The sequence below is a fragment of the Streptomyces sp. Act143 genome (assembly GCF_003143935.1).
Taxonomy (GTDB): domain Bacteria; phylum Actinomycetota; class Actinomycetes; order Streptomycetales; family Streptomycetaceae; genus Streptomyces.
On record NZ_QFRX01000001.1, the window covers coordinates 8,875,417 to 8,933,087 of the forward strand.

The 57,671-nt window shown below is 70.9% G+C and carries 51 protein-coding genes and 1 pseudogene (2 of these 52 only partly in view); 41 read left to right on the plus strand and 11 right to left on the minus strand.

All coding sequences use genetic code 11. The features are described from left to right. The 11 genes from alaS to nusB form a co-directional block, all read left to right on the plus strand. Nucleotides 1–1,822, plus strand: the 3' portion of a protein-coding gene (gene alaS / locus DI272_RS40575) for an alanine--tRNA ligase (protein WP_109500153.1). 851 nt of this gene lie to the left of the window's left edge; the window shows 1,822 of its 2,673 coding nt (coding positions 852–2,673); its start codon lies beyond the left edge, outside the window; its stop codon occupies nt 1,820–1,822. 2 nt (nt 1,823–1,824) lie between these two features. Next, entirely contained in the window at nt 1,825–2,289 is a 465-nt protein-coding gene (ruvX, locus tag DI272_RS40580; RefSeq protein ID WP_109500154.1) for a Holliday junction resolvase RuvX, read from the plus strand. 122 nt (nt 2,290–2,411) lie between these two features. Further along, nucleotides 2,412–4,121, plus strand: coding sequence for an endolytic transglycosylase MltG (gene mltG, locus DI272_RS40590; protein WP_109500155.1), 1,710 nt, complete (start codon nt 2,412–2,414; stop codon nt 4,119–4,121). Further along, the gene (locus DI272_RS40595; protein ID WP_109500156.1) at nt 4,102–4,941 is read left to right on the plus strand and encodes a shikimate dehydrogenase; all 840 of its coding nucleotides are present in this window, start codon (nt 4,102–4,104) and stop codon (nt 4,939–4,941) included. The genes mltG and DI272_RS40595 overlap by 20 nt, the downstream gene beginning before the upstream one ends. Nucleotides 4,942–5,243: 302 nt before the next feature. Further along, complete coding sequence (aroC, locus tag DI272_RS40600; protein ID WP_109500157.1) at nt 5,244–6,428, plus strand: chorismate synthase; 1,185 nt, start codon at nt 5,244–5,246, stop codon at nt 6,426–6,428. A gap of 26 nt (nt 6,429–6,454) precedes the next feature. Continuing rightward, nucleotides 6,455–6,937: a shikimate kinase gene (locus tag DI272_RS40605; protein WP_109501298.1), complete on the plus strand. Its 483-nt coding sequence runs from the start codon at nt 6,455–6,457 to the stop codon at nt 6,935–6,937. Continuing rightward, the gene (gene aroB / locus DI272_RS40610) at nt 6,934–8,025 is read left to right on the plus strand and encodes a 3-dehydroquinate synthase (protein ID WP_109500158.1); all 1,092 of its coding nucleotides are present in this window, start codon (nt 6,934–6,936) and stop codon (nt 8,023–8,025) included. Before DI272_RS40605 ends, aroB begins: the two co-directional genes overlap by 4 nt. Nucleotides 8,026–8,191: 166 nt before the next feature. Further along, complete coding sequence (locus DI272_RS40615; RefSeq protein WP_109501299.1) at nt 8,192–9,094, plus strand: Pro-rich N-terminal domain-containing protein; 903 nt, start codon at nt 8,192–8,194, stop codon at nt 9,092–9,094. Between the two features lie 69 nt (nt 9,095–9,163). Next, a complete protein-coding gene (locus DI272_RS40620) occupies nt 9,164–10,270 on the plus strand; it encodes an aminopeptidase P family protein (RefSeq protein ID WP_109500159.1) in 1,107 nt (368 codons plus the stop codon). A 58-nt stretch (nt 10,271–10,328) separates the two neighbouring features. Beyond that, on the plus strand, nt 10,329–10,895 hold the full coding sequence (gene efp / locus DI272_RS40625; protein WP_015661807.1) for an elongation factor P: 567 nt from the start codon (nt 10,329–10,331) through the stop codon (nt 10,893–10,895). Nucleotides 10,896–10,897: 2 nt separating this feature from the next. Continuing rightward, nucleotides 10,898–11,332: a transcription antitermination factor NusB gene (nusB, locus tag DI272_RS40630; RefSeq protein ID WP_109500160.1), complete on the plus strand. Its 435-nt coding sequence runs from the start codon at nt 10,898–10,900 to the stop codon at nt 11,330–11,332. A gap of 199 nt (nt 11,333–11,531) precedes the next feature. Here the strand turns inward: nusB and bldD are convergent, their stop codons facing one another. Beyond that, the gene (gene bldD / locus DI272_RS40635) at nt 11,532–12,032 is read right to left on the minus strand and encodes a transcriptional regulator BldD (RefSeq protein WP_019059743.1); all 501 of its coding nucleotides are present in this window, start codon (nt 12,030–12,032) and stop codon (nt 11,532–11,534) included. Nucleotides 12,033–12,285: 253 nt separating this feature from the next. Between bldD and pyrR the strand changes: the two genes are divergently transcribed. The 13 genes from pyrR (at nt 12,286) to metK (ending at nt 26,608) form a co-directional block, all read left to right on the plus strand. Then, the gene (gene pyrR, locus DI272_RS40640) at nt 12,286–12,867 is read left to right on the plus strand and encodes a bifunctional pyr operon transcriptional regulator/uracil phosphoribosyltransferase PyrR (RefSeq protein ID WP_109500161.1); all 582 of its coding nucleotides are present in this window, start codon (nt 12,286–12,288) and stop codon (nt 12,865–12,867) included. Between the two features lie 78 nt (nt 12,868–12,945). After that, nucleotides 12,946–13,923 carry an aspartate carbamoyltransferase catalytic subunit gene (locus DI272_RS40645; protein ID WP_109500162.1) on the plus strand — a complete coding sequence of 326 codons (978 nt, stop codon included), beginning with the start codon at nt 12,946–12,948 and terminating at the stop codon, nt 13,921–13,923. Nucleotides 13,924–13,928: 5 nt separating this feature from the next. Continuing rightward, on the plus strand, nt 13,929–15,215 hold the full coding sequence (locus DI272_RS40650) for a dihydroorotase (RefSeq protein ID WP_109500163.1): 1,287 nt from the start codon (nt 13,929–13,931) through the stop codon (nt 15,213–15,215). Then, on the plus strand, nt 15,212–15,799 hold the full coding sequence (locus DI272_RS40655) for a hypothetical protein (RefSeq protein WP_109500164.1): 588 nt from the start codon (nt 15,212–15,214) through the stop codon (nt 15,797–15,799). Before DI272_RS40650 ends, DI272_RS40655 begins: the two co-directional genes overlap by 4 nt. Beyond that, entirely contained in the window at nt 15,796–16,938 is a 1,143-nt protein-coding gene (gene carA, locus DI272_RS40660; protein WP_109500165.1) for a glutamine-hydrolyzing carbamoyl-phosphate synthase small subunit, read from the plus strand. The genes DI272_RS40655 and carA overlap by 4 nt, the downstream gene beginning before the upstream one ends. Next, a complete protein-coding gene (gene carB / locus DI272_RS40665) occupies nt 16,931–20,239 on the plus strand; it encodes a carbamoyl-phosphate synthase large subunit (protein ID WP_109500166.1) in 3,309 nt (1,102 codons plus the stop codon). The genes carA and carB overlap by 8 nt, the downstream gene beginning before the upstream one ends. Nucleotides 20,240–20,290: 51 nt before the next feature. Beyond that, a complete protein-coding gene (locus DI272_RS40670) occupies nt 20,291–21,397 on the plus strand; it encodes a quinone-dependent dihydroorotate dehydrogenase (RefSeq protein WP_109500167.1) in 1,107 nt (368 codons plus the stop codon). Next, nucleotides 21,394–22,233, plus strand: coding sequence for an orotidine-5'-phosphate decarboxylase (gene pyrF / locus DI272_RS40675; protein ID WP_109500168.1), 840 nt, complete (start codon nt 21,394–21,396; stop codon nt 22,231–22,233). The genes DI272_RS40670 and pyrF overlap by 4 nt, the downstream gene beginning before the upstream one ends. Before the next feature lie 288 nt (nt 22,234–22,521). Next, on the plus strand, nt 22,522–22,845 hold the full coding sequence (locus DI272_RS40680) for an integration host factor (RefSeq protein ID WP_003977346.1): 324 nt from the start codon (nt 22,522–22,524) through the stop codon (nt 22,843–22,845). 60 nt (nt 22,846–22,905) lie between these two features. Next, the gene (gene gmk / locus DI272_RS40685; protein ID WP_109500169.1) at nt 22,906–23,499 is read left to right on the plus strand and encodes a guanylate kinase; all 594 of its coding nucleotides are present in this window, start codon (nt 22,906–22,908) and stop codon (nt 23,497–23,499) included. 65 nt (nt 23,500–23,564) lie between these two features. Beyond that, nucleotides 23,565–23,837 carry a DNA-directed RNA polymerase subunit omega gene (rpoZ, locus tag DI272_RS40690; protein ID WP_003982715.1) on the plus strand — a complete coding sequence of 91 codons (273 nt, stop codon included), beginning with the start codon at nt 23,565–23,567 and terminating at the stop codon, nt 23,835–23,837. A 120-nt stretch (nt 23,838–23,957) separates the two neighbouring features. Then, a complete protein-coding gene (gene coaBC / locus DI272_RS40695) occupies nt 23,958–25,160 on the plus strand; it encodes a bifunctional phosphopantothenoylcysteine decarboxylase/phosphopantothenate--cysteine ligase CoaBC (RefSeq protein WP_109501300.1) in 1,203 nt (400 codons plus the stop codon). A 239-nt stretch (nt 25,161–25,399) separates the two neighbouring features. Next, complete coding sequence (metK, locus tag DI272_RS40700) at nt 25,400–26,608, plus strand: methionine adenosyltransferase (RefSeq protein WP_109500170.1); 1,209 nt, start codon at nt 25,400–25,402, stop codon at nt 26,606–26,608. Between the two features lie 64 nt (nt 26,609–26,672). Here the strand turns inward: metK and DI272_RS40705 are convergent, their stop codons facing one another. Genes DI272_RS40705 through DI272_RS40720 form a run of 4 tightly spaced genes read right to left on the minus strand, consistent with a single transcriptional unit; the run spans nt 26,673 to nt 31,782 of the window. After that, nucleotides 26,673–27,791, minus strand: coding sequence for a hypothetical protein (locus DI272_RS40705; protein ID WP_109500171.1), 1,119 nt, complete (start codon nt 27,789–27,791; stop codon nt 26,673–26,675). A 29-nt stretch (nt 27,792–27,820) separates the two neighbouring features. Next, entirely contained in the window at nt 27,821–29,689 is a 1,869-nt protein-coding gene (locus DI272_RS40710; protein WP_146238424.1) for a hypothetical protein, read from the minus strand. 35 nt (nt 29,690–29,724) lie between these two features. Next, nucleotides 29,725–30,399 (minus strand): toll/interleukin-1 receptor domain-containing protein, encoded by a 675-nt coding sequence (locus tag DI272_RS40715; protein ID WP_109500173.1) that lies wholly within the window; start codon nt 30,397–30,399, stop codon nt 29,725–29,727. A gap of 51 nt (nt 30,400–30,450) precedes the next feature. Continuing rightward, nucleotides 30,451–31,782, minus strand: a complete 1,332-nt coding sequence (locus tag DI272_RS40720) for a helix-turn-helix domain-containing protein (protein WP_109500174.1) — start codon at nt 31,780–31,782, stop codon at nt 30,451–30,453. 328 nt (nt 31,783–32,110) lie between these two features. Here DI272_RS40720 and DI272_RS40725 point away from each other — a divergent pair, with 328 nt between their 5' ends. Then, nucleotides 32,111–34,270, plus strand: coding sequence for a primosomal protein N' (locus DI272_RS40725; RefSeq protein WP_109500175.1), 2,160 nt, complete (start codon nt 32,111–32,113; stop codon nt 34,268–34,270). Nucleotides 34,271–34,613: 343 nt separating this feature from the next. Here the strand turns inward: DI272_RS40725 and DI272_RS40730 are convergent, their stop codons facing one another. Further along, a complete protein-coding gene (locus DI272_RS40730; RefSeq protein WP_109500176.1) occupies nt 34,614–35,156 on the minus strand; it encodes a hypothetical protein in 543 nt (180 codons plus the stop codon). A 268-nt stretch (nt 35,157–35,424) separates the two neighbouring features. On the opposite strand from DI272_RS40730, the gene fmt reads away from it, so the two are divergent. Beyond that, nucleotides 35,425–36,357 (plus strand): methionyl-tRNA formyltransferase, encoded by a 933-nt coding sequence (fmt, locus tag DI272_RS40735; protein WP_109500177.1) that lies wholly within the window; start codon nt 35,425–35,427, stop codon nt 36,355–36,357. A 166-nt stretch (nt 36,358–36,523) separates the two neighbouring features. Beyond that, complete coding sequence (locus tag DI272_RS40740) at nt 36,524–37,951, plus strand: RsmB/NOP family class I SAM-dependent RNA methyltransferase (protein WP_109500178.1); 1,428 nt, start codon at nt 36,524–36,526, stop codon at nt 37,949–37,951. Between the two features lie 94 nt (nt 37,952–38,045). Here DI272_RS40740 and DI272_RS40745 read toward each other — a convergent pair whose 3' ends face one another. Further along, on the minus strand, nt 38,046–40,187 hold the full coding sequence (locus tag DI272_RS40745) for an MMPL family transporter (RefSeq protein ID WP_109500179.1): 2,142 nt from the start codon (nt 40,185–40,187) through the stop codon (nt 38,046–38,048). Between the two features lie 134 nt (nt 40,188–40,321). Here DI272_RS40745 and rpe point away from each other — a divergent pair, with 134 nt between their 5' ends. The 7 genes from rpe to DI272_RS40780 all read left to right on the plus strand — a co-directional run bounded on the left by rpe (nt 40,322) and on the right by DI272_RS40780 (nt 46,671). Further along, nucleotides 40,322–41,008 carry a ribulose-phosphate 3-epimerase gene (gene rpe / locus DI272_RS40750; RefSeq protein ID WP_079308753.1) on the plus strand — a complete coding sequence of 229 codons (687 nt, stop codon included), beginning with the start codon at nt 40,322–40,324 and terminating at the stop codon, nt 41,006–41,008. Nucleotides 41,009–41,086: 78 nt separating this feature from the next. After that, nucleotides 41,087–42,130: a sugar-binding transcriptional regulator gene (locus DI272_RS40755; RefSeq protein ID WP_181387473.1), complete on the plus strand. Its 1,044-nt coding sequence runs from the start codon at nt 41,087–41,089 to the stop codon at nt 42,128–42,130. 40 nt (nt 42,131–42,170) lie between these two features. After that, nucleotides 42,171–42,542, plus strand: a complete 372-nt coding sequence (locus DI272_RS40760) for a ribonuclease domain-containing protein (protein WP_109500181.1) — start codon at nt 42,171–42,173, stop codon at nt 42,540–42,542. Then, on the plus strand, nt 42,539–42,841 hold the full coding sequence (locus DI272_RS40765) for a barstar family protein (RefSeq protein WP_109500182.1): 303 nt from the start codon (nt 42,539–42,541) through the stop codon (nt 42,839–42,841). Before DI272_RS40760 ends, DI272_RS40765 begins: the two co-directional genes overlap by 4 nt. A gap of 130 nt (nt 42,842–42,971) precedes the next feature. Further along, nucleotides 42,972–44,414 (plus strand): GuaB1 family IMP dehydrogenase-related protein, encoded by a 1,443-nt coding sequence (locus DI272_RS40770; RefSeq protein ID WP_181387577.1) that lies wholly within the window; start codon nt 42,972–42,974, stop codon nt 44,412–44,414. Between the two features lie 311 nt (nt 44,415–44,725). After that, nucleotides 44,726–46,201 (plus strand): amino acid permease, encoded by a 1,476-nt coding sequence (locus DI272_RS40775; protein WP_109500184.1) that lies wholly within the window; start codon nt 44,726–44,728, stop codon nt 46,199–46,201. 17 nt (nt 46,202–46,218) lie between these two features. Further along, nucleotides 46,219–46,671: an Lrp/AsnC family transcriptional regulator gene (locus tag DI272_RS40780; protein WP_109500185.1), complete on the plus strand. Its 453-nt coding sequence runs from the start codon at nt 46,219–46,221 to the stop codon at nt 46,669–46,671. Here the strand turns inward: DI272_RS40780 and DI272_RS40785 are convergent. Beyond that, nucleotides 46,640–47,110: a hypothetical protein gene (locus DI272_RS40785; protein WP_109500186.1), complete on the minus strand. Its 471-nt coding sequence runs from the start codon at nt 47,108–47,110 to the stop codon at nt 46,640–46,642. The two genes, DI272_RS40780 and DI272_RS40785, sit on opposite strands and share 32 nt — an antisense overlap. Nucleotides 47,111–47,412: 302 nt before the next feature. On the opposite strand from DI272_RS40785, the pseudogene DI272_RS40790 reads away from it, so the two are divergent. From DI272_RS40790 to DI272_RS40805, 4 genes and pseudogenes are all read left to right on the plus strand, one after another. Beyond that, nucleotides 47,413–47,986 (plus strand): annotated as a pseudogene (locus DI272_RS40790) (endonuclease/exonuclease/phosphatase family protein); the annotation flags it as partial. A gap of 105 nt (nt 47,987–48,091) precedes the next feature. After that, nucleotides 48,092–49,306, plus strand: coding sequence for an MFS transporter (locus DI272_RS40795; RefSeq protein WP_109500187.1), 1,215 nt, complete (start codon nt 48,092–48,094; stop codon nt 49,304–49,306). Nucleotides 49,307–49,409: 103 nt separating this feature from the next. Further along, complete coding sequence (locus tag DI272_RS40800; protein WP_109500188.1) at nt 49,410–50,189, plus strand: carbon-nitrogen hydrolase family protein; 780 nt, start codon at nt 49,410–49,412, stop codon at nt 50,187–50,189. A 44-nt stretch (nt 50,190–50,233) separates the two neighbouring features. Continuing rightward, on the plus strand, nt 50,234–51,949 hold the full coding sequence (locus DI272_RS40805; RefSeq protein WP_109500189.1) for an NAD(P)/FAD-dependent oxidoreductase: 1,716 nt from the start codon (nt 50,234–50,236) through the stop codon (nt 51,947–51,949). Between the two features lie 122 nt (nt 51,950–52,071). On the opposite strand, the gene DI272_RS40810 is transcribed toward DI272_RS40805, so the two are convergent. Continuing rightward, nucleotides 52,072–52,758, minus strand: coding sequence for a DUF5995 family protein (locus DI272_RS40810; protein WP_109500190.1), 687 nt, complete (start codon nt 52,756–52,758; stop codon nt 52,072–52,074). A 171-nt stretch (nt 52,759–52,929) separates the two neighbouring features. Between DI272_RS40810 and DI272_RS40815 the strand changes: the two genes are divergently transcribed. Then, nucleotides 52,930–54,060 carry a glycoside hydrolase family 6 protein gene (locus tag DI272_RS40815; RefSeq protein WP_109500191.1) on the plus strand — a complete coding sequence of 377 codons (1,131 nt, stop codon included), beginning with the start codon at nt 52,930–52,932 and terminating at the stop codon, nt 54,058–54,060. Here the strand turns inward: DI272_RS40815 and DI272_RS40820 are convergent. Continuing rightward, the gene (locus tag DI272_RS40820) at nt 54,039–55,418 is read right to left on the minus strand and encodes a uracil-xanthine permease family protein (RefSeq protein ID WP_109500192.1); all 1,380 of its coding nucleotides are present in this window, start codon (nt 55,416–55,418) and stop codon (nt 54,039–54,041) included. The two genes, DI272_RS40815 and DI272_RS40820, sit on opposite strands and share 22 nt — an antisense overlap. 145 nt (nt 55,419–55,563) lie before the next feature. Here DI272_RS40820 and DI272_RS40825 point away from each other — a divergent pair, with 145 nt between their 5' ends. Continuing rightward, nucleotides 55,564–56,022, plus strand: coding sequence for a thioesterase family protein (locus DI272_RS40825; protein WP_109500193.1), 459 nt, complete (start codon nt 55,564–55,566; stop codon nt 56,020–56,022). A gap of 205 nt (nt 56,023–56,227) precedes the next feature. Here DI272_RS40825 and DI272_RS40830 read toward each other — a convergent pair whose 3' ends face one another. Then, complete coding sequence (locus tag DI272_RS40830; protein ID WP_109500194.1) at nt 56,228–57,439, minus strand: MFS transporter; 1,212 nt, start codon at nt 57,437–57,439, stop codon at nt 56,228–56,230. A gap of 124 nt (nt 57,440–57,563) precedes the next feature. Between DI272_RS40830 and DI272_RS40835 the strand changes: the two genes are divergently transcribed. Next, nucleotides 57,564–57,671 carry the 5' portion of an ROK family transcriptional regulator gene (locus DI272_RS40835; RefSeq protein WP_109500195.1) on the plus strand. It continues 1,080 nt past the right edge of the window, so 108 of the gene's 1,188 nt are visible here — the first part of the coding sequence; its start codon is at nt 57,564–57,566; its stop codon lies beyond the right edge, outside the window.

Sequence of the window (57,671 nt, forward strand, 5' to 3'; positions counted from 1 at the left end):
CATGCGCACGTCGGTCATGCTCATCGGCGACGGCGTCACCCCCGGCAACGAGGGCCGCGGTTACGTGCTGCGCCGCATCATGCGCCGCGCCATCCGCAACATGCGCCTGCTGGGCGCCACCGGCCCGGTCGTCCTGGACCTCATCGACACCGTCATCGGCATGATGGGCCAGCAGTACCCCGAGCTGGTCACCGACCGCGAGCGCATCGAGAAGGTCGCCGTCGCCGAGGAGAACGCCTTCCTCAAGACGCTCAAGGCCGGCACCAACATCCTCGACACCGCCGTTACCGAGACCAAGGCCGCCGGCGGCAAGGTCCTCGCCGGCGACAAGGCGTTCCTGCTCCACGACACCTGGGGCTTCCCGATCGACCTCACCCTGGAGATGGCCGCCGAGCAGGGCCTGTCCGTGGACGAGGACGGCTTCCGCCGCCTGATGAAGGAGCAGCGGGAGCGCGCCAAGGCCGACGCCCAGGCCAAGAAGACCGGCCACGCCGGTGCCGGCGCCTACCGCGAGATCGCGGACAAGGTCGGCGAGACCGACTTCATCGGGTACTCCGACACCGAGGGCGAGTCCACGATCGTCGGCATCCTCGTCGACGGCGTCTCCTCCCCGGCCGCCACCGAGGGCGACGAGGTCGAGATCGTCCTCGACCGCACCCCGTTCTACGCCGAGGGCGGCGGCCAGATCGGCGACACCGGCAAGATCAAGGTCGACTCCGGTGCCGTCATCGAGATCCGCGACTGCCAGAAGCCGGTCCCGGGCGTCTACGTCCACAAGGGCGTCGTGCAGTTCGGCGAGGTCACCGTCGGTGCCAAGGCGCACGCCTCGATCGACGCCCGCCGCCGCACGGCCATCGCCCGTGCCCATTCGGCGACCCACCTGACCCACCAGGCCCTGCGGGACGCGCTCGGCCCGACGGCCGCCCAGGCCGGTTCCGAGAACCAGCCCGGCCGCTTCCGCTTCGACTTCGGTTCCCCGTCCGCCGTTCCGACGGCCGTGATGACCGACGTCGAGCAGAAGATCAACGAGGTGCTCGCCCGCGACCTCGACGTCCGCGCCGACGTCATGGGCATCGACGAGGCCAAGAAGCAGGGCGCCATCGCCGAGTTCGGCGAGAAGTACGGCGAGCGGGTCCGTGTCGTCACCATCGGCGACTTCTCCAAGGAGCTGTGCGGCGGCACGCACGTCCACAACACCTCGCAGCTCGGCCTGGTCAAGCTGCTCGGCGAGTCGTCCATCGGCTCCGGTGTCCGCCGCATCGAGGCCCTCGTCGGCGTCGACGCCTACAACTTCCTCGCCCGGGAGCACACGGTCGTCGCCCAGCTCCAGGAGCTGATCAAGGGCCGCCCGGAGGAGCTCCCGGAGAAGGTCTCCGCGATGCTCGGCAAGCTGAAGGATGCCGAGAAGGAAATCGAGAAGTTCCGCGCCGAGAAGGTCCTCCAGGCCGCGGCCGGTCTCGCCGAGTCCGCCAAGGACATCCGCGGCATCGCCGTCGTCACCGGCCAGGTCCCGGACGGCACGACCGCCGACGACCTGCGCAAGCTGGTCCTCGACGTGCGCGGCCGTATCCAGGGCGGACGCGCCGCCGTGGTCGCGCTGTTCACGGTCGCGGGCGGCAAGCCGCTGACGGTCATCGCCACCAACGAGGCCGCCCGCGAGCGCGGCCTCAAGGCCGGCGACCTGGTCCGCGCGGCCGCCAAGACCCTCGGCGGCGGCGGTGGCGGCAAGCCGGACGTCGCCCAGGGCGGCGGTCAGAACCCGGCCGCGATCGGCGAGGCCGTGGCGGCCGTCGAGCGTCTGGTCACGGACACCGCGAAGTGACGATGCGCAGAGGGCGTCGACTCGCGATCGACGTCGGGGACGCCCGGATCGGGGTCGCCTCGTGCGACCCCGACGGGATCCTCGCCACTCCGGTCGAGACGGTCCCGGGCCGGGACATCCCGGCCGCCCACCGCCGGCTGAGGCAGTTGGTGGAGGAGTACGAACCGATCGAGGTCGTCGTCGGACTCCCTCGCTCCCTCAAGGGGGGCGAGGGCCCGGCCGCGGTGAAGGTCAGAGGCTTCGCGCAGGAGCTGGCCAAGGGCATCGCACCGATCCCGGTCCGCCTGGTGGACGAGCGGATGACCACGGTCACGGCCAGCCAGGGACTGCGCGCCTCGGGCGTGAAGTCCAAGAAGGGCCGCTCCGTCATCGATCAAGCAGCCGCTGTGATCATCCTTCAGCAGGCGCTCGAATCCGAACGGGTGTCAGGTAAAGCACCCGGAGAGAGCGTCGAAGTGGTCATCTGATCGCGATACGGTAACGTTCCGCGCGATCGCGGCGCTGTTCGAACAGGTGCCGCACAGAGAGAGGCGGAACGGATGCCGAGCCACCAGCCGCGCGACCGCCGCCTCGCGGCTCTAGGGGATCGATGACTGAGTATGGCCGGGGCCAGGAAGGCTCCGAACCGTGGCATCCGCAGGACCCGTATTACGGGGACGGCGGATGGGAAGGGCAGCAGGGCCACGTCGGCCAGCAAGCTGCCTACGGCGGCCAGCCGCAGCACTATCCGCAAGCGCCGCAGCAGCCGGCGTACGGCGACTGGGGCACCGGCCAGCAGGCCGATTACGGTCAGGCCCAGCAGCAGTACCAGCAGCAGCACTACGGCCAGCAGCACCAGCAGCAGTACGACCCGAACCAGCAGTACGCGCACCAGCAGCACCCCCAGCAGCAGTACGACAACAACGGCTGGGGCACGGGCACCCACACGCATGTCCAGTACACGGACCCCTCGGACCCGTACGGTCAGCAGGCCGCCGCGTACGGCGCCGGTGACCAGCCCGACTACTACGGCACCCCCGACGCGTACCCGCCGCCGGAGCCGCCGAGCCGCCGCCGCGCCGAGCCGGAACCGCAGCGGGCGGACTGGGACCCCGGCCCCGACCAGGGCGAACACGCCTTCTTCGCGGGTGGTGGGGACGATGACGGCGAGGACGGCCTCGACGACGAGGGCGAGGGCGGACGCGGCGACCGCAGGGGCCGCGGCGGCAAGAAGCCGAAGAAGCGGCGCAGTGGCTGTGCCTGCCTGGTGGTCGTGCTGGTCTTCGGCGGCGGTATCGGCGGCATCGGGTATTTCGGCTACCAGTTCTACCAGGATCGTTTCGCCTCGGCGCCGGACTTCGCGGGCGACGGTACCGAACCGACGGTGTCGATCGTGGTGGAGAAGGGGGCGGGCGGCGCCGACATCGGGCGGCTGCTGAAGGCGAAAGGTGTCGTCAAGAGCGTCGACGCGTTCGTCTCGGCGTTCACGCGTAACGAGGGCGAGAAGAAGATCCAGGCCGGCGCCTATCTGCTGAAGACGCAGATGTCCGCCGAGAGCGCTGTGGAGATGATGCTCGACCCGAAGAGCCAGAACGCCGTGATGGTCAGGCCGGGTCAGCGCAACGTCGCCGTCTACAAGAGCATCGACGACAAACTCGGCCTGAAGTCCGGGTCCACCCTGAAGACCGCCAAGGCGGAGTACAAGAGCCTCGGACTTCCGGACTGGATGGAAGTCAACAGCGAGATGAAGGATCCGCTGGAGGGCTTCCTTTACCCGGGCACCTATCCCGCCGCGAAGGGCATGAAGCCCGAGGCCGTTCTGAAGGGCATGGTCACCGCGGCCACGAAGAAGTACGACGCGCTCGACCTGGAGGCCAAGGCCAAGGCGCTCAAGGTGGACAGCCCCCTGGACCTCGTCACCATCGCGAGCCTCGTCGAGGCCGAGGGCAAGACCGCCGACGACTATCGCAAGATCGCGGAGGTGGTCTACAACCGCCTCGACTACGCCAACCCGCAGACGTACGGATCGCTCCAGTTCGACTCGACGTACAACTACGCGAAGAACGAGAGCAACATCGACATCAGCGAGGCGGAGATCAGCAAGGACCAGGACCCGTACAACACGTACACCCACAAGGGTCTGCCGCCCGGTCCGATCGGGAACCCGGGCGACGACGCGCTCAAGTCGACGCTGAACCCCACCGACGACGGCTGGTACTACTTCGTGGCGACCGACGGCGTGAGCAAGACCGAATTCGCCAAGACGCACGAAGAATTCCTGCGACTCAAGGAAAAGTTCGATGAAAGCAGGGGCAACTGACGCCCGCCGGGCCGCCGTGCTCGGTTCGCCCATCGCCCACTCCCTGTCGCCGGTGCTGCACCGCACCGCGTACCAGGAGCTGGGACTGACGGGCTGGTCGTACGACCGGTTCGAGATCGACGAGGCCGCGCTGCCCGGGTTCTTCGCGGAGCTCGGGCCGGAGTGGGCCGGGCTGTCGCTGACCATGCCGCTCAAGCGGGCGGTCATCCCGCTGCTCGACGAGATCAGCGAGACGGCCGCCTCGGTCGAGGCGGTCAACACGGTCGTGTTCACCGAGGACGGCCGCAAGGTCGGCGACAACACCGACATCCCCGGCATGGTCGCCGCCCTGCGGGAGCACGGCATCGAGACGGTGGACTCCGCCGCGATCCTCGGCGCCGGTGCCACGGCGTCCTCGGCGCTGGCCGCACTGGCCCGGGTCTGCACCGGCGAGGTGGTCGTCTACGTCCGCAGCGCCGCCCGCGCCGCCGAGATGCGGCAGTGGGGCGAACGGCTCGACGTCGAGGTCCGTACGGAGGACTGGTCGGCGGCGGCGGACGCGCTGCACCGGCCCCTGGTGATCGCCACCACCCCGGCCGGTACCACGGACGCCCTGGCCGCGGCCGTGCCCGAGCGGCCCACCACCCTCTTCGACGTGCTCTACGACCCCTGGCCCACCCAGCTCGCGGCCCGCTGGTCGATGTTCGGCGGCGCCGTCGTCAGCGGCCTCGACCTGCTGGTGCACCAGGCGGTGCTCCAGGTCGAGCAGATGACGGGGTGCACTCCGGCGCCGCTGGCGGAGATGCGGGCGGTGGGCGAACGGAGCCTCGCGCGCGCGTGAGACGCCGCCGGGGCGGTGCCGCATTTCCTCATCCGGAATTCTCAAGTCGCATTCCTCCCGTGGCGCCAACTGCGTGGTCACCCTGCACATCAGCGGCTGTGCCGGACACGGGGCAGCCCGGCCCCGCTTGAGCCGTGCTGGTGGATGGCCGTCCGCCTGGTGGACCGGCGGCCGGACATGTCGGTGGGACGTGGGAGGATCGAAGGTGGCGGGCCGGGGCCGCGCACCTGGTCGCGCCATTGCCGTACGCGAGGACGCGCGTGCGCAGGGCAGTACGAGGGCGCGAGCACTGAGGAGCACCGTTGAGCAGGTTGCGCTGGCTGACCGCGGGGGAGTCCCACGGTCCCGCACTTGTGGCGACGCTGGAGGGCCTTCCCGCCGGCGTGCCGATCACCACGGAGATGGTGGCGGACCACCTGGCCCGGCGCCGGCTCGGTTATGGACGCGGCGCCCGGATGAAGTTCGAGCGCGACGAGGTCACCTTCCTCGGCGGCGTCCGGCACGGTCTCACCCTCGGTTCCCCGGTGGCTGTCATGGTGGGCAACACCGAGTGGCCGAAGTGGGAGCAGGTCATGGCGGCGGACCCCGTCGACCCGGAGATCCTGGCCGGGCTCGCTCGCAACGCGCCTCTGACCCGCCCGCGTCCCGGTCATGCCGACCTCGCGGGAATGCAGAAGTACGGCTTTGACGAGGCTCGGCCGATCCTGGAGCGTGCCTCGGCGCGTGAGACGGCGGCCCGGGTTGCGCTGGGCGCGGTGGCCCGGTCGTACCTGAAGGAGACGGCCGGCATCGAGATCGTCTCCCATGTCATCGAGCTGTGCTCGGTGAAGGCGCCGCAGGGTGTGTACCCGACCCCGGCCGATGTGGAGAGGCTGGATGCCGATCCGCTGCGCTGCCTGGACGCGGACACCTCCAAGGCGATGGTCGCGGAGGTCGATCAGGCCCACAAGGACGGCGACACCCTCGGTGGTGTGGTCGAGGTCCTGGCCTACGGCGTCCCGGTCGGCCTGGGCTCGCATGTGCACTGGGACCGCAAGCTCGATGCCCGGCTCGCGGGTGCGCTGATGGGTATCCAGGCCATCAAGGGCGTCGAGATCGGTGACGGTTTCGAGCTTGCGCGGGTGCCGGGTTCCAAGGCGCACGACGAGATCGTCAACACGCCCGAGGGCATCCGCCGGGTCTCCGGCCGCTCGGGCGGTACCGAGGGCGGTCTGACCACGGGTGAGCTGCTGCGGGTGCGGGCGGCGATGAAGCCGATCGCGACCGTGCCGCGCGCTCTGCAGACCGTGGACGTGACCACGGGTGAGGCGGCGCCCGCCAACCACCAGCGTTCGGATGTCTCCGCGGTTCCGGCCGCCGGGATCGTCGCCGAGGCGATGGTGGCGCTCGTCCTGGCGGACGCGGTCGCGGAGAAGTTCGGCGGCGACAACGTCGTGGAGACCCGCCGCAACGTCCAGTCCTACCTCGACCACCTGGCCATCCGGTGAGCCCTCGCGTGGTGCTCGTCGGCCCGATGGGCGTGGGCAAGTCCACCGTCGGCCAGCTGCTCGCCGAGCGGCTCGGCGTGGGCTACCGGGACACGGACGACGACATCGTCGCCGAGCAGGACCGGACCATCGCCGAGATCTTCGTCGACGAGGGCGAGCCCGCCTTCCGCGCGATCGAGAAGGCGGCGGTGGCGCGAGCCCTCGTCGAGCACGACGGCGTCCTCGCCCTGGGCGGCGGCGCGATCCTCGACGAGGACACACGCGCATCCCTCGTCGGCCTGCCGGTCGTCTACCTCTCGATGGACGTCGAGGAGGCCGTCAAGCGCACCGGCCTCAACGCGGCCCGCCCGCTGCTCGCCGTCAACCCGCGCAAGCAGTGGCGCGAGCTGATGGAGGCACGGCGGCACCTGTACGAGGGGATCGCCACAGCGGTCGTCGCGACGGACGGCCGTACGCCCGAAGAAGTCACCGAAGTCGCCCTGGACGCACTGGAGTTGAAGCAGGCATGAGTGAGGCAGTGACGCGGATCCAGGTCGGCGGCACCGCGGGCAGCGAGCCGTACGAGGTCCTGGTGGGCCGTCAACTCCTGGGCGAGCTCGGTGGGTTGATCGGCGACAAGGCCAAGCGGGTCGCGATCGTGCATCCCGAGGCGCTCGCCGAGACCGGTGAGGCCCTGCGGGCCGACCTCGCCGAGCAGGGCTACGAGGCGGTCGCCATCCAGGTGCCCAACGCGGAGGAGGCCAAGACCGCCGAGGTCGCCGCCTACTGCTGGAAGGCGCTCGGCCAGTCCGGGTTCACCCGTACCGACGTCGTCGTCGGCGTCGGTGGCGGCGCGACCACGGACCTCGCCGGTTTCGTGGCCGCGACCTGGCTGCGCGGGGTGCGCTGGATCGCGATCCCCACCACCGTGCTGGCGATGGTGGACGCGGCCGTCGGCGGCAAGACCGGCATCAACACCGCCGAGGGCAAGAACCTCGTCGGCGCCTTCCACCCGCCGGCCGGCGTCCTGTGCGACCTGGCCGCGCTGGACTCCCTCCCGGTCAACGACTACGTCTCCGGCCTCGCCGAGATCATCAAGGCCGGTTTCATCGCCGACCCGGTGATCCTGGACCTCATCGAGTCCGACCCGCAGGCCGCCCGCACCCCGGCCGGCCCGCACACGGCCGAGCTGATCGAGCGCTCCATCCGGGTCAAGGCCGAGGTCGTCTCGTCCGACCTCAAGGAGTCGGGCCTGCGCGAGATCCTCAACTACGGCCACACGCTCGCCCACGCCATCGAGAAGAACGAGCGCTACAAGTGGCGGCACGGCGCCGCGGTCTCCGTCGGCATGCACTTCGCCGCCGAACTCGGCCGCCTGGCAGGCCGGTTGGACGACGCGACGGCGGACCGTCACCGCACGGTCCTGGAGTCCGTCGGGCTGCCGCTGCACTACCGCTACGACCAGTGGCCCAAGCTGCTGGAGACCATGAAGGTCGACAAGAAGTCCCGCGGCGACCTGCTGCGCTTCATCGTCCTGGACGGACTGGGCAAGCCCACCGTCCTGGAGGGCCCCGACCCGGCCGTCCTGCTGGCCGCGTACGGAGAAGTGGGCGAGTAGCCCGCCGAGGAATCGTCCGTGCCCATGTGGCTTGCGGACGCGGGCACTTAGGGCCGTCCCCGGCCGTTCACCAAACGGCGGCCGGGGACGGTACCGTTCGGTAGGGAGCGGGTCCGCGCCCGTTCCGCCAGCGCCCATTGCCTTGTACGAGACGGAGTGGCACCGGATGCAGCACGCAGTGGGTTCTCCGCTGCCGCCGCCCCACCAGCCGGGGCACGGACCGGCCGTCGGCTGGTCGCCGGCCGCACACCACCCGGGTCCCCAGCACCCGGGCGCGCATCAGGGCTCTGCCCCGGTGCCCCCACCGCCCCCGGCCCCGGGTTTCGTCCCACCGTCGCACCAGCCGCCGCCCCAGCACCCCTCGGCGCCTCCGGCCCCGCCGCATCCGTCGGCGCCCCGGCATCCCTCGGCACCGCCCGCGCCGGACACCACCGGCCATGTGCCGCTGCCGCCCGGCGGCCCCGTCGGAGTGCCCAGCACCACACCCGCCGCGGCCACGCCAGACCCGACGAACACGACGCTCGCGGTCCTGCTCATCGGCCCGGCCGGCGCGGGCAAGACCAGCGTCGCCAAGTACTGGGCCGACCACCGCCGGGTGCCCACCGCCCACATCAGCCTCGACGACGTCCGCGAATGGGTCCGCTCCGGCTTCGCCGACCCCCAGTCCGGCTGGAACGACCACTCCGAGGCCCAGTACCGCCTGGCCCGCCGCACCTGCGGGTTCGCCGCCCGCAACTTCCTGGCCAACGGCATCTCCTGCATCCTCGACGACGCCGTCTTCCCGGACCGCCCGGTCGTCGGCCTCGGTGGCTGGAAGCGCCATGTGGGCCCGGGGCTCCTCCCCGTGGTCCTGCTGCCGGGTCTGGAGATCGTCCTGGAGCGCAACGCCGAGCGCTCGGGTAATCGCCGGCTCACCGATGAAGAGGTGGCGCGGATTCACGGCCGTATGGCGGGGTGGTACGGGTCGGGATTGCCGATCATCGACAATTCGCAGCTGGACGTGCCGCAGACGGCGCAGGTGCTGGACGACGTACTGGCACGTTCCATCGCCAGCCCGCCCACCTGGTAAAGGCCTCCCTTCGTCCCCCGAACGCCCTCCCAACCGGCATAAAACGGGCACCGCTCCTACGCTCGTGTCATGTCAGAGGTGTACGCGGCCCGCCGCTCCGAACTGAGAGCCCAGTGCAACGCGGCCGGTAGCGCGGCAGCACTGGTCACCCGTCCCGCCAACGTGCGCTACCTCGCCGGCGCCGCCCCCCAGGGCGCCGTCCTGCTGCTCGGCAGGACCGAGGACCTGCTCGTCTGCGCCGGACCGCCGGAGGACCGTCCCGCCGACGGACGCCCGGACGAGGCCCTGCGCCTGCACACCCTTCCCCGGGCCGGCGGGGACCCCGCCGTCGCGGCGGCGGACTTCGCCGCGGCGCAGGGCGCGGACTCACTCGCCGTGGAGGAACACCACCTCACGGTGGCGCGGCACAGGGAGATCCGCTCCGTCGTCCCGCGCCTGCGCCTCGCCGAGCTCGGCGGCGCCGTCGAGCAGCTCCGCGTCGTCAAGGACGAGGAGGAGATCTCCTGCCTCCGCATCGGCGCGGAGATCGCCGACCAGGCCCTCGGCGAGCTGCTGGAGTCCATCCTCGTAGGCCGCACCGAACGGCACCTCGCCCTCGAACTGGAGCGCCGCCTCGTCGACCACGGCGCCGACGGCCCCGCCTTCCCGACCTCCGTGGCCACCGGCCCGAACTCCGGCCGCCGCGCCCACCGGCCCACCGACCGGCGCGTGGAGGAGGGCGACTTCCTCTCCGTCTGCCTCGGCGCGACGTACCGCGGCTACCGCTGTGAGATCGGTCGGACGTTCGTCATCGGCACCTCGCCCGCCGACTGGCAGATCGAGCTGTACGACCTCGTCTTCGCCGCCCAGCGCGCCGGACGGGAGAGCCTGGCACCGGGCGCCGCCTACCGTGACGTGGACCGCGCCGCACGCCAGGTGCTGGACTCCGCGGGGTACGGCGAGGGCCTGTCACCCCTGACCGGACACGGCGTCGGACTCGAAATCGACGAGGACCCGCAGTTGGCCCCCGCGGCCATGGGTAAACTGGACGCTTGCGTGCCGGTCACCGTCGAACCGGGGGTCCACCTCCCGGGCCGGGGCGGCGTCCGGATCGATGACACGCTCGTCGTACGCCCCGAGGCGGACGGCGGACCCGAGCTACTCACCATCACGACCAAGGAGCTGCTCGCGCTGTAGCTTTCCGCTACGCGTGTGCGCCGGGGTCGTCCACGTCAGTCCAGGAGATTCCGCAACCGTGGCTTCCACGAACGACCTCAAGAACGGCATGGTGCTCAAGCTCGAAGGCGGCCAGCTCTGGTCCGTCGTCGAGTTCCAGCACGTCAAGCCCGGCAAGGGCCCGGCCTTCGTGCGCACCAAGCTCAAGAACGTGCTGTCCGGGAAGGTCGTCGACAAGACCTTCAACGCCGGCGTGAAGGTCGAGACGGCCACCGTCGACAAGCGCGACATGCAGTTCTCCTACATGGACGGCGAGTACTTCGTCTTCATGGACATGGAGACCTACGACCAGCTCATGGTCGACCGCAAGGCCGTCGGCGACGCCGCCAACTTCCTGATCGAGGGCTTCACCGCCACCGTCGCGCAGCACGAGGGCGAGGTGCTCTTCGTCGAGCTGCCGGCCGCCGTCGAGCTCGTCATCCAGGAGACCGAGCCGGGCGTGCAGGGCGACCGCTCCACCGGTGGCACCAAGCCCGCCACCCTGGAGACCGGCCACCAGATCCAGGTCCCGCTCTTCATCACCACCGGTGAGAAGATCAAGGTCGACACCCGCACGAGCGACTACCTCGGCCGGGTGAACAGCTAACCGTGGCTGCCCGTAACACGGCCCGCAAGCGCGCCTTCCAGATCCTCTTCGAGGGCGACCAGCGCGGGGCCGACGTCCTGACGGTCCTCGCGGACTGGATCCGGCTCTCCCGGACCGACACCCGGCAGCCGCCGGTGAGCGAGTACACGATGCAGCTGGTCGAGGGCTACGCGGAGCACGCGAAGCGCATCGACGAGCTGATCGCGCAGTACTCCGTCGGCTGGACGCTCGACCGGATGCCGGTCGTCGACCGCAACATCCTGCGGCTCGGCGCCTACGAGCTGATCTGGGTCGACGGGACGCCGGACGCGGTCGTCCTGGACGAGATGGTGGAGATCGCCAAGGAGTTCTCCACGGACGAGTCTCCGGCGTTCGTGAACGGCCTGCTCGGCCGTCTCAAGGACCTGAAGCCCACGCTGCGCCGCGAAGAGGCGTAAGCGCAGAGGTACGGCATCGCCAGGGGGCCCGCAGCGTGAGTGCTGCGGGCCCCCTGGCGTGTCCGTGCCCGGGAGACCTCCTCAGGAGGCGCATACGTGCCCTGGAGGCACCTCAGGGGCGCAGAAAGCCGCCGGGGTGGCCGGAACCGTGAAGTTCCGGCCACCCCGGCGGCACGTTTCTGCTGAGGCGGGAAGCGGCTCAGTTCTCCTCGTGGGACACCGCGCGACGCGCGTCCGCGTCCAGCACGCCCCAGCTGATCAGCTGCTCGGTCAGGACCGAGGGCGACTGGTCGTAGATGACGGCGAGTGTGCGCAGGTCGTCCTGGCGGATCGAGAGCACCTTGCCGTTGTAGTCACCGCGCTGCGACTGGATCGTCGCGGCGTAGCGCTGGAGGGGGCCCGCCTTCTCGGCCGGCACGTGGGCCAGCCGCTCCAGGTCGAGGACCAGCTTCGGCGGCGGCTCGGCGGCGCCGCCCGGAGTGGTGCCCGGCAGCAGTTCCTGGACGGGTACCCCGTAGAAATCCGCCAACTCGGCGAGGCGCTGCACGGTCACGGCACGGTCGCCGCGCTCGTACGATCCGACCACGACCGCCTTCCAGCGTCCCTGGGACTTCTCCTCGACACCGTGGAGGGAAAGGCCCTGCTGGGTGCGGATGGCCCGGAGCTTCGCCCCGAGCTGTTTGGCGTATTCGCTGGACATATAGCTCCCCGGCACTGTGTCGACGCGGCAGGCACGGGCGCCGTACCGCGCGGCTGGTAACTCACTGTGAGGTTACGCAGCGTTACTCTTCTGCGTCAAGCCGAATGAGCCGCACCGACTCTTCCGAGGTGGCGGTGGCCGATTAGGCCATGGGGGTGATCAGGCGTGTCCTCGGGGCCTGCTACCGTGGATGGCGCAATTCCGACGTCCTTTAAGGTCCGTCCCGTGAGGCGGAGAAGGAGGTCCGTTTCGTATGGACAAGCAGCAGGACACCCAGCAGGACGCTCAGCCGTCCGATGCGCGGCCCGTTCTCGAGGGCCCCGACATCGCACGCGTGCTGACCCGCATCGCCCACGAGATCGTCGAACGCGCCAAGGGCGCCGACGACGTGGTGCTCCTCGGCATCCCGACCCGAGGCGTCTTCCTCGCCCAGCGGCTCGCCGCCAAGCTGGAAGCCATCACCGACCGCAAGATTCCGGTCGGTTCGCTCGACATCACCATGTACCGCGACGATCTGCGTATGCACCCGCCGCGCGCGCTGGCCCGCACCGAGATTCCCGGTGACGGCATCGACGGCCGCCTCGTCGTCCTCGTCGACGACGTCCTGTTCTCCGGTCGCACCATCCGCGCCGCCCTCGACGCCCTGAACGACATCGGGCGCCCGCGCGCGGTGCAGCTCGCGGTCCTGGTCGACCGCGGCCACCGCGAACTGCCCATCCGCGCCGACTACGTCGGCAAGAACCTCCCCACGTCGCTGCGGGAGACGGTCAAGGTCCAGCTCGCCGAGGAGGACGGTCGCGACACCGTGCTGCTCGGTGCCAAGCCGACCCAGTAGCAAGCCGTACGGCACGCCTCGCCTCGGCATGCCCGCACTTGCCCGTAATCTCCCGAACTTCCTTACGGAGCCTGACAGATGCAGCGTCATCTCATCTCGGCCGCCGACCTCACCCGTGACGACGCCGTCCTGATCCTCGACACCGCCGAGGAGATGGCCCGGGTCGCCGACCGGCCGATCAAGAAGCTGCCGACCCTGCGCGGCCGCACCGTCGTCAACCTCTTCTTCGAGGACTCCACGCGCACGCGTATCTCCTTCGAAGCCGCGGAGAAGCGCCTCTCCGCCGACGTCATCAACTTCACCGCCAAGGGATCGAGCGTCTCCAAGGGCGAGTCCCTGAAGGACACCGCGCAGACGCTGGAGGCCATGGGCGTCGACGCCGTGGTCATCCGGCACGGTGCCTCCGGGGCGCCGTACCGCCTCGCCAACTCCGGCTGGATCGACGCGGCCGTCATCAACGCCGGTGACGGGACCCACCAGCACCCCACGCAGGCCCTGTTGGACGCCTTCACCATGCGCCGCCGGCTCGTCGGCCGGGACGCCGGACTCGGGCAGGACCTGTCCGGCCGGCGCATCACGATCGTCGGCGACGTCCTGCACAGCCGGGTCGCCCGCTCCAACGTCGACCTGCTGCACACCCTCGGCGCCGAGGTCACCCTCGTCGCCCCGCCGACCCTGGTGCCGGTCGGCGTCGAGACCTGGCCCTGCGAGGTGTCGTACGACCTCGACAGCACGCTCGCCAAGTCCGACGCGGTGATGATGCTGCGCGTGCAGCGCGAGCGCATGAACGCCGCGTTCTTCCCGACCGAGCGCGAGTACTCGCGGCGCTACGGCCTCGACGGCGAGCGCATGGCGAAGATGCCCGAGCACGCCATCGTGATGCACCCCGGGCCGATGGTCCGCGGCATGGAGATCACCGCCGAGGTCGCCGACTCCGACCGCTGCACCGTCGTCGAGCAGGTCGCAAACGGAGTCTCCATCCGGATGGCCGTCCTGTACCTGCTGCTGGGCGGCAACGAGCCCGCCGTCAGCCACACCCGTATCGAGGAGAAGTAAGAGACATGAGCAAGATCCTGATCCGTGGTGCGAAGGTGCTCGGCGGCGAGCCGCAGGACGTCCTGATCGACGGCGCGGTCATCGAGGCCGTCGGTACAGGGCTCTCCGCCGAGGGCGCCGAGGTCGTGGAGGCCGCCGGCAAGGTGCTGCTGCCGGGCCTGGTCGACCTGCACACCCATCTGCGCGAGCCCGGCCGTGAGGACTCCGAGACCGTCCTGACCGGCACGCGCGCCGCCGCCTCCGGCGGCTACACGGCCGTGTTCGCCATGGCCAACACCTTCCCCGTCGCCGACACCGCCGGTGTCGTCGAGCAGGTCTACCGGCTCGGCCAGGAGCACGGCTACTGCGATGTGCAGCCCATCGGCGCCGTCACCGTCGGCCTGGAGGGCAAGAAGCTCGCCGAGCTCGGTGCCATGCACGAGTCGGCCGCGGGCGTCACCGTCTTCTCCGACGACGGCAAGTGCGTCGACGACGCCGTCATCATGCGGCGGGCGCTGGAGTACGTGAAGGCCTTCGGCGGGGTCGTCGCCCAGCACGCGCAGGAGCCGCGGCTGACCGAGGGCGCCCAGATGAACGAGGGCATCGTCTCCGCCGAGCTGGGACTCGGCGGGTGGCCGGCGGTGGCCGAGGAGTCGATCATCGCCCGGGACGTGCTGCTCGCCGAGCACGTGGGTTCCCGGGTCCACATCTGCCACCTGTCGACCGCCGGTTCGGTGGAGATCGTCCGCTGGGCCAAGTCCCGCGGCATCGACGTGACCGCCGAGGTCACCCCGCACCACCTGCTCCTCACCGACGAGCTGGTGCGCACCTACAACCCGGTCTACAAGGTCAACCCGCCGCTGCGCACCGAGCGCGACGTGCTGGCCCTGCGCGAGGCCCTGGCCGACGGCACGATCGACATCGTCGCCACCGACCACGCCCCGCACCCGCACGAGGACAAGGACTGCGAGTGGGCCGCGGCCGCCATGGGGATGGTGGGCTTGGAGACCGCGTTGTCAGTGGTGCAGGAGACCATGGTGGACACCGGGCTCCTCACCTGGGCCGGGGTCGCCGAGCGCATGTCCTTCAAGCCCGCCCAGATCGGCCGGGCCACGGGGCACGGGCGTCCCGTCTCGGCTGGTGAGCCCGCCAACCTCACGCTCGTCGACACGGCATACCGTGGGGACGTGGACCCCGCGGGCTTCGCCTCGCGCAGCCGGAACACCCCGTACGAGGGGCGGGAGCTGCCGGGCCGTGTGACGCACACGTGGCTCCGGGGCAAGGCCACGCTCGTCGACGGGAAGCTCACGTGACACCTGTAATCCTGCTGGCCGGCGGACTCGCAGCCGAGAAGGAATCGGCCGAGGTCACCGACTGGGCCGCACGCATCGGCTGGCTCGTCGGGCTGGCGCTGTTCGTCGCCCTCATCTACTGGCTGATGCGCGAGGGCTGGAAGTGGCGCGGCACGCTCCAGGGCGACCTGCCCGAGCTGCCCGACGCGCCGGACGACCTCGGTGCGGCGAGACTGACGATGAGCGGCCGCTACCACGGCTCCACCACCGCCGGGCAGTGGCTCGACCGCATCGTGGCGCACGGCCTCGGCACCCGCAGCCGGGTCGAGCTCACGCTGACGGACGCGGGACTGGACGTCGTACGCCCCGGTGCGACCGACTTCTTCGTCCCGGTCGGCGCGCTGCGGGAGGCCGTGCTCGGCAAAGGCATCGCCGGCAAGGTGCTCACCGAAGGCGGCCTGCTGATCGTGACCTGGGAGCACGGGGACAAGCTGATCGACTCCGGCTTCCGCTCCGACCACGCGGCCGAGCACAACGAGTGGGTCGACGCCATTAACTCCATGATCAACAAGACGGACAAGACGGAAACGGAAGGCGCACGATGACGACCTCCACAAGGGGAGCCTCGAAGGTTCCCGCGGTACTCGTCCTGGAGGACGGCCGGATCTTCCGCGGCCGCGCCTACGGGGCCGTGGGGGTGACCTTCGGCGAGGCGGTCTTCTCCACCGGCATGACCGGCTACCAGGAGACCCTCACGGACCCGTCGTACCACCGCCAGGTCGTCGTGATGACGGCCCCGCACGTCGGCAACACCGGCGTCAACGACGAGGACCCCGAGTCCAAGCAGATCTGGGTCGCCGGATACGTCGTGCGCGACCCCGCGCGCGTGCCCTCCAACTGGCGCTCGCGCCGCTCCCTGGACGAGGAGCTGGCCAAGCAGGGCGTCGTCGGCATCTCCGGCATCGACACCCGCGCGCTCACCCGCCACCTGCGCGAGCGCGGCGCCATGCGGGTCGGCATCTTCTCCGGCAACGCGCTGCCCGACGAGGGCACCATGCTCACCGAGGTCCGCCAGGCCCCCGAGATGAAGGGCGCCGACCTCTCCGCGGAGGTCGCCACCAAGGAGGCGTACGTCGTCCCCGCGCTCGGCGAGAAGAAGTTCACCGTCGCCGCGGTCGACCTCGGCATCAAGGGCATGACCCCGCACCGCATGGCCGAACGCGGCATCGAGGTGCACGTCCTGCCGGCCACGGCGACCGTCGAGGACGTCTACGCCGTCAACCCGGACGGTGTCTTCTTCTCCAACGGTCCCGGCGACCCGGCCACCGCCGACCACGCCGTCTCCGTCATGCAGGGCGTGCTGGAGCGCAAGACGCCGCTCTTCGGCATCTGCTTCGGCAACCAGATCCTGGGCCGCTCGCTCGGCTTCGGCACCTACAAGCTGAAGTACGGCCACCGCGGCATCAACCAGCCGGTGCAGGACCGTACGACCGGCAAGGTCGAGGTCACCGCGCACAACCACGGCTTCGCCGTCGACGCCCCGCTCGACAAGGTCTCCGAGACCCCCTACGGCCGCGCCGAGGTCTCCCACGTCTGCCTCAACGACAACGTGGTGGAGGGCCTCCAGCTGCTCGACCAGCCGGCCTTCAGCGTCCAGTACCACCCCGAAGCGGCAGCGGGCCCGCACGACGCCGCCTACCTGTTCGACCGCTTCGTTTCCCTGATGGAGGGCCAGCGTGCCTAAGCGCACCGATATCCAGTCCGTCCTGGTCATCGGCTCCGGCCCGATCGTCATCGGCCAGGCCGCCGAGTTCGACTACTCCGGCACCCAGGCGTGCCGGGTCCTGAAGGCCGAGGGCCTCAGGGTCATCCTGGTCAACTCCAACCCCGCGACGATCATGACCGACCCGGAGATCGCCGACGCCACCTACGTCGAGCCGATCACCCCCGAGTTCGTCGAGAAGATCATCGCCAAGGAGCGCCCCGACGTCCTGCTGCCCACCCTGGGCGGTCAGACGGCCCTCAACACGGCCATCTCGCTACACGAGGCGGGGACGCTGGAGAAGTACGGCGTCGAGCTGATCGGCGCCAATGTCGAGGCCATCAACAAGGGCGAGGACCGCGACCTGTTCAAGGAGGTCGTCGAGGAGGTCCGCAAGAAGATCGGGCACGGCGAGTCCGCCCGCTCGGTCATCTGCCACTCCATGGACGACGTCCTCAAGGGCGTCGAGACCCTCGGCGGCTACCCGGTCGTCGTCCGCCCGTCCTTCACCATGGGCGGCGCCGGCTCCGGCTTCGCCCACGACGAGGACGAACTGCGCCGTATCGCCGGCCAGGGCCTCACGCTCTCCCCGACCACCGAGGTGCTCCTGGAGGAGTCCATCCTCGGCTGGAAGGAGTACGAGCTGGAGCTGATGCGCGACAAGCACGACAACGTCGTGGTCGTCTGCTCCATCGAGAACTTCGACCCCATGGGCGTGCACACCGGCGACTCGATCACCGTCGCGCCCGCGATGACGCTCACCGACCGCGAGTACCAGGTGCTGCGCGACGTCGGCATCGCGATCATCCGCGAGGTCGGCGTCGACACCGGCGGCTGCAACATCCAGTTCGCGGTCAACCCCGAGGACGGTCGTGTGATCGTCATCGAGATGAACCCGCGCGTGTCCCGGTCCTCGGCGCTCGCCTCCAAGGCGACCGGCTTCCCGATCGCCAAGATCGCCGCCAAGCTGGCCGTCGGCTACACCCTGGACGAGATCCCGAACGACATCACGCAGGAGACCCCGGCCTCCTTCGAGCCCACGCTCGACTACGTGGTCGTCAAGGCCCCGCGCTTCGCCTTCGAGAAGTTCCCGCAGGCCGACTCCACGCTGACCACCACCATGAAGTCGGTCGGCGAAGCCATGGCCATCGGCCGCAACTTCACCGAGGCCTTCCAGAAGGCGCTGCGCTCGCTGGAGAAGAAGGGCAGCCAGTTCACCTTCGTCGGCGACCCCGGCGACAAGGAAGCCCTGCTCGCGGAGTCCGTGCGGCCCACCGACGGCCGGATCAACACCGTCATGCAGGCCATCCGCGCGGGTGCCACGCCGCAGGAGATCTTCGAGTACACGAAGATCGACCCCTGGTTCGTCGACCAGCTCTTCCTCATCAAGGAGATCGCCGACGAACTCGCCGAGGCCTCGGAGCTCACCCCCGACCTGCTGGCCGAGGCCAAGCGGCACGGCTTCTCCGACCAGCAGATCGGCGAGATCCGCGGGCTGCGCGAGGACGTCGTCCGCGAGGTGCGGCACGCGCTCGGCATCCGTCCGGTCTACAAGACGGTCGACACCTGCGCCGCCGAGTTCGCCGCCAGGACGCCGTACTTCTACTCCTCCTACGACGAGGAGACCGAGGTCGCGCCGCGCGAGAAGCCCGCGGTCATCATCCTGGGCTCCGGCCCCAACCGCATCGGCCAGGGCATCGAGTTCGACTACTCCTGCGTCCACGCCTCCTTCGCGCTGAGCGACGCCGGGTACGAGACCGTGATGGTCAACTGCAACCCCGAGACCGTCTCCACGGACTACGACACCTCCGACCGCCTGTACTTCGAGCCGCTGACGCTGGAAGACGTGCTGGAGATCGTCCACGCGGAGTCCCTCGCGGGCCCGATCGCCGGTGTCGTCGTCCAGCTGGGCGGCCAGACCCCGCTGGGCCTGTCGCAGGCGCTGAAGGACAACGGCGTGCCGATCGTCGGTACGTCCCCGGAGGCCATCCACGCCGCCGAGGACCGCGGCGCCTTCGGGCGCGTGCTCGCCGAGGCGGGCCTGCCCGCCCCCAAGCACGGCACCGCGACCACCTTCGCGGAGGCCAAGGCCATCGCCGATGAGATCGGCTACCCGGTCCTCGTCCGACCGTCGTACGTCCTCGGCGGACGCGGCATGGAGATCGTCTACGACGAGACCCGCCTCGCCTCCTACATCGCCGAGTCGACCGAGATCAGCCCCTCCCGGCCGGTCCTCGTCGACCGCTTCCTGGACGACGCGATCGAGATCGACGTCGACGCCCTCTACGACGGCACCGAGCTCTACCTCGGCGGCGTCATGGAGCACATCGAGGAGGCCGGCATCCACTCCGGCGACTCGGCGTGCGCCCTGCCCCCGATCACGCTGGGCGGCTTCGACATCAAGCGGCTGCGCGCCTCCACCGAGGCCATCGCCAAGGGCGTCGGCGTGCGCGGCCTGATCAACATCCAGTTCGCGATGGCCGGGGACATCCTCTACGTCCTCGAAGCCAACCCGCGCGCGTCCCGCACCGTCCCCTTCACCTCGAAGGCGACCGCGGTACCGCTCGCCAAGGCCGCCGCCCGGATCTCGCTCGGTGCGACCATCGCCGAACTGCGCGCCGAGGGCCTGCTCCCGGCCAACGGCGACGGCGGTGAGCTGCCCTTCGACGCGCCGATCTCCGTCAAGGAGGCGGTCATGCCGTGGTCGCGCTTCCGCGACGTCCAGGGCCGCGGCGTCGACACGGTCCTCGGCCCGGAGATGCGCTCCACCGGCGAGGTCATGGGCATCGACGCCGTCTTCGGCACGGCGTACGCCAAGTCGCAGGCCGGCGCCTACGGCCCGCTGCCCACCAAGGGCCGTGCCTTCATCTCGGTGGCCAACCGGGACAAGCGGTCGATGATCTTCCCCGCGCGTGAGCTGGTCGCCCACGGCTTCGAGCTGATGGCCACCTCCGGCACCGCCGAGGTCCTCAAGCGCAACGGCATCAACGCCACGATCGTGCGCAAGCAGTCCGAGGGCACCGGTCCCAACGGCGAGAAGACCATCGTCCAGCTCATCCACGACGGCGAGGTCGACCTCATCGTCAACACCCCGTACGGCACCGGTGGCCGCCTCGACGGCTACGAGATCCGTACGGCGGCCGTGGCGCGCTCGGTGCCGTGCCTGACGACGGTCCAGGCGCTCGCCGCCGCCGTCCAGGGCATCGACGCCCTCAACCACGGTGACGTGGGCGTCCGTTCGCTCCAGGAACACGCGGAACACCTGACCGCGGCCCGCGACTAGCAGCCCTGAGGGGGACACCGGAAACGGTGTCCCCCTCTTCGTGAGGACACCATGTACAAGATCTTCTTCAACCTCGTCTTCAAACGGATGGACCCCGAGAAGGCCCACTACCTGGCCTTCCGCTGGATCCGGCTGGCAGTCCGGATCCCGGTACTGCGCACGTTCGTCGCGGCGGCCCTCGCGCCCCGCCACAAGGAACTCCGCACCGAGGCCTTCGGCCTGCGCATGCACGGCCCCTTCGGGCTCGCCGCCGGCTTCGACAAGAACGCGGTCGCGATCGACGGCATGTCGATGCTCGGCTTCGACCACGTCGAGATCGGCACCGTGACCGGGGAGGCCCAGCCCGGCAACCCCAAGAAGCGCCTGTTCCGCCTCGTGCCGGACCGCGCGCTCATCAACCGCATGGGCTTCAACAACGAGGGCTCGCTGGCCGTGGCCGCCCGCCTGGCGTCCCGTACGCCCGTCTTCAAGACGGTCGTGGGCGTCAACATCGGCAAGACCAAGGTCGTCCCCGAGGCCGAGGCCGCCGCGGACTACGTGAAGTCGACCGAGCGGCTCGCGCCGTACGCCGACTACCTCGTCGTGAACGTGTCGTCGCCGAACACCCCGGGACTGCGCAATCTGCAGGCCACGGAGTCGTTGCGGCCACTGCTGAGCGCCGTGCGCGAGGCCGCCGACCGTACCGTCACCTCACGTCGCGTCCCGCTCCTGGTGAAGATCGCGCCGGACCTCGCGGACGAGGACGTCGACGCGGTCGCCGACCTGGCCGTCGAACTCGGTCTGGACGGGATCATCGCCACGAACACCACCATCGCGCGCGAGGGCCTCGGTCTGACATCCGAACCCTCGCTGGTGAAGGAGACCGGTGGGCTCTCCGGGGCGCCCCTGAAGGTCCGCTCCCTGGAGGTGCTCAGGCGCCTCTACGCGCGCGTGGGCGACCGGATCACGCTCGTCGGCGTCGGCGGCATCGAGAACGCCGAGGACGCCTGGCAGCGCATCCTCGCCGGTGCCACGCTCGTACAGGGCTACAGCGCGTTCATCTACGAAGGCCCCTTCTGGGGCCGAGCCATCCACAAGGGGCTCGCCGCGCGGCTGCGCACGAGCCCGTACGCCACGCTCGCCGACGCCGTCGGCGCCGATGTGAGGGAGACCGCATGACCGACTCTTTCGGCACCCGCCTGCGCCGTGCCATGGACGAGCGCGGCCCGCTGTGCGTCGGCATCGACCCGCACGCCTCCCTGCTCACCGAGTGGGGTCTGAACGACGACGTGGCCGGCCTGGAGCGGTTCAGCCGCACGGTCGTCGAGGCGCTGGCCGACCGGGTCGCCGTCTTCAAGCCGCAGGCCGCGTTCTTCGAGCGCTTCGGCTCGCGCGGCGTGGCCGTCCTGGAGAAGACCGTCGAGGAGGCGCGGGCGGGCGGCGCGCTGGTCGTCATGGACGCCAAGCGCGGCGACATCGGCTCGACCATGGCCGCGTACGCCGAGGCCTTCCTGCGCAAGGACTCGCCGCTGTTCTCGGACGCGCTGACCGTCTCGCCGTACCTCGGCTACGGCTCGCTGTCGCCGGCGATCGCGCTGGCGCGGGAGAGCGGCGCCGGGCTGTTCGTGCTGGCGCTCACCTCCAACCCCGAGGGCGGCGAGGTGCAGCACGCGGTCCGCGCGGACGGCCGGAACGTGGGGGCGACCATGCTGGCCCACCTCGCGGCCGAGAACACGGGCGAGGAGCCCCTCGGCTCCTTCGGGGCGGTCGTCGGCGCCACGCTCGGCGATCTGTCCTCCTACGACCTGGACATCAACGGCCCGCTCCTCGCGCCCGGTATCGGCGCCCAGGGGGCCACTCCGGCCGATCTGCCGGCGGTGTTCGGCAAGGTGCTGCGCAATGTGCTGCCCAACGTCAGCCGGGGCGTGCTGCGGCACGGTCCCGACGTCGGCGCGCTGCGGGAGTCCGCGGAGCGGTTCGCGGCGGAGATCAAGGCGGCTGTGGCGCTCGTATGACGGTCGTCCGCAGCGTTCGAGACGCTTCCGCGAGTCCTCCGATGAGTGTTCCCGCGGCGACTTGAGTCTGAATACATCCTCAAATCAGGGGCAGTATGTCTGAAATGTCCGGCCTGACGGAGGCTGACCAGGACTTTTCCGCTGTTCTCGCTGACTCTGGCGGAGTTGGCCGCTAGTCTCCGAGCAGAGTCTGTGGGCAAGCGTGTTGCTCGTGGCTCCCCAGGTGTGGGGCGACTAGGTTCCTCACCGGTCCGTATCCGACAGTTCAACATCCGAGGTGACGTAGGCGTGGCTCTTCCGCCCCTTACCCCTGAACAGCGCGCAGCCGCGCTCGAAAAGGCCGCCGCGGCTCGCCGGGAGCGGGCCGAGGTCAAGAATCGACTCAAGCACTCCGGCGCCTCCCTTCACGAGGTCATCAAGCAGGGCCAGGAGAACGACGTCATCGGCAAGATGAAGGTCTCCGCGCTGCTCGAGTCCCTGCCGGGCGTGGGCAAGGTCCGCGCCAAGCAGATCATGGAGCGACTCGGTATCTCCGAGAGCCGCCGTGTGCGTGGTCTCGGCTCGAACCAGATCGCTTCCCTGGAGCGTGAATTCGGCAGCACCGGCTCCTGAGTCCGGCCTCCGCCGGACCGGGAGTCCCGGGCACTCCGGGATTGCTGGAATAATCGCTGCATGGCTGCAACATTCCGGGGGACGACCCCCGAGCCCCCGGACGTACGTCCGCGGCTGACCGTGCTCTCCGGCCCCTCCGGGGTCGGCAAGAGCACGGTCGTCGCCCATATGCGCAAGGAACACCCCGAGGTCTGGCTCTCGGTGTCGGCGACGACCCGCAAGCCCCGCCCGGGCGAACAGCACGGAGTCCACTACTTCTTCGTCAGCGACGAGGAGATGGACAAGCTGATCGCCAACGGCGAGCTGCTGGAGTGGGCCGAGTTCGCCGGGAACCGCTACGGCACCCCCCGCAAGGCCGTCCTGGAGCGGCTGGAGGCCGGGGAGGGCGTCCTGCTGGAGATCGACCTCCAGGGCGCTCGTCAGGTCCGGGAGTCCATGCCCGAGGCCCAGCTGGTGTTCCTGGCTCCCCCCTCCTGGGAGGAGCTCGTGCGCAGACTCACCGGACGCGGTACCGAGCCGCCCGAGGTGATCGAGCGACGTCTCGACGCCGCGAAGGTGGAACTGGCGGCCGAGCCCGAGTTCGACGAGACCCTGGTCAACACCTCCGTCGAGGACGTGGCGCGTGAGCTGCTAGCCTTGATGGACGTTGTGTGATCGATGCTGTTCAGTCAGCGTTGATCATTCAGACTGAATCTTTCCCATCCATCGGAAGGCAGAGCGTGTCCTCTTCCATCACCGCGCCCGAGGGCATCATCAACCCTCCGATCGACGAGCTCCTCGAGGCCACCGACTCGAAGTACAGCCTCGTGATCTACGCCGCCAAGCGCGCCCGTCAGATCAACGCGTACTACTCGCAGCTCGGCGAGGGCCTCCTCGAGTACGTCGGTCCGCTCGTCGACACCCACGTCCACGAGAAGCCGCTGTCGATCGCGCTCCGCGAGATCAACGCGGGTCTGCTGACGTCCGAGGCCGTCGAGGGCCCGGCGCAGTAAGTCGTATTTCCAGCTTTCAGCTGGCTTTTCCACAGGCCCGGCAGCGCGACTGTCGGGCCTGTGGTGTGTCATGGAGTCCTGGGTTCGAGGGAGTCCTAGGTTCGAGGGATGGGAGACCTGGTGGACAAGCCGAGGGTCGTGCTGGGGGTCAGCGGTGGCATCGCCGCGTACAAGGCCTGTGAGCTGCTGCGGAGGCTGACGGAGTCGGGTCATGACGTGCGCGTCGTCCCCACCGCCTCCGCGCTGCACTTCGTCGGCGCCGCCACATGGTCGGCCCTGTCCGGCAACCCTGTCTCGACGGAGGTGTGGGACGACGTCCACGAGGTGCCGCACGTCCGCATCGGACAGCACGCCGACCTGGTCGTCGTCGCCCCGGCGACCGCCGACATGCTCGCCAAGGCGGCCCACGGCCTGGCCGACGACCTGCTCACCAACACGCTCCTGACCGCCCGCTGCCCGGTCGTCTTCGCCCCGGCCATGCACACGGAGATGTGGGAACACCCGGCCACCCAGGAGAACGTGGCGACGCTGCGCCGCCGCGGCGCGGTCGTCATCGAGCCCGCCGTCGGGCGGCTCACCGGCGTCGACACCGGCAAGGGCCGCCTGCCCGACCCGGCGGAGATCTTCGAGGTGTGCCGCCGGGTCCTCGCGAGGGGCGTGCGGGAGCCCGATCTCGCCGGCCGCCATGTCGTCGTCAGCGCCGGCGGCACCCGCGAGCCCCTCGACCCGGTCCGCTTCCTCGGCAACCGCTCCTCCGGCAAGCAGGGGTACGCCCTCGCCCGCACCGCCGCCGCGCGCGGTGCCCGGGTCACGCTCGTCGCCGCGAACACCGGCCTGCCGGACCCGGCGGGCGTGGACGTCGTCCCGGTCGGCACGGCCGTCCAGATGCGCGAGGCGGTGCTCAAGGCGGCCGCGGACGCCGACGCGGTCGTCATGGCCGCGGCGGTCGCGGACTTCCGGCCCGAGAGCTACGCGACCGGAAAGATCAAGAAGAAGGACGGCCAGGAACCGGACCCCCTCGTGCTGGTGCGGAATCCGGACATCCTGGCCGAGATCTCGGCCGACCGTGCCCGCGACGGACAGGTGATCGTCGGGTTCGCCGCCGAGACGGACGACGTGCTGGCCAACGGCCGCACCAAACTCGCCCGCAAGGGCTGCGACCTCCTCGTCGTCAACGAGGTGGGCGAACGCAAGACCTTCGGGGCGGAGGAGAACGAAGCGGTGGTGCTGGGCGCCGACGGCACGGAGACCCCGGTGCCGCACGGCCCCAAGGAGGCCTTGGCCGAAATCGTGTGGGACCTGGTGGCCGGGCGCCTGCGCTGAATGTTTCATTCACTTCACAGGGCGCTCGAACCTCACTATTCGAGGCGTGGCGACCCTGGCCAAGCTCGCACGACATTGGGCAGAATGCCCGTGCCGCAGGTCACAGCCCTCCCGAGAATCGAGACGGGTGAGCCCGTGGCCGAGCGCGACCGATAAACTGTTCTCGGACGATGCCGGGCGCAGCCCCCGTCCCGTCCGCCAATGATCAGCCAGCAGCCGCTGCAACCTCAGGGAGCGTTGTGTCCCGTCGTCTCTTCACCTCGGAGTCCGTGACCGAGGGTCACCCCGACAAGATCGCTGACCAGATCAGTGACACCATTCTCGACGCACTCCTGCGCGAGGACCCGACCTCCCGGGTCGCGGTCGAGACCCTGATCACGACCGGCCTGGTGCACGTGGCCGGTGAGGTCACCACCAAGGCGTACGCGCCGATCCCGCAGCTGGTGCGGGAGAAGATCCTGGAGATCGGCTACGACTCCTCCAAGAAGGGCTTCGACGGCGCCTCCTGTGGCGTCTCGGTGTCGATCGGCTCGCAGTCCCCGGACATCGCGCAGGGCGTCGACACGGCCTACGAGTCCCGGGTCGAGGGCGACGAGGACGAGCTGGACAAGCAGGGCGCCGGCGACCAGGGCCTGATGTTCGGCTACGCGACCGACGAGACGCCCACCCTGATGCCGCTGCCGATCTTCCTGGCGCACCGCCTGTCGAACCGGCTGTCCGAGGTCCGCAAGAACGGCACCATCCCCTACCTGCGCCCCGACGGCAAGACGCAGGTCACCATCGAGTACGACGGCGACAAGGCCGTCCGCCTCGACACGGTCGTGGTCTCCTCGCAGCACGCGTCGGACATCGACCTGGAGTCCCTCCTGGCCCCCGACATCCGCGAGTTCGTGGTGGAGCCGGAGCTGAAGGCGCTGCTCGACGAGGGCATCAAGCTCGACACCGAGGGCTACCGCCTCCTGGTCAACCCGACCGGCCGCTTCGAGATCGGCGGCCCGATGGGCGACGCCGGCCTCACCGGCCGCAAGATCATCATCGACACCTACGGCGGCATGGCCCGCCACGGCGGCGGCGCCTTCTCGGGCAAGGACCCGTCCAAGGTGGACCGTTCGGCGGCGTACGCGATGCGCTGGGTGGCGAAGAACGTGGTCGCCGCCGGTCTGGCCTCCCGCTGCGAGGTCCAGGTGGCGTACGCGATCGGCAAGGCCGAGCCGGTGGGTCTGTTCGTGGAGACCTTCGGCACCGCCAAGATCGAGGCCGAGAAGATCGAGAAGGCCATCGACGAGGTCTTCGACCTGCGCCCGGCCGCGATCATCCGCGACCTGGACCTGCTGCGTCCGATCTACGCCCAGACGGCGGCGTACGGCCACTTCGGCCGCGAGCTGCCGGACTTCACCTGGGAGAAGACGGACCGGGTGGAGGCGCTGCGGAAGGCCGCGGGGCTGTAAGACCCGGCTTTTCGAGGTTCTTCGAGGCCCGGTGCCCCTTGGGGGTGCCGGGCCTCGGCGTTTGTCATCCGGACGACTCGCCGGGCGGGAACCGCGTGAAGTCATCAGGGCCGGGCTCGTACGAAGACGCCCCGAAGCCGTCGCTGTCGGGTGGTGTGCCGTGCGGGGAATCGGTGGCCGTGAAGACGCCGAGACGACGCTCCAGCGCCGCGCCGATGTCGGGCAGCCCGGCTCCGTGGGCGGCTTCGGCCATGCGCTTGATGAAGAGCACACGCCGCGGATCGTCCTCGGGCAGATGGGTGCCGTTGAGCAAGTCCTCCACGTAGTCGTCCGTGGTTCGACGCCTGGTCCACGGTTCGTCGTCGGTGTCTTCCTCGTGCCCGGTCCGTTCCGCCAGCCCGGGCACGAAGCGGTGGAAGTCCTCCGGCACGGGTGCGTCATTCGCCGCTGAGGACAGTTCTGCGAGCAATCCGATGTCCGACACGGCCTTGTCGATCTGCTCGTCGTTCTTGGCCAGCCACCACACGACCGCGCTGCCAGGCGTCTTGAGCACATCACCTCCCAAGTAAGCGCGTTTGCTCCGCTCCCACTTCCGCTCGTGCTCCCACACCGCTTCGTCCTTGCGTACGGTGGCGAGCTTCTCCAGACGGTCGCGGTCGGAGTCGTCGAGACCGAGCTGTACGTTCTCCGCCATCGCTACGACTCGGTTGCTGGGGTCCGGGAGCATGGTGGCCAACGCCCCGTTCAGCTGGTGCTGGGTCAACGAGCTGCGATGGGGCGGCGCGTGCCGGGTGATCTGCCGTGCGCGGTCGAGGATCGCCTCGATCGCCAGCCCGCCGCAGTTGACCACCGGGGCGCCGGCCGGCACATCCAGCGGGCGCCAGCGGACCGTGGCCGAGAACTGGAAGTCGTAGTCTTCCTCGGCGCTGGGCAGGCTGATGTGCTTGACCACTTGTTCCCACCGTTCGATGGGCTGGACGTCGGGCTCAAGAAGCCGTTCGGGAGGGATGTACGGCCTGCGTCGGTGAGTGACGATCACTGAGACGGCGGCCCCGACGAGCAGGGCCCCGGCCGCGATCGGCCAAGCCCATAAGGGCCACTCGATCGCCAGGCCGATGATGACGAGCAGCAGTCCGAGGATGACGGTGAGGAAGACCGTCATCGTCCTGTGGCCGGAGTGCATGGGACGGCTCCTGAAGACGTCGGTGGTGTTCAGTGGGATGCGCCGATGCCCTGGGCGGCGTCGATCTTGCGGAGCAGTACCGGTTCCACCGCGTGGCGCACGGAGAGGGCGTAGAGCCGCGCCAAGGCGTTCGGGTGTCCTCGGCAAGCGGTGACCAGGATGTCGAGGAGCCGGTCCTGACACCCGTCCTCCGGCTTTTCCGCCGCGGTCAGCCAGGTGGTCAGGTGGTGGCTCCACAGTGAGGGCGATGTGGCGCCTAGGAGGGCGTCCCATCCCGTGGTCACAGCCTCGCGCACGCCGGATTCCTCCAGCAGGGCCCGTGGATGGGGGCCGGCTTCCATGAGCTGTGCCGGATCGGTGAGGAGGACGAACAGCCTGACGTCGGCCTTCTTGACGTCTCGTGAGAGGTAGTCACCCAGCCGGTACAGCATCCGGCGGCGAAGGCGGTGATCGCGTAGCGAGAGCTCGGCCAGCCGCGCCTCCGCGTCCGGGCGGGGACGGGGCTGCCGCGCCAGGTGATGAAGGCGCACCATGGCCTGATCCGGATAGCGCTCGCTCAACGGGCCTGCGCAGACATCGACGAGGACCTTGGACAGCTCCTCACCGATGGAGCTGTCCCGCGACCACTGGTAGATCTGGGCGCGGAAGTCGCGGCCGTGGACCGGGTGGCGGATGCCGTCGGCGAGCACCTGACCCGCTGCCAGTCTGGTGCCGGTGCCCGGCCGCCGGGTCCATGCCCCGATGAGGGGCGACAGGTCGTCGAATCGTCCGGTACGGAGCACCTGTTCGGTCAGGTGCGCGCACAGAGCGGCGCGGTCTCGATCCGTGAGCGATTTCAGGCCGATGCTACTGGCCACCCAGTCCAGCAGTGTGCCGCGCAGGCCGGGCATGTGGTTCCAGAAGTGAGTGCGTACCGCCTGGGCGTAGTCCAGGACCGTGAAGCGCACGCGGCCGTCGGCGTCCGGTGCAGCCTTGATCTCGCGGAACCGTTGAGAGAGGTCTTCTCGCTCCAGCAACGGGCGGTCGTCCTTGGGCTGCTTCACCGCCCGGAGAAGGGCCTCGCAGAGGTCGTACACGGCGTCCGAGCGTGACTCGTCCAGCATCGCGGTGGTCAGCAACAGGGCCTTCTGCCTGCTGTCGGTGAGCGCCACCACATGCGTCGCGACGTCATCCGGGAGCCGGTTGACGGCGGCCAGCGCGGTGAGGCACCACTGGGCGAAACCGGCCGCGCGGTCCGCTCTGTGGGCTTCTGCGATGAGGTGGCAGAGACGGGCGACATCCTGCAGGGCCGGATCGCCGCGCAGATAGTGACCGAGTTCCTCCGGCCACGACGTCATCGAGTCCAGCGACAGCTCCCTGCGCAGAGCCCGCCGCAATACTGCGTCGGCGGCCGGCCGGACGAGGGAGACCAGGTGCGGTCCGAGCTCCGGGTGGAGCATGCCGGGTATCGGGTGCGGCAGGACGACGGCCAAGCGCGCGCCCCGTTTGCGTACGGTCTCGTGGAAGGCGGGGAGTTGCTGGTGCAGCGCGGCCCACTCGGTACTGTCCTTCGCGGACAGGTCGAGCAACAGGCGCTGCCCGCCGTCGATTTCACGGAGATCGAGCCGCGGCTTGCCGTCGTTGTCCTCCGGGAGCACTTCATGGAGCTGTCCACGCGGCTCGGAGGATCGGTACAACAGCATGCGGGCGGTGGCGCTTCTCCCGCTCCCGGGAGTGCTGTCGACCAGAACGGTGTTGGTCTCGGCGAGGACGTCCTGGGCTCGCCGGAATCCCTTGGGCTCGACGAACCGGCGCCTGAGCCAGGCCAGATGGTCCAGGGCCAGGGGACGGGTGCTCTCCCTGGTGAAGTCATACCCGGCCCCGAAGTAGTTGTTCTGCGTGCCGCTTCCAGAGAACACGGACTGAGCGTTCGTGACCTGCGTGAACGGATCCCTCATCGGGCGTCGTCCGGGAGTTCGGGCCTGCGGTGGTAGTGGTTGTTCTGGTCGCCCTTACCAGCGTGGACCGGACCGCTGTTGTTCTTGATCACTGTGCCGCCCACGTCACCTGAGAAGTCCCGGCCCTGGAACACCGGGCCGCGCGCACCCCTCCCGACCTCGTTGCGGACATCGCCCGCCTCGCCGGTCGGTGCTGCGCGATCCGGTTGCTCCGGCTTCGCCAACTCCGGCACCAGGTCCACCAGCTCGGCGACGATGCGATCGAGATCGGCCTCGGCGTTCTGGTTGTCGTAACGCAGGGACTGGATTTCGGCCAGCTGGGCCAGTGGGGCGGGGAGGTCCTCGTCGCGCAGGCGCTCCATCCGACGGCCACCCAGGACCGGCACCACGGGGATACCGCACTGGAACGCCTCAAGTATCTCCCTGCGTACCCAGTCGTCCTCGTCGTGCAGCGCGGGTGACGCGGTCCAACCGGGGCCGATGACGGCGAGCAGAACGCTGGACCGGCGCACGCCGCGGAGCAGTTCGGCGGCGAACTTCTGGCCCGGCTTGATCGACTTGCTGGCCCGGAAGCCCACCGCGGGGCCGAAGCGGTGGCTGAGTTCCCGGTCGAGGATGGTGGCGAGGTGCTCGCCGTCCCCTGTGCGGTAGTTGATGAAGATGTCGGGCATGGCGAAGGGCCTCTCGGGTGGAAGGGCAGTGACGGGGACGCGTGACTCGTGTCAGGGAGCAGAGCTCAGAGCCGCCGTGAGCTGCGGGGCGATGGCCAGGTACGACTGGTTACGGGGGTGGCGGGCCAGGGTGCGTGCGAGGCGGCGCAGATCCGTAGTGACGGTTGCGGAGGCGACGCCGGCCGCCAGCGGGAGCAGCCGGTCTGCCAGTTCGCAGGCACGTTCCGTCTCGCCGGCCAGGGCGTGTGCGAGGGCGCGACGGACGCCGTAGCGGGCCTGCGTGCGCCAGGCGTCGGCCGGTACCCGGGCGCACTCCTGGTCCAGGATCTCGGCCCCCGCGCGCGGCCTGCCCAGGTCGACCAGGCACCAGCCCGTGATCATGGACACCGGATCGACGAGGTGGGTCGGGCCCAGGACGGGTGCGCCGACCGTGCTCGGTTCCTCGGCGAGGAGCGTACGGGCCTGGTCGAGGGCGCGCATGCACGCCCGGTGGTCACCCGCTATGGCGTACCCCTGCCCGGCGCGCTGGGCGGCCAAGCCGCGGACGCGCGGGGGCAGGCTCCCGGAACAGGCGCCCTTGGCCAAGGCGATCGTGTCGGCGGCCTCACCGCGGTAGTACGTGATGAGGGCGCGCCTCACGAGGGCGTACGAGGCCAGGTCGTGGTCTCCGCAGGCGTCGGCCAGCTCGACGGCGTGCGCGGTCCAGTGCAGTGCCGCCGGCTCGGCACCCGCTTCCTGAGCCAGCCAGCCGGTGTACTCGGCGAAGCGGGCGGCCAGCGCGAGCAGCTCGTGCCCGGTCCTGGACCCGGAGCGGGCAGCCAGCGTGGTCAGGGCCCGGGTCTGTTCGGCCAGCACCTGGAGCAGGACGTCCGGCGGTGACATCTGTCCGATACGGCGGTACTGGCCCAGCAGCACGCGATAGGCGCCCAGGGCGGTCCCGTCGTGGGGCTCGGCCGTCGCGGGCTGTGGGTCGACGGTTCCGGCGGCGATGACCGACGCGGCGCCTACGGCGATGACCTGCCTCCGAGAAGGGGCGGTCGCGCGCCTGCCGGTGGAGGGAAACGCGTGCGGCACGGTGGGCGCGGTCCCTGGTTCTGCACGCAAGGAGGGAACGGAAGACCGGGGCGGTAGCGTGTCCGCGAGGTTCTCGGCCTGCGTCCGTGCGGGTCTGCTGGGAACCAGTGCGGTCAGTGCCCCCCGGGCATCGAGGGCGGCGTCGCAGAGACGGGCGAGCTCGATGCTGGGGCGCTTTGCTCCTGTCTCGATCTTGCTGAGCTGTCCCTTGCTGTAGTGCACCGACGCGGCGAGCTGGGCCAGGGTGAGGCCGGCCCCGAGGCGCAGTCGGCGTAACTCGGCCCCGAACACACGCGGCTGCTCCAGCACCTGACCCCCCTTGAGCCGACGACGCCGATGCCCGGGCGTCCGGTCACCTCAGCGTCGGCCGGGTGCGTGGCTCGGGCAAGGCGGTCGGCTGAGTTTCCCGTTTCCAGTTCTGATACCGGGCTTGGTGACACGGGCAACCGGAACTCGGTCGCGGAGGCCGGATCAGCAAGGGAAATGGCCGATGCGGCGGACTTGTGGATTCGTTCCTCGCAGGTTTCCGGGCACTACGGGCGGCGGTGGCAGGTGCTCGTTGCCCGGGGCTGGACAGGGGACCGGCGAGGGGGCCGGGCGGCGTTGGATGTCAGTCGGGTTTGGTAAGAATGCAAGGGTGAGCAGCGAGGATGAGCAGGTCGGTGGCGGGGGCGAGGGGGCGCCGCCTGAGCAGCTTGCGTTCATTCGGGAGAGTGTGAAGAAGGCCAAGGTGCCGCGGGCGAAGCCGCGGACCTGGCGGGGGGCCGCGCCGGCCAAGGAACTGCCGGTTGCCCGGGTTCTTGTCGACAAGGGTGTGCTGCACCTGGATCGGTACTTCGATTACGCGGTGCCGGAGGAGCTCGATGCCGAGGCGCAGCCCGGGGTGCGGGTCCGGGTGCGGTTCGGGGCCGGGCGGGGGCGGGTGCGGGACGGGCGGCGTGAGGGTGGGGGGCTGATCGACGGGTTTCTCGTCGAGCGGGTCGCCGAGACGGACTACTCCGGGCCGTTGGCCGCGCTGGCCCAGGTCGTGTCGCCCGAGCCGGTGCTCGGGCCGGAGTTGCTGGGGCTGGCTCGGGCCGTTGCCGATCGGTACGCGGGGAGTCTTGCCGATGTGTTGCAGTTGGCCGTGCCGCCGCGGAGCGCTCGGGCCGAGCAACGAGCCTCGCCGGAGCCGCTGCCACCGCCCGGTGCGCCCGACGCCGGGTCCTGGGGGAGGTACGAGCGGGGGGCCGGGTTCCTGGAGGCGCTCGCCTCGGGTGGGGCGCCGCGGGCTGTCTGGAACGCGTTGCCCGGGCCCGAGTGGAGTGAGGAGCTGGCTCGGGCTGTCGTCGCCACGCTTGCCTCCGGGCGGGGGGCGCTGGTCGTGGTGCCGGACGGGCGGGCCGTCGCGCGAGTGGACGCCGCGCTCACCTCGTTGCTCGGGGAGGGGCGGCATGCCGTGCTCACCGCCGATGCCGGGCCCGAGAAGCGGTATCGGGAGTGGCTGGCGGTGCGGCGGGGGAGTGTGCGGGCCGTGGTCGGTACCCGGGCCGCCATGTTCGCGCCGGTGCGAGATCTTGGGCTCGTCGCCATCTGGGACGACGGGGACGACAGCCACAGCGAGCCGCATGCGCCGCAGCCGCATGCGCGTGAGGTGTTGCTGTTGCGGGCCGCGCTGGACAAGTGCGGTTTTCTGTTGGGGAGTTGGAGCTGCACGGTGGAGGCCGCGCAGCTTGTCGAGAGCGGGTGGGCCCGGCCGCTCGTCGCCGGGCGGGAGCAGGTGCGGGGGGCCGCGCCGCTCGTACGGACCGTGGGGGACGGAGATCTGGCGCGGGACGAGGCGGCGCGGGCCGCTCGGTTGCCCACCCTTGCCTGGCAGGCCGTCAGAGAAGGGCTGAAGCAGGGGCCGGTGCTGGTGCAGGTTCCGCGGCGGGGGTACGTGCCGCGGATGGCTTGTGCCAACTGCCGGGCGCCTGCGCGGTGTCGGCATTGTGCGGGGCCGTTGGAGGCCCAGGAGGGTGTGGACGCGCTGCGGTGCGGATGGTGCGGGCGTGAGGACGGCGCCTGGCACTGTCCGGAGTGCGGCGGGTTCCGGCTGCGGGCTCAGGTCGTGGGGGCCCGGCGGACGGCGGAGGAGCTGGGGCGGGCGTTTCCGGCTGTGCCGGTGCGGACGTCGGGGCGGGAGCATGTGCTGGACACCGTGCCGGGGGCGCCCGCGCTCGTGGTGAGTACGCCGGGGGCGGAGCCGGTGGCTGAGGGTGGGTATGCGGCAGCTCTGCTGCTGGACGGCTGGGCCATGCTCGGGCGGCCCGATCTGCGGGCCGGTGAGGATGCGTTGCGGCGGTGGATCGCGGCCGCGGCGTTGGTGCGGGGGCATGGGGCCGGGGGGACGGTTGTCGTCGTTGCCGAGCCGACGTTGCGGCCGGTGCAGGCGTTGGTGCGGTGGGATCCCGTCGGGCATGCGGTGCGGGAGCTCTCCGAGCGGGCTGAGCTGGGGTTTCCGCCGGTGTCGCGGATGGCGGCGGTTTCTGGGCCGCCGGAGGGGGTTGCGGCGTTTCTGGGGGCGGTGGAACTGCCGGGGGAGGCTGAGGTGTTGGGGCCGGTGCCGTTGCCGGTGACGGCTGTTCGAGGACCTCGGAGGGTGGGGGCGCCGCCGCCGGGGGAGCGGTGGGAGCGGGTGTTGATTCGGGTGCCGCCGGGGCGGGGGGCGGCGTTGGCTGCTGCGCTGAAGGCTGCGCAGGCTGCTCGGATGGCTCGTGGGGCGGCTGGGGGGGAGGTTGCTGTGCGGGTGCGGGTTGATCCGCCGGATATTGGGTGACGGGTGTTTGTTTGTGGTGCGGGTGGTGGGGGGGCACCCGGCCTTCGGCCGGGTTTGGGGTTTCCACCCGCATCGCCCGTGCGGGTTTCGTTGTCGGGTGCGGGTGGCCCCTGTGGGGGCTGAGCGTCGTCGGCGGCTTGCGGGTGACGGGTGAGGGCGGCGGCTGAGGCTGTCGGGTTGCGGCTGAGGCTTGCGCGTGGCGGGTTGTGGGGGAGGCTCATGGGCCGTGGGCCGTGGGCCGGGGGCCGGGGGCCGGGGGTTGGGGGTTGGGGGTGCGGGTGGGGGTGGGCAGGCATGCGGCTGCCCTCCCGGTAGTCCGGGAGGGCAGGGGGGCGGGCGTGGGTCAGCCGTTGCGGGGGCCGGGGAAGGCCGTGGGCCTCACCTCGTCGCGCAGCGCCGGGCTGCCGGCCGTCGGCTGGGTCGGCATCGAGCGGGCCGCGGGGACCGTCGGCATCGTGGGCATGCCGGTGTTGACGCCCACGGTGCGGGTGGCCGACGTGTCGGTGGTCCGCTCGGCGTCGGCCGCCGCCTGGGCCGCGGCGCGACGCGCGCCGTAACGGCGGTGCACCGCCTGCTTGGTGACGCCGAGCGCCGAACCCACCGCGTCCCAGGAGAAGCCCAGCGAGCGGTCGAAGTCGACCGCGGCCGTGACCAGGGTCTCGACACTGTCCCGCAGCTCCTGCGCGAGACGCACGGTCGGAGCGGGGGCGCGTCCGTAGACGACGAAGCCCGTGGAGGGGCCGGAGCGGCGCGGGCGGTAGACGTTGCCCAACTGGGCGGTGAGCGTGCGCAACGCGTCCACCTGCCGGCGGACCCGCTCGATGTCCCGCACCAGCAAGTGCAGGCTGGCCCGAGCCTGGGCGTCGTGGGTTGCGTGGTCGGCCATGAACAAGCCTCTCGAACCGGCGTTGAAAAGGATCGGGCCGCAACTGCGGCCCGTTGTGGTCAACTCTTTCTTGACCAACGCGTTTGCGCTCCGCTGGTCACGCTGTGGGGGCGTGGTGGCATATGCGTGCGCCGGGAAGGGGCGGTTCGCGCCTCGGAGGGTGCGGACGCGGTCGTGGGCGTCATCAGCGTCGGCGGGTTTCCGCTCGCGGTCATAGACTTGGACGCTGCCCGCCCGTCCACCTCGCCCGAGAGGCCCCTACCCACCCATGAAGCTCGTCTTCGCCGGTACCCCCGAAGTCGCCGTTCCCGCTCTGGACGCTCTGATCGCCTCCGGGCGGCACGAGGTGGCCGCCGTCGTCACGCGGCCCGACGCGCCGGCCGGACGTGGACGCAGGCTGATCGCGAGCCCCGTCGCGGAGCGGGCGGAGGAAGCGGGCATCGAGGTGCTGAAGCCCCTCAAGCCGAGGGACCCGGAGTTTCTGGAGCGGCTTCGCGAGATCGCCCCCGACTGCTGTCCCGTCGTCGCCTACGGCGCCCTGCTGCCCCGCGTCGCCCTCGACGTCCCCGTCCACGGCTGGGTCAACCTGCACTTCTCACTGCTGCCCGCCTGGCGTGGGGCCGCGCCCGTGCAGCACTCCATCATGGCGGGGGACGAGATCACCGGTGCCTCCACCTTCCTCATCGAGGAAGGTCTCGACTCCGGGCCCGTGTACGGGACGGTCACCGAGGAGATCCGCGCCACCGACACCAGCGGCGACCTGCTGACCCGGCTCGCCTTCGCCGGCGCCGGGCTGCTCGCCGCCACCATGGACGGCATCGAGGACGGCACCCTGAAGGCCGTACCGCAGCCGAGCGAGGGCATCACGCTCGCGCCGAAGATCACCGTCGAGGACGCGCTGGTGGACTGGGCGACTCCGGCGCTGCGCGTCGACCGGGTCGTGCGGGGGTGCACGCCCGCGCCGGGCGCCTGGACCGTCTTCCGCGGCGAGCGGCTCAAGCTCATCCAGGTCACGCCGGTGCCCGAGCGGACCGACCTGACGCCGGGGCAGCTTGCCGTCGGCAAGAACAGCGTCCATGTCGGCACCGGCTCCTACGCCGTCGAGCTGCTGTGGGTGCAGGCCCAGGGCAAGAAGCCGATGCGAGCCGCCGACTGGGCGCGCGGGGTGCGGATCGGCGAGGGAGAGGTCGTCGGCCGATAAGTCGTACGCAGTGGCCGGTGGCCGGTGGCCGGTGGCTGGTGGCTGGTGGCTGGTGGCCGGGCGCCTGTTGTACGGCCGTCGTCGGCTGTGGGTGTGCGGCCAGGGGGTCGTACGGGGGACGTACGCTTGACGCGTATTCCCTCAAGACATCCGGAGCACCTTTTTCGTGAGCGACCAGTCCCGTCGGCCCCGCCCGGCCGGCAAGCCCTACCGTCGGCCCAAGAAGGACCCCGTCCGCATGCTCGCCTTCGAGGCGCTGCGGGCGGTGGACGAGCGGGACGCCTACGCCAACCTCGTTCTGCCGCCGCTGCTGCGCAAGGCGCGGGAGAAGGAGGGGCCCGAGAAGTTCGACGGACGGGACGCCGCGCTCGCGACCGAGCTGGTGTACGGGACGCTGCGACGGCAGGGGACGTACGACGCGGTCATCGCCGCCTGCATCGACCGGCCGCTGCGCGAGGTCGACCCGCCGGTGCTGGACGTGCTGAGCCTCGGCGTGCACCAGTTGCTCGGGACCCGGATTCCCACCCACGCCGCCGTGTCCGCGTCCGTCGAGCTGGCCCGGGTGGTGCTCGGCGACGGGCGGGCCAAGTTCGTCAACGCCGTGCTGCGCAAGGTCGCGCAGGATGACCTGGAGGGTTGGATCGCCAAGGTCGCGCCTCCTTACGACGACGACCCCGAGGACCATCTCGCCGTCGTGCACTCGCACCCCCGCTGGGTCGTCTCCGCGCTCTGGGACTCCCTCGGGGGCGGGCGCGCGGGGATCGAGGCGCTGCTCGCCGCCGACAACGAGCGGCCCGAGGTCACGCTCGTCGCCCGGCCCGGGCGGGCCACGACCGACGAGTTGCTGCGGGAGGAGTCGGCCGTGGCCGGGCGCTGGTCGCCGTATGCCGTGCGGCTGGCCGAGGGCGGTGAGCCCGGGGCCATCGAGGCCGTCCGCGAGGGGCGGGCCGGGGTGCAGGACGAGGGCAGCCAGCTGGTGGCCGTCGCCCTCGCCAACGCACCGCTCGACGGGCCCGACGAGAAGTGGCTCGACGGATGTGCCGGGCCGGGCGGCAAGGCGGCGCTGCTGGGTGCGCTCGCCGCGGAACGCGGGGCCGCGCTGCTCGCCTCCGAGAAGCAGCCGCATCGAGCGGGGCTGGTCGCCAAGGCGTTGGCCGGGAATCCCGGGCCGTACCAGGTCATCGCCGCGGACGGGACCAAGCCGCCGTGGCGGCCGGGGAGCTTCGACCGGGTGTTGATGGACGTGCCGTGCACCGGGCTGGGTGCTTTGCGGCGGCGGCCCGAGGCGCGCTGGCGCCGGCGGCCCGAGGACCTGGAGGGGTTCGGGCCGTTGCAGCGCGGGCTGTTGCGGACCGCGCTCGACTCCGTGCGGGTGGGGGGCGTCGTCGGGTACGCCACCTGTTCGCCGCACCTCGCCGAGACGCGGGCCGTCGTGCAGGACGTGCTCAAGCAGGTGCCGGACGCCGAGTTGATCGACGCACGGCCGCTGCTGCCGGGTGTGCCGGAGCTCGGTGAGGGGCCCGATGTCCAGTTGTGGCCGCATGTGCACGGGACCGATGCGATGTATCTGGCGTTGATTCGTCGGACCGGGTGAGGTTCGCCCAGTCGCCCTAGGGGTGCGGTTGTCGTGCGAGTGCCGGTTGGATGTGGCTGGTCGCGCAGTTCCCCGCGCCCCTGAGGGCGGGCTCCTAAGGGCGTTGACCCACTGCCGGTTCCTCGACCACCGGCGTTTCCGCGCCGTCCTCCTTCGCCAACCGGTGCGGCCACCACACCCGCGGCCCCGCGTCCAGGAACAACGCCGTCACCAGCACCGACCTGACCACGAACGTGTCCAGGATGATGCCCAGGGCCACGGCGAAGCCGATCTCCGCGAACGCGACCATCGGCAGGGTGCCCAGGGCCGCGAAGGTGCCCGCCAGCACCAGGCCCGCGGACGTGATCACCGCGCCCGTCGCCGCCAGGCCCGTCACCACGCCGGGGCGGGTGCCCTGGCGGGCCGCCTCCTCGCGGATGCGGGTCGTGAGGAAGATGTTGTAGTCGATGCCCAGGGCGACCAGGAAGACGAAGACGAAGAGCGGGAAGTCCGTCCCCTCGCCCGCGTAGTCGAACACGTACCTGAACGCGAGCGCGCTGATGCCCAGGGCCGCCGCGAACGACAGGATCACCGTGCCGATCAGCAGCAGCGGGGCGATCAGCGCCCGCAGCAGGACGCTCAGGATCAGCATGACCACGACCAGGACGAGCGGGATGATCAGCTCGTTGTCATGGGCGGTGGCCGCGTCCATGTCGAGCAGGGCCGCCGTACCGCCGCCCACCTGGGCGTCGGCGTCCGGTACCGCGTGCACGGCGGCACGGACGCGTTCGACCGTCTGTTTGGCGGCCTCGCTGTCGGAGGGGGCGGTCATCGTCGCCTCGAAGAGCACCTTGCCGTCGTACGACGGTTTCGTCCCCGGCGGCAGGCCCAGTGACGCGGGGACGACACCGGGTGTGCCGGCCACCGCCTCGCCCACCTGGCGGGCCTGGGCCTGGTTGCTGACGATGACCAACGGGTCGCCGCTGCCCGCCGGGAAGTACTTCGCCGAGACCTCCTGCCCCACGATCGAGTCCGGCTTGCCGGTGAACGCGTCCGCGTTGCTGATGCCCTCCGCGCGCAGCTGGATCAGGCCGAGGGAGCAGAGCGCGAGGACCGCCGCCGTGACGCCCCAGATCAGCCGGGGGCGGCGGGCGATACGGCGGCCCGTGCGGGCCCACACACCGCGTTCGGTGGGGTCCGCCGTACCGAAGTGCGGGACGGCCGGCCAGAAGATCCAGCGGCCGAAGATCACCAGCAGGGCGGGGAACAGGCTCATCATCGCCAGCAGGGCGACCGCGACGCCGATCGCGGCCACCGGGCCCAGGCCCCGCGTCGAGTTCATCTCCGCGGCCAGCAGCACCAGCATGCTCAGGACCACCGTCGCGCCGGAGGCGATCACCGCCGGGCCCGCCCGGTGCAGCGCCAGCGCCATGGCCTCGTGCCGGTCCTCGTGACGGCGCAGCTCTTCCCGGTAGCGGGCGACCAGGAGCAGGGCGTAGTCCGTCCCCGCGCCGAAGACGAGGACCGTGAGGATGCCCGCGCTCTGGCCGTTGACCGTCAGGCCCGCGTGCTCGGCCAGCAGGTAGATGAAGGCCTGTGCGGTGAACAGGGCCGCGATCACCGACAGCAGCGGGACCAGGAGGAGGGTGGGGCTGCGGTAGGTGATCAGGAGCATCACGATGACCACGCCCATCGCCGACAGCAGCAGCGTGGAGTCGATGCCCTCGAAGGCCTCGGAGAAGTCGGCGGAGGTGCCGCCCGGACCCGTGATGTGCACGGCGAGGCCGCCGCCGCCCTTGCCGGTGATGTCGCGGATGGAGTCGACCGCGGGCGAGATCTCCTCCCAGCCCTTCTCGTCCATCGTGATGGGGACGTAGACCTGGGCCGCGCGCGGGTTCGTCTGGCGGTCGTAGACCGGGCCGCGGGTCTCGGCGCCGCGGACGCCGTGGCCGCGGAGCTCCTTGAGCTGCCGGGTGTCCGCCGCGATCCGGGCCCTGTCCTGGGCCGTGAGGCCGCTCTCGCGCGCGTAGATGACGACGGCGGGGATCTGTTCGGGCCGGAAGTCCTCGGAGAGCTGGAGGACTTGGGTGGACTCGGCGGAGCCGGGCAGCCAGGAGGCGGCGTCGTTGTCCTGGGCGTCGGTGAGTTTGGAGGCGAGGGGAGCGGTCAGGAAGAGCACCACCAGCCACAGCACCAGCACGACCCACTTGGCCCGTCGCCCGCACACCAGATGCGCGATGCCCCGGTTCTCGGTCATGGCCACCCCCGCAGCCGTTCGCCCGCACGGTCGGCGGCCCAATATGGCACGTACCGCCCCGGAGCGACATCCGATGAACGGCTTAGGTCTGGACCGGCGCGAACATTCGTGCCCGGACGTGGGAGGCTTGGGTCATGGCCGTGCAGATCAACCCCAGCATCCTGTCCGCAGACTTCGCCCGCCTCGCGGACGAGGCGAAGGCGGTGGAGGGAGCCGACTGGCTCCACGTCGACGTCATGGACAACCATTTCGTCCCGAACCTCACGCTCGGTGTGCCGGTCGTAGAGTCCCTGGCCCGTGCGACGGACACCCCGCTGGACTGCCATCTGATGATCGAGGCCCCCGATCGGTGGGCGCCCCAGTACGTCGAGGCGGGGGCCGGTTCCGTCACCTTCCACGTCGAGGCGGCCGCCGCGCCGGTCCGGCTCGCCCGGGAGATCCGGGCCAAGGGCGCCCGCGCCTCCATGGCGCTGAAGCCCGCGACGCCCATCGAGCCGTACGAGGATCTGCTCCCCGAGCTCGACATGCTGCTGATCATGACCGTGGAGCCGGGCTTCGGGGGACAGGCGTTCCTCGACATCATGCTCCCGAAGATCCGCCGCACCCGCGAGTTGATCAGCAAGCACGGTCTCGAACTGTGGCTCCAGGTGGACGGCGGTGTCGCGGCCTCCACCATCGAGCGGTGCGCCGACGCCGGGGCGGACGTCTTCGTCGCCGGGTCGGCCGTCTACAACGCGTCCGACCCGGCCGAGGCGGTACGTGCACTGCGCAACCAGGCGGAGGGAGCGACCGCGAAGGCGTCCTGGGCATGCGGCCACTGAGCCACAGGAACGTGAACGGCTCCCATCAGGGCTGATCAAGTCCGCCGGATCTGCAAGGATGAACGGCGAATCCAGAGTGTGAACAGCAGTGAGGAGATGGCCGTGTCGGGTATGTCGGCGGGCCGGTCAGCCATGCGGATGGGACCCGCTGAGCTGGTGCAGGCGGCGGCGATGGCCCGCCGCTTCTACCTCGAGGGCAAGTCGAAGATCCAGATCGCCGAGGAGTTCGGCGTGAGCCGCTTCAAGGTGGCCCGGGTCCTGGAGACCGCCCTCGAACGGGATCTCGTACGCATCGAGATCCGCGTCCCGGCCGAGCTGGACGCCGAGCGCTCGGACGCGCTGCGCGCCCGGTACGGCCTCAGGCATGCCGTCGTGGTTGAGTCCCCGGCCGAGGCCGAGGACTCGCCCGACCCGGAGAACCTCGGCGAGACGGCCGCCGACCTGCTCGGCGAGCTCGTCAACGAGGGCGATGTCCTGGGCCTGGCCTGGGGCCGCTCCACCATCCACATGGCCGCGGCGCTCGACCGGCTGCCGCCGTGCACGGTGGTGCAGTTGACGGGCGTGTACGACGCCGGGACCGCCGAGCGCGGTTCGGTGGAGGCGGTCCGGCGCGCGGCCCAGGTCTCGGGCGGCGACGCCCACCCCATCTACGCGCCGATGCTGCTGCCCGACGCGGCCACCGCGGCGGCGCTGCGGAACCAGACCGGGATCGCGCGGGCCTTCGAGTACTTCGACAAGGTCACCGTCGCCTGCGTCTCGATCGGCTCCTGGGAGCCGGGCATCTCCACGGTGCACGACATGCTCAGCGACGAGGAGCGGGCGCACTACGCCTCCCTCGGCGTCGCTGCGGAGATGTCCGCGCACCTCTTCGACGCCCAGGGGCGCCGGGTGGGCCGGGACCTGGGCGAGCGGTGCATCACGGTCAAGGCGGACCAGCTGCGCCGTATCCCCGAGGTCGTGGCGATCGCGGGCGGTGCCCGCAAGGCCATGGCGATCGACGCGGTGCTGCGGTCCGGACTGGTCACCAGCCTCGTCACGGACACGTCCGCCGCGGATGTGCTGATGACGGCGGGGCCGACGCCGAAGCCCGCGTTGAACAGGGCTGACCCGGACGGACTCTGACGAAAGGTCGGGGGAGGGCGGCCGTGGCAGCGTGGGGGGCATGCCGCTGCGGTTCGTCCTCTGTCTGCTCCTGCTGGTGGCGGGGTGCTCGTCGGCCCCGGCCCCGGACGGGACCGCTCCGTCCTGGGCCGGCGACATGGCCACCGTCCGGGTGGCACGGCTGCCCGCGCAGGCCCGCGAGACACTCGCACTCATCGACGCCGGCGGGCCGTTTCCGTACGCCAAGGACGGCGCCGTCTTCGCCAACCGGGAACGGCTCCTGCCCGCCCGACAGCGCGGTTACTACCACGAATACACCGTCCCCACGCCGGGCTCGCGCGACCGCGGAGCCCGGCGCATTGTCACCGGGCAGGGGGACGAGGTGTACTACACCGATGATCACTACGACTCGTTCCGGGCGGTGCTGAGATGACGGAGCTCGTGGTCACGCTGGACCTCGACGGCGTCACCGACAAGGCGGGCCTGATGGACCGCTGCGCCCGCGACCTGCGGCTGCCGGACTATTTCGGCCGCAACTGGGACGCGCTGGCCGACGTCCTGTCCGACCCGGGCGTCTGGCCGGCGGACGCGGTCGAGAGGGGGATCGTGGTCGTCGTCCGGAACTGGGAGCGGTTCGCGCAGGCGCGGCCGGAGGAGTGGGCGATCGCCCGGGAGGTGTTCGCGGAGGCGTCCGCGGCCTCGGTGGCGCTCGCTCTAGGAGGATCCTCCTAAGCCCCTCTGACCTGCTTGGACGATCCGTCCGGGCATCGCATTCCGGTCGTCATGGGACAATGAAGTACGTGCTCTTCCCCCTGGCTGACCTGTCCGGGGGCCACCTCTGATCGACTGGGATGTGCAGCACGTGCGTTTCCTCAACGACATCCAGCCCCCGTACGACCTGACGTACGACGACGTCTTCATGGTCCCGAGCCGCAGCGCCGTCGGCTCGCGGCAGGGCGTGGACCTCAGCTCCCCGGACGGCACGGGCACCACGATCCCGCTGGTCGTCGCCAACATGACCGCCATCGCCGGGCGCCGTATGGCCGAGACGATGGCCCGGCGCGGCGGCCTGGTGGTCATCCCGCAGGACATCCCGATCGAGGTCGTCACCGACGTCGTCTCCTGGGTGAAGAGCCGCCACCACGTCCTGGACACCCCGATCGTGCTGGCCCCGCACCAGACCGTCGCCGACGCCCTCGCGCTGCTGCCCAAGCGGGCGCACAACGCCGGCGTCGTCGTCGACGAGGCAGGCCGTCCCGTCGGTGTCGTCACCGACCAGGACCTGACGGGCGTCGACCGCTTCACGCAGCTGGAGGTCGTGATGTCCCGCGACCTGCTGCTCCTGGACGCCGACATCGACCCCCGCGAGGCCTTCAACCGCCTCGACGCGGCCAACCGGCGCTACGCCCCGGCCGTCGACGCCGAGGGCAAGCTGGCCGGCATCCTCACCCGCAAGGGCGCGCTGCGCGCCACCCTGTACACCCCGGCCGTGGACGCGAACGGCAAGCTGCGCATCGCCGCCGCCGTCGGTATCAACGGCGATGTCGCGGGCAAGGCCAAGCAGCTCCTCGACGCGGGCGTCGACACGCTCGTCATCGACACGGCCCACGGCCACCAGGAGTCGATGATCAACGCGATCAGGACGGTACGGGCGCTCGACCCGCAGGTCCCGATCGTCGCCGGCAACATCGTGGCCGCCGAGGGCGTGCGCGACCTGATCGAGGCCGGCGCGGACATCATCAAGGTCGGCGTGGGCCCCGGCGCCATGTGCACGACCCGCATGATGACCGGCGTCGGCCGGCCGCAGTTCTCGGCGGTGCTGGAGTGCGCGGCCGAGGCGAGGAAGTACGGCAAGCACGTCTGGGCCGACGGCGGTGTCCGGCACCCGCGTGATGTCGCCATGGCGCTGGCCGCCGGGGCGTCCAATGTGATGATCGGGTCCTGGTTCGCGGGGACGTACGAGTCGCCGGGCGACCTCCAGCAGGACGCCAACGGGCGCCTCTACAAGGAGTCGTTCGGCATGGCCTCGGCGCGTGCCGTGCGCAACCGCACGTCCGAGGAATCGGCGTACGACCGGGCCCGCAAGGCGCTGTTCGAGGAGGGCATCTCCACCTCCCGCATGTTCCTCGACCCGGCCCGCCCGGGCGTCGAGGACCTGGTCGACTCGATCATCGCGGGCGTCCGCTCCTCCTGCACCTACGCCGGCGCGGGCTCCCTGGAGGAGTTCGCCGAGAAGGCGGTCGTCGGCATCCAGAGCGCGGCCGGCTACGCGGAGGGCAAGCCGCTGCACGCCAGCTGGAGCTAGTCGCTCCGCGGCGGGAGCCGGCAAAGGCCGCAGTGCCCGCAGAGAGGTCGGGGGAAAGCTGCGCGTCGGCTGCGGCTGGTCGCGCAGTTCCCCGCGCCCCTTTCGTGGCACGCCCGTTGCCGCGCAACGAATGGGCGCTCCCCTGCCATGAACGCAATGATCTTGCGTGTATGCGCAAAGTTGCTGCATTACGACCGTGATGCCCTGGCTCATAGGGTCATGCGCTGTACGTGGCGTGGCAGGGACCCCGCTCGGTGGTCCTTGCCCGCCGGTCTCTGCCGCGCCGATCGCAGCGACGAAGGAGTCAGCGCGTGCTCGACCAAGGCGCACCCCCGCACCACCGCACCGCACCGTCCCCGGGATTCGGCGCCCGCCTCATGCGGCGCAAGCCCGTGGAACGCCTGGTCGCCGAGGGCGGCCAGGGCGAGGGCGGCAGCCTGCGCCGCACCCTCGGGCTGTGGCAGCTGACCATGATCAGCATTGGTGCCACCCTCGGCACCGGCATCTTCGTCGTCCTCGGCGAAGCCGTCCCCAAGGCCGGTCCGGCGGTCACCCTGTCCTTCGTCATCGCCGGACTGACCGCCCTCTTCTCGGCCCTGTCCTACGCCGAACTCGCGGGCACCATCCCGGTCTCCGGGTCGTCGTACTCGTATGCGTACGCAACGCTGGGCGAGCTCGTGGCCTGGGTCTGCGGCTGGTGTCTGCTCCTGGAGTACGGCGTCTCCGTCGCCGCCGTCGCGGTCGGCTGGGGCGAGTACCTCAACGAGCTGCTCGACGGGACCATCGGGGTCACCATCCCCGACGCCCTGTCCGCCCCGCCCGGCGACGGCGGCGTCTTCAACCTGCCGGCGCTGATCGTCGTCCTGCTGGCCATGGCGTTCCTGCTCGGCGGGGCGCGGGAATCCGCGCGGGCCAACACGATCATGGTGGTCGTGAAGATCGGCGCGCTCGTGCTGTTCTGCGCCATCGGCATCCAGGGCTTCCGCGCCGGCAACTACGAGCACTTCATGCCGCTCGGCATGGCGGGCGTCAGCGCGGCCGGTGCCACGCTCTTCTTCTCGTACATCGGCTTCGACGCCGCCTCCACCGCCGGCGAGGAGGCGAAGAACGCCCAGCGCGACCTGCCGCGCGCGATCATGCTGTCGCTGGTGATCGTCACCGCGCTGTACGTCCTCGTCGCGGCCGTCGCCGTGGGCGCCAAGCCCTGGGAGCGGTTCGGGGACTCCGAGGCCGCGCTCGCCCAGATCATGCGCGAGGTGACCGGGCAGACCTTCTGGGGCACCCTGCTGGCCGCCTGCGCGGTCATCGCCATCGCCAGCGTCGTCCTGACCGTGCTCTACGGCCAGACCCGCATCCTCTTCGCGATGTCCCGGGACGGGCTGGTGCCGAAGGTGTTCGGGCGGGTGCACCCGAAGACCGGCGCGCCGCGTGCCAACACCGTGATCGTTTCCCTGTTCTGCGGCGTCCTGGCCGCCGCCATACCGCTGGGCCAGCTCGCCGACGCCACCAGCATCGGCACCCTCTTCGCCTTCGGGCTGGTCAACATCGCCGTCGTGGTGCTGCGCCGGACCCGCCCGGAGATGCCGCGCACCTTCCGGGTGCCGCTGTCGCCGGTGCTGCCCGTGCTGGGCCTCGGCTTCTGCGTCTGGATGATGGGCAGCCTGTCCGCCGTCACCTGGACGGTCTTCGGACTCTGGATGGCGGCCGGGCTCGTGTTCTACTTCGTGTACGGCCATCGCCGGTCCCGTCTCGCGACGCCCGAGACGCTGTCGTCCCGCAACACCTGAGAGCTGAACCACCCACCGTGCTCAACGATCTCGACGAACGTATCGTCCATGCCCTCGCCGAGGACGCCCGCCGCTCCTACGCGGACATCGGGCAGATCGTCGGCCTGTCCGCGCCCGCCGTGAAGCGGCGGGTGGACCGGCTGCGCGCCACCGGCGCCATCACCGGCTTCACCGTCCGGGTGGACCCGTCGGCGCTCGGCTGGGAGACCGAGGGGTTCGTCGAGATCTACTGCCGGCACAACACCTCGCCGGAGACCATCCGACGGGGCCTGGAGCGCTACCAGGAGGTCGTGTCCGCGTCCACCGTCACCGGCGACGCGGACGCGATCGTTCAGGTCTTCGCCTCCGACATGCGGCACTTCGAGCGGGTCCTGGAGCGGATCGCGGGCGAGCCGTTCGTTGAGCGCACCAAGTCGGTGCTGGTGCTGTCGCCGCTGCTCAGGCGCTTCTCCTCGGGGTCGCCGACCTGAGCTGTTCGGCCCGGCCGCGGATGGCCGACAGCAGGCGCCCGGTGAGGACGGCGTGCCCGCCGGAGCGGATGACGAGCAGCCGGTAGAGGGCGCCGCCCGGTCCGGGGAACCTCGCCCGGGTCTCGGCCCGCAGCCGGGTCCGGCCGTCGGCGGCCTCCTCCAGACGGAAGACCAGGGCGTATGTCGAGAAGTGGTGGCGGCCGACGAGCACCAGCTCCCGGCCGGCGACCGCGGAGGCCACCCGGAAACCCGGGATCGTCGACCCTGCGGCCAGCGGCCGGGGACCGGACGCGGTCCGGTCGGCGCAGCCCACCAAGCGTGCGTACCCGGACCCGAAGGACCGGTCCACGACCTCCCCGATACCGCGCCAGACGGCGTCGGCCGACGCCGCGACGAGAGTGGTGTGCTCGTCGACGTACGGAAGTGCGGCTGTCTCCATGCGGGGCTCCTGAAGTCGGTGGCGCCCTCAGTCTGCGGTCTTTCTCGCCAGGGCGTTGTTGCCCATCGAGTGGTGCACGCTGAAGCTGACCGCCGGGGCCCCGGTGAACGTGTCGCTGCCCAAGCGGCCGGTGCTGGTCGCGGAACGTACCGTATGAAAGAGACCGGGATGACCCGACTCCCGCTCCAGGCCGTCCTGTTCGACATGGACGGCACGCTCGTCGACACCGAGCGGTTGTGGTGGGAGGCGGTGGAGCGGGTCGCCCCCGGCCCAGTGGTGGTGCCAGCCGAGGGCCTCCGCGAGAGAATCTCGGCATCATCAGCCGCCACCCGGTCACCGCCGTTCTCGGCGACCCGGAGGTCGGGTTCCACGGGGCCGCCGGAGTCCGGGTGGCCGTGGGCGACCGGCAGGGCGGCGTCTGGACCTCGCACCTGGACCACGAGGCGTACGGGCCCTGCGCGGCCGAGCCGCTCGCGCATGAGGGCGTCCGGCTCAGGCAGATGCCGGACACCTTGGCGCGCGTGGGAGGCGCCTCGCCCGCCGTGCTCGTCGGCGACTTCAACTGCCCCTCCCACCTGGACTGGCCGGACGTCGAGCGGCCGGTGACCAAGGCGGCCGGGTTCGCCGACTCCTACCGGCAGGCCCGACCCGATCCGCTGCGGGACCCCGGCCACACCTGGTCCCCGGTCGTCGTCCCCCGGAGCCGCAGGACCGGATCGATTACGTCCTCCACCGTGGCCTGCGCGTTCTCGACTCCCGGACGTACGTCAGCGGCACGCCGCGCCCGTGGCCGGACGTGGCGGACAACGACGGGCCGTCCGACCACGCCGCCGTCATCACCACTTTTCGCTGGGCAGCGGGCCGGGAGCTGTCTAGCATCGGTGTCATGACCTGGCGACATTGATCCACCAGCCGTGCCTCCCGAGGGCCGCCTCGGACGCCGTACCGACGACGTCCGAACCGCCCTTCCGGGAAGGCCCCATGACACTCTTCTCACCTGCACGCGTGCGTACGACCGGTGTCCGTCGGCTGACGAGCACGCTGTACGGCTACGCGTTCCTCGACGACTTCGTGCTGCTCTACCCGGTGTACGCGCTGCTCTTCGCGGACACCGGGATGTCCCTCTGGCAGATCTCCACCCTGTTCGCCCTGTGGTCGGTCACGGCCGTGGTGCTGGAGGTCCCTTCCGGTGCCCTCGCCGACGCCGTCTCCCGACGGCTGCTGCTGTGGATCGGCCCGCTGTGCAACGCCGTCGGCTTCGCCCTGTGGGTGATCGTCCCGGCGTACTGGTCCTTCGCGCTCGGCTTCGTGCTGTGGGGCGTCGGCGGAGCGCTCTGTTCCGGATCGCTGGAGGCGCTGGCCTACGACGAGCTGGAGCGGGCCGGGGCCGCAGACCGGTACGCGCGCGTGATGGGGCGGGTCCGGGCGGCGCGGCTGCTCGCCACCATGGCGTCCATCGGGCTCGCCGGACCCGTGTTCACGCTGGGCGGCTATCCGGCCGTGGGCGCGGCCAGCGTCCTGGCCTGCGTGCTGGCCGCCGTGGCGGCGACCCGGCTGCCGGAGCACCGGACACGGCACGAGGCCGAGAACGACGGCTGGTGGGCGACCCTGCGGACCGGTCTCGGCGAGGCCCGCCGGAACCGTTCCGTCCGCGGCGCCTTGCTGCTGATCCCGGCCGTCGCCGCGGTCTGGGGCGCGCTCGACGAGTACACGCCGCTGCTGGCCCGGGACACCGGCGTTGCGGAGGCGACCGTGCCCTATCTGATCCTGCTGGTCTGGACGCTCGTCACCGCGGCGAGCCTGCTGGCCGGTCCCGCCGAACGCCTCGGCACCACCGGCATGGCCTGGCTGCTCGCGGGCTCGGCGCTCGCGCTGGCCGTCGGCGCGGGCCTGCGCACCCCGGCCGGCATCGCCCTGGTGGGTCTCGCCTTCGGCGGCTTCCAGCTGGCGGAGGTGCTGGCCGACGTACGCCTCCAGCACCGCATCGACGACGCCCGCCGGGCGACGCTCACCTCGGTGGCGAGCCTGGGGACCGAGCTGGTCACGGTCGTCACCTTCGCGGCGTACGCCCTGCTCGGCGCGCACGCCGCGCACAGCACCGTCTTCGTGGTCCTGGCCGTGCCCTACCTGGTCACCGCCGTAGCCCTCGGCAGCCGACGCAACGAATCGCCGCCCGAGCGCCCTCGCGCGCAATGAACCGCTCGGCGGCGCGCAACGGCTCCTTCTTGTCCGGCCTGGTCAGCCGCCCGTACCTTCTATGTGGCCCCCGCAACCACTTCCGCCCCGGTGAGGATCACGCATGCGCACCGCCCTGCTCCAGAGCTCCGGCCGCCCCGGCTCGGTCGACGGGAACCTCAAGGTCCTCGACGAGGCCGCGGGCCGTGCCGCTGCCGCGGGCGCCGCGCTGCTGGCCGCGCCGGAGATGTTCCTCACCGGGTACGCGATCGGCGACGACATCGCCCGCCTCGCCGAGCCGGCCGACGGGGACGCCGCGGACGCGGTCGCGGAGATCGCCGCCCGGCACGGGGTGGCCGTCGCGTACGGCTACCCGGAGGCGTCCGAGGGTTCCGTCTTCAACTCCGCCCAGTTGATCTCGGCGACCGGTGAGCGGCTCGCCAACTACCGCAAGACCCACCTCTTCGGCTGCTTCGAGCGGGACCACTTCACACCGGGGGAGCGGCAGGTGGTGCAGGCCGAGCTGAACGGCCTCACCGTCGGGCTCCTGATCTGCTACGACGTCGAGTTCCCGGAGAACGTGCGGGCGCACGCCCTCGCCGGGACGGACCTCCTCCTCGTCCCCACGGCCCAGATGCACCCGTTCCAGTTCGTCGCCGAGTCGGTGATCCCGGTGCGCGCCTTCGAGAGCCAGATGTACGTCGCCTACGTCAACCGGGTCGGCCAGGAAGGAGAGTTCGAGTTCGTCGGGCTGTCCGTCCTGGCCGGCCCCGACGGGGTCGCCCGCGCCCGCGCCGGACGCGCCGAGCAGCTGGTGTTCGCCGACGCCGACCCGGCCTTCCTGGCGGCCTCCCGCGAGGCCAACCCGTATCTGCGGGACCGGCGTCCCGAGCTCTACGTCTGAACACCCCCGCATTCTTCGCAAGCCTCGCAAGGAGCCCGTACCCCATGACGTCCACGGTGCCCAACGCCGTCCAGCACGCCGACGAGCAGCAGCCGCCGATCACCATGTTCGGTCCGGACTTCCCGTACGCGTACGACGACTTCCTCACCCACCCGGCGGGCCTCGGCCAGATACCGGCGACCGAGCACGGCACCGAGGTCGCCGTCATCGGCGGCGGGCTGTCGGGCGTCGTGGCCGCCTACGAGCTGATGAAGATGGGCCTGAAGCCGGTCGTCTACGAGGCCGACCAGATCGGCGGGCGGCTGCGCACGGTCGGCTTCGACGGGCCCAACACCGACGGCCTGACCGCCGAGATGGGCGCGATGCGCTTCCCGCCGTCCTCCACCGCCCTCCAGCACTACATCGACCTGGTGGGTCTGGAGACCCGGCCCTTCCCCAACCCCCTTGCCGAGGCGACCCCTTCGACCGTCGTCGATCTCAAGGGCGAGTCGCACTACGCCGAGACCATCGACGACCTGCCGCAGGTCTACCGCGACGTCGCCGCCGCCTGGAACAAGTGCCTGGAAGAGGGCGCCGACTTCTCCGACATGAACCAGGCCATGCGTGAGCGGGACGTGCCGCGCATCCGGGAGATCTGGGCCAGGCTCGTCGAGAAGCTCGACAACCAGACCTTCTACGGCTTCCTGTGCGACTCCGAGGCCTTCAAGTCCTTCCGGCACCGCGAGATCTTCGGCCAGGTCGGCTTCGGCACCGGCGGCTGGGACACCGACTTCCCCAACTCCATCCTGGAGATCCTGCGCGTCGTCTACACCGAGGCCGACGACCACCACCGCGGCATCGTCGGCGGCTCCCAGCAGCTGCCGCTGCGGCTGTGGGAGCGCGCGCCGGAGAAGATCGTCCACTGGGCGTACGGCACCTCGCTGGCGAGCCTGCACGTGAACGGCGAGCCCCGGCCCGCCGTCACCCGCCTGCACCGCACCGCGGGCAACCAGATCACCGTGACGGACGCCGACGGCGACATCCGCACCTACAAGGCGGCGATCTTCACCGCCCAGTCCTGGATGCTGCTGTCGAAGATCGCCTGCGACGACTCGCTGTTCCCGATCGACCACTGGACCGCCATCGAGCGCACCCACTACATGGAGTCCAGCAAGCTCTTCGTGCCCGTCGACCGGCCGTTCTGGCTGGACGAGGCCGTCGACGACAGGGGAAATCCGACGGGCCGGGACGTCATGTCGATGACCCTCACCGACCGTATGACGCGCGGGACTTACCTGCTCGACGACGGTCCGGACAAGCCCGCCGTCATCTGCCTGTCCTACACCTGGTGCGACGACAGCCTGAAGTGGCTGCCGCTGTCCGCGAACGAGCGGATGGAGGTCATGCTCAAGTCGCTCGGCGAGATCTATCCCAAGGTCGACATCAGGAAGCACATCATCGGCAACCCGGTGACCGTGTCCTGGGAGAACGAGCCGTACTTCATGGGCGCGTTCAAGGCCAACCTGCCCGGCCACTACCGCTACCAGCGGCGCCTGTTCACCCACTTCATGCAGGACCGGCTGCCCGCCGACAAGCGCGGCATCTTCCTCGCCGGCGACGACATCTCCTGGACGGCCGGCTGGGCCGAGGGCGCGATCCAGACCGCGCTCAACGCGGTCTGGGGCGTCATGCACCACTTCGGCGGGACGACCGACGCGAGCAACCCTGGGCCGGGTGACGTGTACGACGAGATCGCGCCGGTCGAGCTGCCGGAAGACTAGGCCCGAGCTGCCGACGGCTCAGACTCCGGCGGCGCGCGCCCTCCTGTGCACGGGATGCCGTTCTGTCGAACGTACAACGTTCATACGGCAGTTCGGGTTCACCGGGTGCAGGAGTGGCCGGATCAGTCCGGCAGTGGCGTGAGCAGCATGCGTCCCGCGAATCCCACCGCCGTGTCCAGCCGTTCCGTGAACTCGGCCGCCACGTCCGGCAGTGCACGCAGCGCCCACAGTGCCCGGGCCGCGGTCCAGGTGGCGTCCCGGGCCCGCTCCAGGCTCCACGCGCCGAGCAGATGGGTGAGCGGATCGGCGATCTGGAGCAGGTCGGGGCCCGGCATCAGCTCTTCGCGGATGCGCTCCTCCAGCGAGACGAGGAGCTCGCCCACGCGGTCGAACTCGTCCTCCACGTCGACGGGTTCGCAGTCGAGCGTACGACAGGTGTCCACGACGGCCAGCGCCAGATCGTGGCCGATGTGCGCATTGATGCCCGCGAGCGCGAACTGCAGGGGGCGTACGCCGGGATGGCGGCGGAACTGGAACAGGGGCCGCCAGCAGGCGGGCGGCCGCCGGTCGCGGTCCACCGCGTCGACCGCCCGCAGATACCGCTCGGCGAACCGCACGTCCAGCGTGATCGCGGCCCGCGCGTCCGCGAACCGCCCGCTGTCGATGCTCCGGTCGACCGCCTCGGTGACGGCGAGGTAGACGCGGTTGAACACCGCGAGCCCGTCCCGTTCCGGAAGGGCCTCGTCCAGGGCACGCATCCGGTCGACGACGGTGTCGACCGGGGCGGTGAAGTGTTCCAACTGCGCCATGCACGCAGGTTCCCAGGCCTAGGCTGGCCGCAGTGGCGGCGGGCCCGACGCTTCCCCAGAACGGGGGAACGCGCCCGTCGTGGGGGAGGGGATCAGCGGGTGTCGGGCTTACGTGCGCGCCGCCTGGCCGAGCGCAGGGCGCAGCGACGGCGTGCCGCGCGCCGCAACGGCATGGCCGCGGCGGCCTCCGTCGTGGTCGCCGTCGGCACCGCGACCGGGATGGTGTCCGCACTGGACGACGGACGCGGTTCGGACGAGGCCCGCCCCGAGGTGACGGAGTCGCCGGTCCTGGACATCCGGCCGCCCGCACCGTCGCCGTCCCCCTCGGCCACCAAGTCGGCCTCCGCGTCGGCCGTTCCGAAGAAGAAGCCGAGCCCCACGCCCTCGCCGGCCAGGACGAGGACCGAGACCGGGAAGCAGCAGCCGACGACCGTGTCCGCCCGCCTCTACCGCCATCCCGACTCCCAGGTGCTCGACTGGGTCCGTGCCAACCCGGGGGACCCTCGCCGCGACGTCATAGCGTCCCGGATCGCCGGCCAGCCGGCGGCCGTGTGGTTCGCCGAGTACGCGCCCGACACCGTCACCGCCCGGGTCAGGACCGTCACCGCGGGCGCCGCGGCCCAGGGCCGGGTGCCGGTCGTCGTGGCGTACACGATCCCGGACCGCGACTGCGGAGGGGCCTCCCAGGGCGGGGCGCCGGACCTGGACGCCTACGACGCGTGGATCGACCGGTTCGCCGCCGGGCTCGGCTCCGGCGAGGTCGTGGTGATCCTGGAGCCCGACTCGATCGCCCAGTCGGAGTGTCTGTCCGGCGGTCAACGCGCTGACCGGTTCGCCTCGTTGGCCCGCGCGGGCCGCGTCCTGAAGGCCGCGAACCCCGAGGCGCGGGTCTACTACGACGCCGGCCACTCCGGCTGGCACCCGGCGGCCAAGCAGGCGGACCTGCTGCGGCAGGCGGGCGCCGGCTCGGCCGGGTCCTCCGACGGGATCTTCAGCAACGTCTCCAACTTCCACCGCACCGCCGACGAGATCGCCTACGACCGCCAGGTCCTCGCGGCGCTCGGCGGCCCCGCAGGCCTCGGCGCCGTCATCGACACCAGCCGCAACGGCAACGGCGCCCCCGCCGACGGCGAGTGGTGCGACCCGGACGGCCGCAAGCTGGGCCGGACGCCGACCCTGGACACCGGCGAGGCCCGCATCGACGGCTACCTGTGGGTGAAGCTGCCGGGGGAGTCGGACGGGTGCAAGGGGGCACCGGGGACGTTCACACCGTCGTACGCCTACGACTTGGCCTCGTCGTAGGAAGAGGTTCCCTCGTCCAGCAGCGGCTTCTGCTCCTTCAGATGGGCCGGTGCGAAGGCCCGCAGCGCGTGGTAGCCCGTGATGACGACGACCGTGCCCAGCGCGATCCCGCTCAGCGAGAAGGTGTCGGTGAACTTCATGGTGACGTTCCCGACGCCGATGATGATGCCCGCCGCGGCCGGCACCAGGTTGAGCGGATTGCGCAGGTCCACCTCGGAGTTGATCCAGATCTGCGCGCCGAGCAGGCCGATCATGCCGTACAGGATGACGGTGATGCCGCCGAGGACCCCGCCCGGGATCGCGGCGACGACCGCGCCGAACTTGGGGCACAGGCCGAACAGGAGCGCGAAACCGGCGGCGGCCCAGTAGGCGGCGGTCGAGTAGACGCGGGTCGCGGCCATCACGCCGATGTTCTCGGAGTACGTGGTGTTGGGCGGGCCGCCCAGCGCGGTCGACAGCATCGAGCCGACGCCGTCCGCCGAGATCGCCGTACCGAGCTTGTCGTCCAGCGGGTCGCCGGTCATCTCGCCGACCGCCTTCACATGCCCGGCGTTCTCCGCGACCAGTGCGATGACGACCGGCAGCGCGACCAGGATCGCCGACCACTGGAAGGACGGGCCGTGGAAGTCGGGCAGCCCGACCCAGTCGGCCCGGCCGACCCCGGAGAGGTCCAGCCGCCAGTGGTCGGTGAGCTTGCCGCTCGCGTCCACCGAGTGGATGCGGCCGAAGATCCGGTCGAAGGCCCAGGAGATGCCGTACCCGAAGACCAGGCCGAGGAAGATCGCGATCCGGGACCAGAAACCACGCAGGCAGACGACCGCCAGACCGGTGAACAGCATCACCAGCAGGGCCGTCCACTGGTCCTGCGGCCAGTACGTACTGGCCGTCACCGGGGCCAGGTTGAAGCCGATCAGCATGACCACCGCACCGGTGACGATCGGCGGCATCGCGGCATGGATGATCCGCGCGCCGAAGCGCTGGACGGCGACACCGACGACGAACAGCGCGACGCCGACCACGAACACCGCGCCCGTCACCGTGGCGCTGGTGCCGCCCTGGGCGCGGATCACGGCCGCGACGCCCACGAAGGACAGCGAGCAGCCGAGGTAGCTGGGCACCCGGCCGCGCGTGGCGAGCAGGAAGATCACGGTCGCCACGCCGGACATCATGATGGCGAGGTTGGGGTCCAGGCCCATCAGTACGGGGGCCACGAAGGACGCCCCGAACATCGCCACCACGTGCTGGGCGCCGAGTCCGACCGTGCGCGGCCAGCTCAGCCGCTCGTCGGGGCGGACCACCGCGCCGGGCGCCGGGGTGCGTCCGTCGCCGTGCAGTTTCCAGCGGACGCCAAGATCCATGGTGCGGTTTCGCTTTCCTCGTACGTGCGGATGTCCGGACCATTGTCAGGGAGATCCGCCCAGGTCACCGCCCCGGGGGCCGTTGCGAGGTGAGCGTCCGCTTAGTATGACCGGGTATCTGCCGTACGTCCCAGGAGCATCACCCGTGACCGCCGAAGCCCCGACCGCCCCCGCCCTCTCCTACGGCCGGCTGATCCCCGTCACCGTCCACTTCGACGACCTGGACGCCCTCGGGCTGCTGCACAACGCCCGCTACCCGCTCAAGGTCGAGCAGGCATGGACCGAGTTGTGGCAGGAGTACGGCATCCACTTCGAGGGCGACTGGGCGGCGGCCGGGGACGCCTGCAACGCGGTCAAGGAACTGCGGATCTCCTACGAGGCGCCGGTGACGAGGACGGGTGTCTACGCCGTCCACCTGTGGCTGGAGCGGCTCGGCACCACCGGGCTGACCTATGGCTTCCGCTTCTGCTCGCGGGACGGCGCCACGACCTACGCGCAGGGCACGCGTGTGCTCGTCCGGCTGGACTCGCAGACGCTGCGCCCCGCGCCATGGAGCGACCGCTTCAGGTCCGCGGGCAGCGAGCTCCTGCGCGCCGAGGGCTGATCGCGTCGGACCCGCGGGCCGCCTCCTCTTGCGTGCCGGGGGCTGATCGCGTCGGACCCGCGGGCCGCCTCCTCTTGCGTGCCGGGGGCTGATCGCGTCGGACCCGCGGGCCGCCCGCTCCAGCGTGCCGAGGGCTGATCGCGCCGGAGGCTGATTAGGTCAGGCCCGCGAGCCGCTGGTTCCTGCGTGCCGAGGGCTGATTGCGTCAGGCCCGCGGGTCGGGCGCCGGTACCGTCGGACGGTTCTGCTTGGGGCGGTCGCGGTCTCCCGCCCGCAGCACGTTCGCGAAGGCCACCAGCCCGCTCGCCAGGACCGTGACCAGGACGAACGACACCAGCAGGCTGGTCGCCTGGGCGATGGTGCCGATCGCGCTCGGCGCGACCAGCCCCGAGGTGTAGGTGATCGTCGCGACGCCCGCGATGGCGAGGCTCGGGTTCGAGCCGCTGCGGCCCGCGGCGGCGAAGCACAGCGGCACGACCACCGCGATCCCCAGCCCCATCAGCGCGAACCCGGTCATCGCCATGGCCGGGTTCCGGGCGGCGACGATCAGCAGCCCGCCGAGCACGGCGAGGACCCCGCTCGCCCGGACCGTCCGCACCGACCCGTACCGGTCGACGATCCGGTCGCCGGCGAGGCGCGCGATCGCCATCGTCAGGGTGAAGCCGGTGGTGCACGCCGCCGCGAGCCCCGCCGAGGTCTCCAGCTGGTCCCGCAGATAGACCGCGGACCAGTCCAGGCTCGCGCCCTCCGCGAAGACCGCGCAGAAGCCGACGGCACCGATGAGCAGCGCCGACTTGGGCGGCAGGGCGAAGCGCGGCGGCGGCTCCTCGTCCTCGGCGGGCTGGAGGTCCAGCACCCAGCGGCAGGCCAGCAGGCCGAGGCAGGTGAGGACGGCCGCCGCCAGGGTGTGGTGCAGTCGCGCGTCCGAGCCCAGGTGGGCGGCGAGCGTGCCGGCCGCGGAGCCGATCAGCGTGCCCACGCTCCACATGCCGTGCAGGCTGGACATGATCGACCGGCCGAGCCGGTTCTCGACCTCCACGCCGAGCGCGTTCATCGCCACGTCCGCCATGCCCGCCGTGGCGCCGTACACGAACAGGGCGAGACACAGGGCCCACAGGTTCGGGGAGAGCGCCGGCAGGACCAGGGACAGCGTCCACAGGGAGATCAGACCGCGCAGGGCGTTCCGGGCGCCGAAGCGGTGGCTGACGCGGCCCGCCAGCGGCATGGCCACGGACGCGCCGAGCGCGGGGAAGGCCAGCGCCAGACCGAGCTGACCGGCGCTCACCGAGGCGTGGTCCTGGATCCACGGCACGCGGGTGGCGAACGATCCGGTGACGGCGCCGTGCACGGCGAAGACGGCGGCCACGGCGTACCGGGCACGCCTCACCTGCCCCTGGTCGTACAGCACGTCACTCATACTCTCCCGCCCCTTCGCGGCCTGTGGACCCCATCGGCGACGTAAACTATCAGGGACCCTGCCTGATAGATAGGGCAGCACAGGCCGCCCCAGGTGGCGGTGCCGATCTGGAAGGATCCCCGGCATGCCCGCATCCCCCAGCACCGCCCGGGCCATCAACGACCGGCTCGCCCTGCGTCTGCTCCAGCAGGAAGGCCCGTTGACGGCAGGGCAGTTGAAGCAGCTCACCGGC

Bases quoted from the DNA above. Each gene is read 5' to 3' on its own strand.
- ruvX (WP_109500154.1), top strand. From the start codon at position 1,825: ATGCGCAGAGGGCGTCGACTCGCGATCGACGTCGGGGACGCCCGGATC.
- mltG (WP_109500155.1), top strand. From the start codon at position 2,412: ATGACTGAGTATGGCCGGGGCCAGGAAGGCTCCGAACCGTGGCATCCG.
- DI272_RS40595 (WP_109500156.1), top strand. From the start codon at position 4,102: ATGAAAGCAGGGGCAACTGACGCCCGCCGGGCCGCCGTGCTCGGTTCG.
- DI272_RS40605 (WP_109501298.1), top strand. From the start codon at position 6,455: ATGGGCGTGGGCAAGTCCACCGTCGGCCAGCTGCTCGCCGAGCGGCTC.
- aroB (WP_109500158.1), top strand. From the start codon at position 6,934: ATGAGTGAGGCAGTGACGCGGATCCAGGTCGGCGGCACCGCGGGCAGC.
- DI272_RS40615 (WP_109501299.1), top strand. From the start codon at position 8,192: ATGCAGCACGCAGTGGGTTCTCCGCTGCCGCCGCCCCACCAGCCGGGG.
- DI272_RS40620 (WP_109500159.1), top strand. From the start codon at position 9,164: ATGTCAGAGGTGTACGCGGCCCGCCGCTCCGAACTGAGAGCCCAGTGC.
- bldD (WP_019059743.1), bottom strand. From the start codon at position 12,032: ATGTCCAGCGAATACGCCAAACAGCTCGGGGCGAAGCTCCGGGCCATC.
- pyrR (WP_109500161.1), top strand. From the start codon at position 12,286: ATGGACAAGCAGCAGGACACCCAGCAGGACGCTCAGCCGTCCGATGCG.
- DI272_RS40645 (WP_109500162.1), top strand. From the start codon at position 12,946: ATGCAGCGTCATCTCATCTCGGCCGCCGACCTCACCCGTGACGACGCC.
- DI272_RS40650 (WP_109500163.1), top strand. From the start codon at position 13,929: ATGAGCAAGATCCTGATCCGTGGTGCGAAGGTGCTCGGCGGCGAGCCG.
- carA (WP_109500165.1), top strand. From the start codon at position 15,796: ATGACGACCTCCACAAGGGGAGCCTCGAAGGTTCCCGCGGTACTCGTC.
- DI272_RS40670 (WP_109500167.1), top strand. From the start codon at position 20,291: ATGTACAAGATCTTCTTCAACCTCGTCTTCAAACGGATGGACCCCGAG.
- pyrF (WP_109500168.1), top strand. From the start codon at position 21,394: ATGACCGACTCTTTCGGCACCCGCCTGCGCCGTGCCATGGACGAGCGC.
- gmk (WP_109500169.1), top strand. From the start codon at position 22,906: ATGGCTGCAACATTCCGGGGGACGACCCCCGAGCCCCCGGACGTACGT.
- DI272_RS40705 (WP_109500171.1), bottom strand. From the start codon at position 27,791: ATGCACTCCGGCCACAGGACGATGACGGTCTTCCTCACCGTCATCCTC.
- DI272_RS40715 (WP_109500173.1), bottom strand. From the start codon at position 30,399: ATGCCCGACATCTTCATCAACTACCGCACAGGGGACGGCGAGCACCTC.
- DI272_RS40730 (WP_109500176.1), bottom strand. From the start codon at position 35,156: ATGGCCGACCACGCAACCCACGACGCCCAGGCTCGGGCCAGCCTGCAC.
- fmt (WP_109500177.1), top strand. From the start codon at position 35,425: ATGAAGCTCGTCTTCGCCGGTACCCCCGAAGTCGCCGTTCCCGCTCTG.
- DI272_RS40745 (WP_109500179.1), bottom strand. From the start codon at position 40,187: ATGACCGAGAACCGGGGCATCGCGCATCTGGTGTGCGGGCGACGGGCC.
- rpe (WP_079308753.1), top strand. From the start codon at position 40,322: ATGGCCGTGCAGATCAACCCCAGCATCCTGTCCGCAGACTTCGCCCGC.
- DI272_RS40760 (WP_109500181.1), top strand. From the start codon at position 42,171: ATGCCGCTGCGGTTCGTCCTCTGTCTGCTCCTGCTGGTGGCGGGGTGC.
- DI272_RS40765 (WP_109500182.1), top strand. From the start codon at position 42,539: ATGACGGAGCTCGTGGTCACGCTGGACCTCGACGGCGTCACCGACAAG.
- DI272_RS40785 (WP_109500186.1), bottom strand. From the start codon at position 47,110: ATGGAGACAGCCGCACTTCCGTACGTCGACGAGCACACCACTCTCGTC.
- DI272_RS40795 (WP_109500187.1), top strand. From the start codon at position 48,092: ATGACACTCTTCTCACCTGCACGCGTGCGTACGACCGGTGTCCGTCGG.
- DI272_RS40800 (WP_109500188.1), top strand. From the start codon at position 49,410: ATGCGCACCGCCCTGCTCCAGAGCTCCGGCCGCCCCGGCTCGGTCGAC.
- DI272_RS40805 (WP_109500189.1), top strand. From the start codon at position 50,234: ATGACGTCCACGGTGCCCAACGCCGTCCAGCACGCCGACGAGCAGCAG.
- DI272_RS40810 (WP_109500190.1), bottom strand. From the start codon at position 52,758: ATGGCGCAGTTGGAACACTTCACCGCCCCGGTCGACACCGTCGTCGAC.
- DI272_RS40815 (WP_109500191.1), top strand. From the start codon at position 52,930: ATGGCCGCGGCGGCCTCCGTCGTGGTCGCCGTCGGCACCGCGACCGGG.
- DI272_RS40820 (WP_109500192.1), bottom strand. From the start codon at position 55,418: ATGGATCTTGGCGTCCGCTGGAAACTGCACGGCGACGGACGCACCCCG.
- DI272_RS40830 (WP_109500194.1), bottom strand. From the start codon at position 57,439: ATGAGTGACGTGCTGTACGACCAGGGGCAGGTGAGGCGTGCCCGGTAC.